Source organism: Streptomyces sp. NPDC048291 (assembly GCF_043201715.1).
Classification (GTDB): Bacteria; Actinomycetota; Actinomycetes; order Streptomycetales; family Streptomycetaceae; genus Streptomyces.
On the sequence record NZ_JBICZC010000013.1, the window covers coordinates 57,672 to 114,375 of the forward strand.

A 56,704-nucleotide genomic window follows, 5' to 3' on the forward strand; every position below is an offset into this window, starting at 1 on the left:
GGATCCCGCGATCTTCCCGAAAAAGATGGATTGCAATGGGGATTCCTCTTCCGAGGGATTTCGAGGTCCGGTCTCTACCTGTTCCAGATCACCGTCAGCCCGTCGGCTCCACAAGGAAGGCCAAGGTTCGGTGGCAGTCCGGGAGTTGTCGTCGACTCCAAGAGCGGTGACTGCCGCTATGTGAGAGGACACTCGGAGTACAAAGACCTTCTGCGTGAGATAGCCGACGGGGCTCCGTAAGCCCCGAAACGCCCGGTGCGCCCACCTTCCCGAGGGTGCACCGGGCGTAAAGCCCATAGGGGTTCCGGCAAGAGGTGTGAGCCCCGAAAGAATCCCGGAGTGCGGTGGCCGCGATGTTCGACACCGTCCTCATCGTTCGCAGGCTGATTGCAAAGTCGCGGTGATCTCGTGAATATGCACTTCACGGCAGTGTGACGATGGCGGGTGGATGGGTGACCGGACGCAACGAAGTCCCCCGGTCCCTGGCGTCCCCGCCCTGAGGCTGGGATAATTCGGGTGGCGCGCGCCAGGCGGGACTTCATCCGCGCGTCGATCGAGTAGCCCACGATCCTGTTGCTGAAGACATCCTTGACCGCACAGAGATACAACTTGCCTTGGCCGGTGGCGTGTTCGGTGATGTCGGCGAGCCACAGCCGGTTCGGGCCGGCCGCGGTGAAGTTGCGGCTCACGAGATCGTCGTGCACCGGCGGCGCGACATCCTTCCCACCCGCCCGACAGGGCAAGCCAGTTCATATGCCACCCGATCGTGCAGCAGACCCATCACCCACCTCCGACGTCCTAATCGCTCGCTGGATTCGATGCCCTTGCGGGCGATTCGTACTCCGATTCGCTTCCAACGGAGCCATCTGCGCAGGTCGGCGTGGTCGTAGGCTTTGTCTGCGTGGAGGCGCTGGGGCTTGAAGTACCGGCCGCGGTGAGGGTCGTGTCTCGTTTGGTGCCCCTCGACCATGGGCTTGAGCCCTTCGCTGTCGTGGGTGTTGCCGGCCGAGACGCCGACGAGGAGGGGCAGTCCGTTCGCGTCCGACAGGATGTGCATCTTGGAACCGGGCTTACCCCGGTCCACGGGGCTCGGACCTGTGTGTTCGCCCCTTTTTTAGCCCTGACGTGGGCGGTGTCCAGGATGACGCGGGTGACGTCGATAAGGCCGGCGTCGTCGAGCCGGTGCAGTACGGCTTCGTGGAGGCGGCCCCAGACACCGGCTCTCGACCAGATCAGGAATCTGCGGTGGGCGGTCGACTTCGATATCCCGAAGCAGGGTGGCAGCGCCCGCCAGGCGCAACCGCTGACCAGCACGTAGACGATCGCCGCGAACAGCGTCTCATCAGGCGTGTCCTGCGTACCGCCGCCCTGCGGACGCACCCTCGACGGAGGGATCAGCGGTTTCGCGATCTCCCACAGCCCATCCGGAACAATCCAACTCCACGTACCCCGCCCCATACCGAGTCAACGTCCGCCTCACCACGTAGGACATGGTCTAAATGAGTGTGGTGCAGCCACAGACGGGAGGGCAGTGACTGCTGAGGTGCGTCTGGGATCTTGCTCGTTTGCTGCCGTTCCGGCAACCGCTGTCTGTATGCGTCGAAGCGCGGCGCGGATGGCCAAGGGTGGCCCACGGGTGGCCGGATGCCCTTGGGCGTGTGACACGAGATACCCGGGCCGAGCGCGGTGAATGTGGTCTGATCAGGCACGACAGCATCCCGCAGCGCCAGCCGTCATCAGGCGGAACGATCACTGGTGGCCTCGTAATGCGTAGGTCGCGCCGCCTGGCATACACGGTCCCGTTTCATACCTCGAGACGGTCTAAGGGCCGCAGGGCCGGTCCTGAAGCCGTCCATGAACTACCTCGATGAAGGGCGGTTGGTGGGGACATCCCGGGGACTTTTCGGGGACTTTCACGTCTGTCCCAGGGATGTTCCGGGGACTTTCCGCCACGTAAGCAGGGAAGGCCCCGACAGCACCGAAAGAAACGGAAGCGCTGGTCAGGGCCCAAATCCCTAGCACTCGATGATGTTCACCGCCAGCCCGCCCCGGGCCGTCTCCTTGTACTTGACGCTCATGTCGGCGCCCGTGTCCTTCATGGTCTTGATGACCTTGTCGAGGGACACCTTGTGGGAGCCGTCGCCGCGCATGGCCATGCGGGCCGCGGTGACCGCCTTGACCGCGGCCATGCCGTTGCGTTCGATGCAGGGGATCTGGACGAGGCCGCCGACCGGGTCGCAGGTGAGGCCGAGGTTGTGCTCCATGCCGATCTCGGCCGCGTTCTCGACCTGTTCGGGGGAGCCGCCGAGGACCTCGGCGAGCGCGCCCGCCGCCATCGAGCAGGCCGAGCCGACCTCGCCCTGGCAGCCGACCTCGGCGCCGGAGATGGACGCGTTCTCCTTGAAGAGCATGCCGATCGCGCCGGCGGCGAGGAGGAAGCGGACGACCCCGTCCTCGTCGGCGCCGGGGACGAAGTTGAGGTAGTAGTGCAGGACGGCGGGGATGATGCCGGCCGCGCCGTTCGTGGGGGCGGTGACCACTCGGCCGCCGGCCGCGTTCTCCTCGTTCACGGCCATCGCGTAGAGCGTGATCCACTCCATGGCGTGGGCCAGCGGGTCGCCCTCGGCGCGGAGTTGGCGCGCGGTGACGGCGGCACGGCGCTTCACCCGGAGGCCGCCCGGCAGGATGCCCTCGCGGGACATGCCGCGGGAGACGCACGCCTGCATCACCCGCCAGATGTCCAGCAGGCCCTCGCGGATCTCCTCCTCGGTGCGCCAGGCCCGCTCGTTCTCCAGCATCAGCGCGGAGATCGACAGACCCGTGTCCTTCGTCAGGCGCAGCAGCTCGTCGCCCGTGCGGAAGGGGTACTTCAGGACCGTGTCGTCCAGCACGATGCGGTCCGCGCCGACCGCGTCCTCGTCGACGACGAACCCGCCGCCGACCGAGTAGTACGTCTTGGAGAGGAGTTCGGCCCCGGACGCGTCGTGGGCCCAGAGGGTCATGCCGTTCGCGTGGTAGGGGAGCGCCTTGCGGCGGTGGAGCTTCAGGTCGTCGTCGAAGGAGAACGGGATCTCGTGCTCGCCGAGCAGCGAGAGACGCTTCGTGGTCCTGATCGTCTCGATGCGGTCGTCGGCCGTCTCCACGTCCACCGTGCGGGGCGAGGCGCCCTCCAGGCCGAGCAGCACCGCCTTCGGGGTGCCGTGGCCGTGGCCGGTCGCGCCCAGGGAGCCGTACAGCTCGGCGCGTATGGAGGCGACGGAGGGCAGCAGGTCCTCGTTGTGCAGGCGGCGGGCGAACATCCGGGCCGCGCGCATCGGGCCGACGGTGTGGGAGCTCGACGGGCCGATGCCGATCGAGAACAGGTCGAAGACCGAGATGGCCACGGGAACTCCTTGGAAAAGGGCGGGGGCACACGCCGTCGGGTGCCCCCACCAGGGAACTACTTGTTCAGACCGGGGTAAAGCGGGTGCTTCGCCGTCAGTGCCTCGACCCGGGCCCTGAGGGCCGCCGCGTCGTAGGACGGCTTCAGCGTCTCGGCGATCACGTCCGCGACCTCGGCGAAGTCCTCGGCCGTGAAGCCGCGGGTGGCCAGCGCCGGGGTGCCGATCCGCAGACCCGAGGTGACCATCGGGGGCCGCGGGTCGTTCGGGACGGCGTTGCGGTTGACCGTGATGCCGACCTCGTGGAGGCGGTCCTCGGCCTGCTGCCCGTCCAGCTCGGACTCGCGCAGGTCGACGAGGATCAGGTGCACGTCCGTGCCGCCGGACAGGACGTTCACGCCGGCCTCGCGGGCGTCGGCGGCGGTGAGCCGCTCCGCCAGGATCCGCGCACCCTCCACCGTACGGCGCTGGCGCTCCTTGAAGTCCGCCGAGGCGGCGACCTTGAAGGAGACCGCCTTCGCCGCGATCACGTGCTCCAGGGGACCGCCCTGGAAGCCCGGGAAGACGGACGAGTTCAGCTTCTTCGCGAAGGCCTGCTTCGCGAGGATGATGCCGCCGCGGGGACCGCCGAGGGTCTTGTGCGTGGTGGAGGTGACCACGTCCGCGTAGGGGACCGGGTTCGGGTGCAGCCCCGCCGCGACCAGGCCGGCGAAGTGGGCCATGTCGACCCACAGGTACGCCTCGACCTCGTCGGCGATCCGGCGGAACTCCGCGAAGTCCAGCTGCCGCGGGTACGCCGACCAGCCCGCGATGATCACCTTCGGGCGGTGCTCCTTGGCGAGCCGCTCGACCTCGGCCATGTCGACCAGGCCGGCGTCGTCGACGTGGTAGGCGACCACGTCGAACTGCTTGCCGGAGAAGTTCAGGCGCATGCCGTGGGTCAGGTGGCCGCCGTGGGCGAGGTCCAGGCCGAGGATGGTGTCCCCGGGCTGGGCCAGCGCGAACAGGGCCGCCTGGTTGGCGGAGGCACCGGAGTGCGGCTGCACGTTGGCGTACTCGGCGCCGAACAGCTCCTTCACCCGGTCGATGGCGATCTGCTCGGTGACGTCGACGTGCTCGCAGCCGCCGTAGTAGCGGCGGCCCGGGTAGCCCTCGGCGTACTTGTTGGTGAGGACCGAGCCCTGCGCCTCCATGACCGCGAGCGGAGCGAAGTTCTCCGAGGCGATCATCTCCAGGGTGGACTGCTGGCGCACCAGCTCGGCGTCGACCGCGGCGGCTACCTCGGGGTCGAGCTCGTGCAGGGGCGTGTTCAGCGTATGCAAAGCGGACATCTGTTGTACGACTCCTAGGCCGGGTTCTGCGGCGGCTCTCAGCCGGCGGTGAAGGCGGTGTACTCGTCGGCGGAGAGCAGGTCGCCCGGCTCGTCCGTGACCCGCACCTTGAACAGCCAGCCGCCCTCGAAGGGGGCCGAGTTCACCAGGGACGGGTCGTCGACGACGTCCTCGTTGACCGCGGTGATCTCACCGTTGACCGGCGCGTACAGGTCGGAGACCGACTTGGTCGACTCCAGCTCGCCGCAGGACTCGCCCGCGGTCACCGTGTCGCCGACCGCCGGGAGCTGGACGAAGACGACGTCACCGAGCGCGTTGGCCGCGTGCTCCGTGATGCCGACCGTCGCCACGCCGTCCTCGGCGGCCGTCAGCCACTCGTGCTCCTTGCTGTAACGCAGCTGCTGGGGGTTGCTCATGGCCTGAATTCTCCTGTACGCGGGGGAGTGCTGGTGAAGGGGGGACTGCTGGGAACGTGCGTGACCTGCGGCGATGTGGGCGAGGTCACGCCGCTCGGCTCCGGACCGGTCCGGTGGCGTCCGGCTACTTCTGGCGCTTGTAGAACGGCAGCCGCACGACCTCGTACGGCTCGTGACTGCCCCGGATGTCCACGCCGACGCCCGCCGTGCCCGGCGCCGAGTGCGCCGCGTCGACGTACGCCATGGCGATCGGCCTGCCCAGGGTCGGGGAGGGGGCGCCCGAGGTGACCTCGCCGATCACCTCGCCGCCGGCGACCACCTGGTATCCGGCGCGCGGCACCCGGCGGCCCTCGGCGACCAGGCCGACGAGCACCCGCGGCGGGTTCTGCTCCGCACGGGCGGCGGCCTCGGTGAGCGCCGCGCGCCCCACGAAGTCGCCCTCCTTCTCGAACTTGACCACCCGGCCGAGCCCGGCATCGAAGGGGGTGAGCGAGGTGGTGAGCTCATGCCCGTACAGCGGCATGCCCGCCTCCAGCCGCAGGGTGTCCCGGCAGGACAGCCCGCACGGCACCAGGCCCACCGCGGAACCGGCCTTGGTCAGCGCCTGCCACAGCTCCACCGCGTGCTCCGGCTTCACGAACAGCTCGAAGCCGTCCTCGCCGGTGTAGCCGGTGCGCGCGATCAGCGCCGGGACGCCGGCGACGGTGCCGGGCAGCCCGGCGTAGTACTTCAGCCCGTCCAGGTCGGCGTCGGTGAGGGACGCGAGGATGCCCGGGGACTCCGGGCCCTGGACGGCGAGCAGCGCGTACGCGTCCCGGTCGTCACGGACCTCGGCGTCGAACCCGGCGGACCGCTCCACGAGCGCGTCGAGGACGACCTGGGCGTTGGAGGCGTTGGCGACGACCAGGTATTCAGAAGCAGCGGCCTCGGTCTCGGCGAGCCGGTAGACGATCAGGTCGTCCAGGATGCCGCCGTCGGCGCGGCAGATCATGGTGTAGCGGGCCCGGCCCACGCCGACGGAGGCGATGTTGCCGACCAGGGCGTGGTTCAGCAGGGCGGCGGCCTGCGGGCCGGTCACGGTGATCTCGCCCATGTGGGAGAGGTCGAAGAGCCCGGCCCGGGTCCGTACGGCGACGTGCTCGTCGCGCTCGGAGCCGTAGCGCAGGGGCATGTCCCAGCCGGCGAAGTCGGTCATGGTCGCGCCGAGCGAACGGTGCAGGGCGTCGAGCGCGGTACGGCGGGGTGCGGCGGAATCGGTACTGCTCATCGGTCGGTCGTCTCCCGAAGGTCCCAAGGGCATGACAGGCGAGGGCTGTCCTCCCCATCTGTCATCGGAACCTGAGAGGTTCGCCCTGACCACGGACGTGATCACGACTTGCACCTTGGGTGGGGCCACTGACACAGCGGCCCGCTTTTCAGATGTGCCTCGCCCGCGCGGTAACGGGGCCTGAGAGATTCAAGGGAGGGACTTGCTCCTTCGGCGCCCCAGCGAAGACGGCTGGGGACTCTCCCGCGCGGATTCAAGCGGCCGGTATGCAGTTGGCGCGGACATCATTGCACGCCGCCCGGGGCCGTGGCAGGCCGGACCTGCCCCTCCGTTCTGTGACGGGCCTGTGGCAGAACGCGTACGGAACCGCGAGGCACCGTGCATTACCTTCTCTTTACGTTAAGTGGGGAGAACCTTTCCTGAACCCCCAGGGAGGACGGTCACGGTGACAAGGACCACGGCATACGCGACGACGACGGGCATCGCCCTGCCCCAGCAGCCGACGGCCCCGGCCCGCGAGCGGTGCGGCGAGCTCCCCGCACCGGTCGTCCGCGATCTGCGCGACCGCGCCGGGCACAGCCCGCACGGCCTGCTCTTCGGCCCCCGGGACCTGGTGGTGGTCACCGGGCTGCCCGGCAGCGGCAAGTCCACCCTGATGCACCGCACCGTCCAGGGAATCGGGATCGACTCCCAGGACACCCGCGACCGCTGGGACGCCCGGCTGGCCCGGCTCCTGCCGTACGCCGCCTACCGCCCGCTGGTCCGCCTCGCCCACTACGCCGGGCTGCGCCGGGCCCTGCTCACCGGTGAGGGCGTGGTCGTGCACGACTGCGGGACCCAGGCCTGGGTGCGGGACTGGCTGGCCCGGGCGGCCCGCCGCCGCGGCGGCACCCTGCACCTGCTGCTCCTCGACGTCACGCCGGGCACGGCACTGGACGGCCAGCGCGAGCGCGGCCGGGGCGTGTCCCGGTACGCCTTCCTGCGCCACCGCCGGGCGGCCGGCCGGCTGCTGCGCGCGGCGGAGAAGGGGAAGCTGCCCGAGGGGGTCGGCTCGGCGGTCCTCCTCGACCGGGACGCGGCGGACGTACTGCGCCGGATCGCCTTCGCACGCTGAGCGCGCGAAGGCGGCCGAAGGCGGCCCGAACCGGCTGGTGGGGTGGCTTTGTCGGTGTCACCCGCTAGCCTTTCCAGCCTCAGCAGCGGTTTCCAGCAGGCGGTAGGCAGATGGACTTCCCGGCGGACATTCCCGCGGACTTCCCGGCACAGGCGCACCCCCACCCGCACGGCGGGTGGCCCGGCAACGAACTGGAGGAGGTCCTGTCGGCCTCCCTCGGCGTGCCCGCGGCGGCGGGCCGGCTCATCGAGGTACTGGGCCGGAGCTTCCTGTGGATCCCGCTGCCCGAGGGCGGCGGCCCGCACAGCGGCCCGCTCGACCTGCCCACCACGCAGATCGAGGGCCGGGTGTACGTGCCGGTCTTCAGCTCCGAGGAGCAGTTCCGTCAGGTGGCCGGCTCCCACCTGTCGTACACGATCGCCCCGGCGGTCGAGTTCGCCCGCGGGCTGCCCCCGCAGGTCGGCATCGCGGTGAACCCCGGGGGAGTGGTCGGGGTCCCGCTGCCGCCGGAGGCGGTCGCCCAGCTCTGCCGGGCCGGCCGCACCGAACTGGACGGCCCCGCCTCCGGCGGCCGGGTCCGCCTCTTCGAACCGGACTGGCAGGACGACCCGATGGAGTTCCTGGCCGCGGCGTCCGCGGAGTTCGCGGCGATCGGCGTGGTCGCCTCGGCCCGCCGCTGCCTGGCCGTGGTCGAGACGGCCGACCCGGTGATGTTCGTCGGCGTCGAACTCTCCCAGTGGGAGGGCGACTTGCGTGCCCTGCCCCTGGAGGCCCTGGGCAAGGCGCTGGGCCGCGCCCCGGTGCGGTGGCCGGTGAACCTGGTCCTGCTCGACGTGGCGGACGACCCGGTGGGCCACTGGATGCGGGAGAACGTGCGGCCCTTCTACCAGCACGGCCACTGAAACGTGCCCCGTCCGGGGCGCGGGGAACTGCGCGAAGTACCACGACGGACCCGCACCCGCCGACGGACCGGCAGTCCCCGCCCCCTGGGCGCATAAGCTGTCTCCAAACGCGGGGCGCCCTCCAGACGCGGGGCACCAGATGAAGGGGCGGTAACACGTGAGCGCCAGCGGCACCGCGGCGACCGGACAGGTCGAGCACATGCTGCGCCAGGTAACCCCCGGGCGCTACGACGCCTACGAGGCACTCCTCCGCGCCCTCGCCACGCCCGCCTCCGGCCAGATCTGGATGCTGCTCTGGCACGGCCAGGCCGGCTCCCCCGACGCCCAGTACGGGAACATGGAGGTCGAAGGCCACGGCTACGCCCCCTGCGTGACCTCGGCCCAGGAGCTCTCCGCGAGCGGCTGGAACCGCTCGTACGAGGTGGTCGACGGCGTCGACGTGGCCCGCACGCTCTACCCCGACCACTTCGGCCTCTGGCTCAACCCGCACGCCCCCGGCGGCGGCGTCGGCATCCCCTGGCTGGACCTGCGGCGCATCGCCACCGGCCTGGACCGCCAGCCGGCCGGCCCGCTGCGGCTCACCGAACCGGCCATCGAGGTCCCGCAGTTCTACGCCCTGCTCGCGCAGAACGCCCACCGCACCCCCGCGGTCCGCTCGTTGCGCCGCGCGTGGGTGCAGCCGGCCCTCGGGGCGCCGTACCTCGCGATCGGCCTGGACGTGTACGACACCTCGCCGCCGGCCGTGGACTCGGTGCGCGGGATGATGCAGCAGTCGATCGGGGCGGTGCCGGACGGACTTCCGGTGTCGACGGTCGCGATGACCGACGAGTACGACCCGGTCGTGATGTGGATGCGGGCGACGGCACGGCCGTTCTACGCCCGCGAGGCCCACGCGGCGCTGCCGCCCGCGCCGGCGTCGGGGTACGGGTATCCACCAGCGCAGGGCGGCTACTGAACATCACCGCGCCCGCCGTCCCGCCTTCCGAGCGAAGGGCGGGCGGTGTGACCTGGGTCACGTGCCTGCCGGTGATGATTGAATGGCGAGCGCAGCCTCCGGGGGGAGTCTCTGCGCGTAGATGAGGGGCTTTGGGCAGGTGACGTGATGGCGCGTCACCTTTGTCCCTGTCCGGCAGGCGTTACCCGTCGTTCGGATAACGAAACACCTTGCTCGTATCACGGTTGCGCATCCATTCACCGCCAAGTCTGGCAACCAGTCGCCACGGCGTTGAAGACTCGCGCCCTATGGGGTGTTCAACCCTGTCCAGGAGAGAGCGATCATGCCGCTACCAGCGGCAAGTGCAAGCCGGCTACAGCCGGTTGAGAGGGGTCCCTGCCAGATGACGGCACCATTGCACGAGCCGACCGCGGAAGCGGCCCCGAGCGCGGCCGAAGAAGCGGCGGTTGTCACCGCCGGCGAGAAGGCCGTGCAGGGGCGTTCCCTGGGCCGGATCGCCTGGGAGCGCCTCAAGCGCGACAAGCTCGCCCTCGCGGGCGGCATAGTCGTGCTCCTCCTCGTCCTGGTCGCCGTCCTCGCCCCCGTGATCGCCAACCTGATCGGGCAGGATCCGGACACCTTCCACGAGAGCCTCATCGACCCGCTGTTCGGCACCCCCACGGGGTCGTTGGGCGGCATCAGCGGCGACCACCTGCTGGGCGTCGAGCCCGTCAACGGCCGTGACATCTTCGCGCGGATCCTCTACGGTGCCCGGATCTCGCTGCTCGTCGGCTTCCTGTCCGCGATCGTCGCCGTCGTGCTCGGCACCGTCCTCGGGATCCTGGCCGGCTTCTTCGGCGGCTGGGTCGACTCGGCGATCAGCCGCGTCATGGACGGTCTGCTGGCCTTCCCGCAGCTGCTCTTCATCATCGCGCTGGTCTCTGTGATGCCGAACGAAATGCTGGGGCTGAGCGGTTCCAGCGTGCGGGTGTTCGTGATGATCCTGGTCATCGGCTTCTTCGGCTGGCCGTACATCGGACGCGTGGTGCGCGGACAGACCCTCTCGATGCGCGAGCGGGAGTACGTCGAGGCCGCCCGATCCCTGGGTGCCGGGCGTTTCTACATCCTGTTCAAGGAACTGCTGCCCAACCTGGTCGCGCCGATCATCGTCTACACGACGATGATGATCCCCACCAACATCCTCACCGAGGCGGCACTCAGCTTCCTGGGCGTGGGCGTCAAGCCGCCCACGTCCTCCTGGGGGCAGATGCTCTCCACCGCGATCGACTACTACGACTCGGACCCCATGTACATGGTCGTTCCCGGCGTGGCGATCTTCATCACCGTTCTGGCCTTCAACCTCTTCGGCGACGGCGTGCGGGACGCGCTGGACCCGAAGGGCTCCCGCTGAACCGCCTTACCCCAAGCGTCCCGTGCCATCTACACGGGGTCTCTCATCAAATCCGGAGGATCCGAGATCGTGACTACCCAACGCGCCTCAGGACGGCGTAAGCAGGCGTTTGCCGCTGCTGCCGCGGTCGCCGGCATGCTGGCCCTGGCAGCGTGCGGCGGCGGCAAGAGCGACGACGGCGGTTCGAAGAACGGCGCCGCCGGCTTCGACGCGGCGAACAACAAGGTCGCCCAGGCCTCGCTGGTCAAGAAGGGCGGCGAGCTGAAGTTCGTCTCCGCTCAGGACGCCGACTTCTGGGACACCACGCGCGGTTACTACGGCTTCATGTGGGACTTCTCGCGCTACTACAGCCGTCAGCTGCTCACCTTCAAGACCGAGCCGGGTGCCGCGGGCGCCGAGCTCACGCCCGACCTGGCCACCGACATGGGACAGGTCTCGGCCGACGGCAAGACCTACACGTTCCACCTGCGTGACGGGATCACCTGGGAGGACGGCAAGGCCATCACCTCCCAGGACATCAAGTACGGCATCGAGCGGGTCTGGGCGCAGGACGTGCTGTCCGGCGGTCCGATCTACCTCCAGCAGATGCTCGACCCCAAGGGCACCTACAAGGGTCCGTACAAGGACACCTCGAAGGACAAGCTCGGCCTGAAGGCGATCTCCACGCCCGACGCCAAGACGATCGTCTTCCACCTGCCCACGGCGAACTCGGACTTCAAGCAGGTCCTCGCCATGGTCACGGCGTCCCCGGTCCGCCAGGACAAGGACACCAAGGCGAAGTACACGCTGCACCCGTTCTCCTCCGGCCCGTACAAGTTCCAGTCGTACAGCCCGGGCAAGAAGCTGGTGCTGGTGCGCAACACCAGCTGGAAGGCGTCGTCCGACCCGGTGCGCAAGGCGTACCCGGACAAGATCTCGCTGACCATCTCCTCGAACCAGTCCGACATGGACCAGCGTCTGATCAACGGCGACTACGACATCGACGCCGGCCAGACGGGTCTGGGTCCGCAGGGCCGCACCATTGCCCTGAAGGAGCACAAGGCCAACCTGGACAACCCGATCTCCGGCTTCATCCGCTACGCGGTCTTCCCGCAGAGCGTCAAGCCGTTCGACAACATCGAGTGCCGCAAGGCGGTCATCTACGCGGCCGACCACGTGTCGCTGCAGACCGCGCGCGGTGGCCCGATCGCCGGTGGTGACATCGGCACCAACATGCTCCCGCCGGCCATCACCGGTGGCGAGGGCCAGAAGTACGACCCGTACGGCATCTCCGGTGCCAACAAGACCGGCAACGACGACCTGGCCAAGAAGGCGCTCAAGGCCTGCGGTCAGCCGAACGGCTTCAAGACCACCATCGCCGTCCGTAACAACAAGCAGCAGGAGGTGGCCACGGCCACGTCCCTGCAGGCGGCGCTGAAGAAGGTCGGCATCCAGGCCGACATCTACCAGTACGACGGTTCGCAGAGCTCCGGCATCATCGGCTCCCCCTCGAACGTCGCGAAGAAGAAGCTCGGCATCATCATCATGGGCTGGGGCGCGGACTTCCCGACCGTCCAGGGCTTCGGTGCCCCGCTGTGGGACAGCAGCTACATCCTGCAGAGCGGCAACAACAACTTCGGCCTGATCAAGGACAAGACGATCGACGGGCTGTTCGACCAGTACAACACCGCCCTGGACGAGTCGAAGAAGACGCAGATCGCCACGGACATCAACCACAAGGTGACCGAGGGCGCGTACTACCTGCCCTTCACCTTCGAGCGACTCCTGAACTGGCGCTCCTCGCGCATCGCCAACGTGTACACGACGAACGCGTACAGCGGCTACTACGACTTCGTCAACATCGGTCTGAAGTCCACGAAGTAATCCCGGCACACCCGCCGTACGGCACGAAAGGCAGGTGAAGGCCGGCGCGGCGGGACCGCGGGCCACCGGAAGACCTCCGGGGCCCGCGGTCCCGCGGCGGGCCGTTAGCTGTGCTCGCTTACCTCATCAGGCGGCTGTTCGCCGCCGCAGTGATGCTGGTGGTCATCATCCTGGTGGTCTTCTGCATCTTCTTCCTCGTCCCCAAGTGGGCGGGCGTGGACATCGCCACGAGTTTCGTGGGCAAGCAGGCCGACCCTCACGCCGTCGCGGCGGTGCGGGAGAAGCTGGGTCTGAGCGACCCGATCTTCGTGCAGGTCTGGCACTTCTTCAAGGGCATCTTCGTGGGCCGCACCTACGCGGCCGGCGGTGACGTCACCCACTGTGCCGCGCCGTGCTTCGGCTACTCCTTCCGTAGCGAGCAGGCCGTCTGGCCGGTGCTGACCGACCGCTTCCCGGTGACCCTGGGTCTCGCGCTCGGCGCCGCCGTGCTGTGGCTGGTCTTCGGTGTCGCGGCGGGTGTGCTCTCCGCGCTCAAGCGGGGCAGCATCTGGGACCGCACGGCCATGGTGGTCGCGCTCGGCGGTGTGTCCCTGCCCATCTACTTCACCGGTCTGCTCTCGCTCGCCGTCTTCAGTTACGGGCTGAACTGGATCAACGGCCAGTACGTGCCGCTGGACCAGAGTTTCTCCGGCTGGCTCGGCGGCATGATCCTGCCCTGGATCACCCTCGCCTTCCTCTACGCCGCCATGTACGCCCGTATCACGCGCGCCACCATGCTGGAGATCCTCGGCGAGGACTACATCCGCACGGCGCGCGCGAAGGGCCTCAAGGAACACGTCGTCATCGGCAAGCACGCCATGCGCTCCACGATGACGCCGATCCTGACCATGCTCGGCATGGACCTCGGTGCCCTCATCGGCGGTGCCATCCTGACCGAGACGACGTTCAGTCTGCCGGGCCTCGGCCAGGCGGTGCTGACCGCCATCAAGAACCAGGACCTGCCCATCATCCTGGGCGTCACCCTGATCACTTCTCTCGCGGTGCTGATCGCCAACCTCGTGGTGGACATCCTGTACGCCGTGATCGACCCCCGAGTGAGGCTCTCATGACCGAACTGAGCAAGAGCGGTGCGGCCGTGGGCGAGCCCACGAGCGGCTCGCAGGCTCCGACGGCCTTCCTGGAAGTGCGCGACCTGAAGGTGCACTTCCCGACCGACGACGGCCTGGTCAAGTCCGTCGACGGGCTCTCCTTCCAGCTGGAGAAGGGCAAGACCCTCGGCATCGTGGGCGAGTCCGGCTCCGGCAAGTCGGTGACCTCGCTCGGCATCCTGGGCCTGCACACCGCCGGGCAGTACGGCAAGCGCAAGCCCCAGATCTCCGGCGAGATCTGGCTGGACGGCACCGAGCTGCTCAGCAGCCCGCCGGACGAGGTGCGCAAGCTCCGCGGCCGTCAGATGTCCATGATCTTCCAGGACCCGCTGTCGGCGCTGCACCCGTACTACACGATCGGCCACCAGATCGTGGAGGCGTACCGCATCCACCACAACGTCGACAAGAAGACCGCCAAGCGGCGCGCGGTCGAGATGCTCGACCGGGTGGGCATCCCCCAGCCGGACAAGCGGGTCGACAGCTACCCGCACGAGTTCTCCGGCGGTATGCGCCAGCGCGCGATGATCGCGATGTCGCTGGTCAACAACCCCGAACTGCTCATCGCGGACGAGCCGACGACCGCCCTGGACGTGACCGTCCAGGCGCAGATCCTCGACCTGATCCGGGACCTGCAGAAGGAGTTCGGCTCCGCGGTCATCATCATCACCCACGACCTGGGCGTCGTCGCCGAACTCGCGGACGACATCCTGGTGATGTACGGCGGCCGCTGTGTGGAGCGCGGCCCGGCCGACAAGGTGTTCTACGAGCCCCGGCACCCCTACACCTGGGGTCTGCTCGGCTCGATGCCGCGCCTCGACCGCGAGCAGCAGGAGCGCCTGATCCCGGTGAAGGGCTCCCCGCCCTCACTGATCAACATCCCGTCCGGCTGCGCCTTCAACCCCCGCTGCCCGTACGCGGACGTCCCCAAGGACAACGTCACCCGCACGGTCCGTCCGGAGCTGACCGAGGTCGGCGGCCGGCACTGGGCCGCCTGCCACATGACGCAGGAGCAGCGGGAGCGGATCTGGACCGAAGAGATTGCGCCGAAGCTGTGAGCGAGAAACCCACCAAGGACGCGGCAGTGACCATTCCTGCGCAGAGCGACGGTGCCGTCTCCACCCGGGGCGTCGCCCAGGGCGAGACCCTGCTCAAGGTGACCGGGCTCCAGAAGCACTTCCCGATCAAGAAGGGCCTGCTCCAGCGGCAGGTCGGTGCCGTGCACGCGGTCGACGGGCTGGACTTCGAGGTCAAGGCCGGTGAAACCCTCGGTGTCGTGGGCGAGTCCGGCTGCGGCAAGTCGACGATGGGCCGGCTGATCACCCGGCTCCTGGAGCCGACCGGCGGCAAGGTCGAGTTCGAGGGCAAGGACATCACGCACCTCGGCGTCGGCGGCATGCGTCCGCTGCGCCGCGACGTGCAGATGATCTTCCAGGACCCGTACTCCTCGCTGAACCCGCGCCACACCATCGGCACGATCATCGGAGCGCCCTTCAAGCTCCAGGGCGTGACTCCGGAGGGCGGTGTCAGGAAGGAAGTGCAGCGGCTGCTGTCGGTGGTCGGTCTCAACCCCGAGCACTACAACCGCTACCCGCACGAGTTCTCCGGTGGTCAGCGCCAGCGCATCGGCATCGCCCGCGCGCTCGCCCTGAAGCCGAAGCTGGTCGTGGCCGACGAGCCCGTCTCCGCCCTGGACGTCTCGATCCAGGCGCAGGTCGTGAACCTCATGGACGACCTCCAGGAGGAACTGGGCCTGACGTACGTGATCATCGCGCACGACCTCTCGGTCGTCCGGCACGTCTCGGACCGCATCGCGGTGATGTACCTCGGCAAGATCGTCGAACTGGCCGACCGGGAATCGCTGTACAAGGCGCCGATGCACCCGTACACCAAGGCGCTGATGTCGGCCGTGCCGATCCCGGACCCGAAGCGCCGCGGTCAGAAGAGCGAGCGCATCCTGCTCCAGGGTGACGTGCCCTCGCCGATCTCGCCGCCGTCGGGCTGCCGCTTCCACACCCGCTGCTGGAAGGCGACGGAGATCTGCCGGACGACCGAGCCCGCGCTCGTCGAGCTCAAGCCCGGCCAGCAGGTCGCCTGCCACCACCCGGAGAACTTCGCCGACCAGGCCCCGCAGGACACCGTCCTGCTGACCGCGGCGAAGCAGGCCGCGGAACTGGTGGGCGAGGCGGCCCTGGAGGAGTCGGCGGAGACGTCGGCCGCGGTGGCCGCACTGGAGGCCGAGCACCAGTCGGACGACGCCCCGGCCGAGACCGCCGAGGAGTCCGCCGCCGAGCCTGCCGAAGGCGCCGAAGCTTCGGAGGACACCGGGGACACCGAGGACACCGAGACCTCGGAGGTCACCGAGTCCGCCGAGGACACGGAGACCGCCGAGGCCGCCGAAGGTTCGGAAGGTGCCACAGCCGAGGCACAGGATTCACAGGAGCCAACCGGCAAGTAGCGCATGACACGACTTTGCAAAGTCATGTACATGTCTTAACGGGAGAGCGCAGAGTCGACCGTGTCCGTCCACTGACCGGCACGCTCGAAAGGGACGACTCATGCGCCTCTCCCGTTCGGCACGTCTGGCGGCCGTCGCAACAGCGGCGGCCGCCTCCTTCGTCATAGCCGCCGCCCCCGCCCCCACCCCGGGCGCCGACGGCACCGGCGACCCCTACTTCCCCCAGCTCGGCAACGGCGGCTTCGACGCCCGCCACTACGACCTCGACGTGGCCTACGCCCCGGACACCGGCCGCCTCGACGGCCGTACCACCCTCACCGCCCGCGCCACCCAGAACCTCTCCGCCTTCGATCTCGACCTACAGAAGCTGGAGGTCACGAAGGTCGAGGTGAACGGCAGACGCGCCCAGTTCACGCGGACCGGCGACGAGATCACCGTCATCCCGCGGGACGCGCTGCGCAAGGGCCGTGACTTCACCGTCTCCGTCACCTACGGCGGGATCCCCGAACCCCTCAACGGCCCCATCGTGTTCGGCTCCGACTACGGCTGGATGAAGACCCCCGACGGCGTCTTCGTCGCCTGCGAGCCCAACGCGGCCTCCACCTGGTTCCCGTCCAGCGACCACCCCTCCGACAAGGCCACCTACGACATCCGGATCAAGGCGCCCGAGGGCCTGACCGGTGTCTCCAACGGCCGGCTGGTCTCGACGTACGACAAGGGCGGCTCGACGTACACGCACTGGCGCGAGTCGAAGCCGATGGCGACCTACCTCGCCACCGCCACCATCGGGAAGTTCGACGTGCGGACCGGGAGGACCCCCTCCGGGATCCCGATCTACGTGGCCATCGACCCGACCCTCGCGAACAGCAACAGCGTCGATGTCTACGCCGTCACCGCCGCCGCCACCGACTACTGGGCGCAGCTCTTCGGGCCGTACCCCTTCGAGGAGACCGGGGCCATCGTCGACGACATGCCGGAGGCCGGGTTCTCGCTTGAGGTGCAGAGCAAGCCGGCCTACTCGGCGGTGCGCAACGAGACCACGATCGTGCACGAGCTGGCCCACCAGTGGTTCGGCGACTCGGTGAGCGTGGCGCAGTGGAAGGACATCTGGCTCAACGAGGGCTTCGCCACCTACGCCCAGTGGCTGTGGGCGGAGCACCAGGGCACCCGCTCGGCCCACGACTCCTTCCTGGCCGGCTACAACTCCCGGGCCGCCGACAACCCCTTCTGGCAGATCACCGTCGCCGACCCGCAGCGCGACACCATGTTCGCCTCGGCCGTCTACCAGCGCGGCGCGATGACCCTCCAGATGCTGCGCGAACGCATCGGCGACACGGCGTTCTTCAAGCTGCTCCCCGCCTGGACGAAGCTGCACCGCTACGGCAACGCCGACACCGCCGACTTCATCCGCCTCGCGGAGAAGATCTCCGGGCAGCAGCTCGACGACCTGTTCCAGACGTGGTTGTTCAGCACAGGGAAACCCGCCCTGCCCGCCCAGTAGGCCTGGCTTTGTAAGGTTCACGCGCCCTGGCAGGTCACAATGTCAGGGTGCAGCTCCAGCAACTCTTCTCTCCCTCCGTCCAGCACACGCTCGACGTCATCGGCATCTTCGTGTTCGCCATCTCCGGCGCGCTGCTGGCCGTCCGCAAGAACTTCGACGTCTTCGGCATCGGAGTGATGGCCGAGGTCACCGCGCTGGGCGGAGGGATCTTCCGGGACGTGATCATCGGGGCCGTCCCCCCGGCCGCCTTCACCGACCTCGGGTACTTCATCACCCCGCTGATCGCCGCCCTGGTCGTCTTCTTCCTGCATCCGCACGTGGAGCGGATCCAGTCGGCGGTCCTGGTCTTCGACGCGGCCGGCCTCGGCCTGTTCGCGGTCAGCGGCACGACGAAGGCGTACTCCTACGGCCTCAACCTCACCGCCTCCGCCGCCCTGGGGCTCGCCACCGCGGTCGGCGGCGGCGTGCTCCGGGACGTGCTCGCCAACGAGGTTCCCTCGCTGCTGCGCTGGGACCGCGACCTGTACGCGGTCCCGGCGATCGTCGGGGCGACGACGGTGGTGCTGTGCATCCATTACGACGCGCTGACCCCGCTCACCAGCGGGCTCGCGGTCGTCACCGCTTTCGTACTGCGCCTGCTCGCGATGCGGTACCACTGGCGAGCGCCGCGTGCGTGGAACCGGCGTTCGACGGTTCGGGAGGAGTAGCCCCGGCCCCGGCGTGGCTCTGGCCCATGTTGAGGGTGAGCCACTCGAAGACCGTCGGCACCTGGGGCCGCCACAGCGCCATGTTGTGGCCGCCCGCGCTGCGCGGCAGGTACACCACGTGCACGGTGGTCGGAGCCTTGGCGACCTGTTCCAGCGCCACGCCGGCCTGGTAGCCGTCGCCGGACTCGCCGGAGATGTAGAGCGCGATCCGGGGCGGGGTGAGCGCCTTGCGCAGCAGCAGGTAGGGGTTGTTCTGCTCGCGCAGGGCGATGCTCTGCGCGGCGAGCGAGTTCCGTTCGCCGATCGGGTCGTTGTAGCCGGACAGGCTGACGGCGGCCCGGTAGCGGTCCGGGTGGGCCACCGCCAGCTTGACCGCGCAGTGCGCGCCCGCCGAGTAGCCGGCCACGGCCCAGTTCGCGGGGGCGGGGGCGGCACGGAAGTTGTCGGTCACCATCTTCGGCACGTCGATGCTGAGCCAGCTGTCGGCGTTGACCGTGCCCGGGATGTTGGCGCAGCCGGTGTCGACCCCGGCCAGCAGGTTGGTGCGCGGCGCGACCAGGATGAAGGGCGCGACCCGGCCGCTCCTCATCAGCGGCTCCAGCTGCTCGGTCACCTTCAGCGAGCCGAACCAGGCCTTGGCCGAGCCGGGGTAGCCGGGCAGCAGCTCCACGACCGGGAAGCGGTGGTTGCGGTAGGCGGCCTCGTGGTACTGGGGCGGCAGCCAGACGTAGACCTCGGCGTTGACGCCCGAGACCCGGCCCTTGAGCTGGGTGACCTCCACCCCGCCTGCCGCCCGCATGCCCGGTCCGTCGGCCGCCGAGAAGGCCTGCTTGACCTTGGGCAGCCGTTTCAGCGCTATGCCGCCGGTCCCGTCCTGGCCGAGGTTCGCGGCCTGCTGGACGTGGTCGCCGGTACCGAGCAGGTCGGCCCAGTTGTCGTACAGGTTGTTCTGGTTGTTGACCAGTACGAAGATCAGGGTCACCGCGGTGGCCTGGGCGAACAGGAGCATCAGGACCCGGGCCGCGGCACGGACGGCCTTGGGCCCGCGCATCCTCGACCACAGGACGAGCGGCAGTATGAGGGCGACCACGGACAGCACGATGGTCGTGTAGAGGAACGGAGTCCCGGTGAGGCTCATGTCCCCATAGAGGGGAATCGAGGGCTCCGGGTTACGGACGTGTCCGGACACTTACCTAGAAATTGCCGGAACCTCACTCGGGGGAGGGATCCCTTACCGGTGGGGCGCCGGCAGGGCGCAGGCCGGACCGCTGGTGCGTGGATCACAAAAGCTACCGCTTAGTAATCACTTCTTGTACTGTTCAGGCATGCCAGAAGCAGCATCCACGCGGGCCGTGATCGGCGACAGCGAGTTCGACCGCGACACCGCGGTCACCCGACGCGCTCCCGGCGTCTACGACATCGACCTCTCGGCCGGCTGGACCATCATCAACGCCGTGAACGGCGGCTACCTCCTCGCCGTGCTCGGCCGGGCGCTCGCGGACGCGCTGCCGCACCCGGACCCGTTCACGATCTCCGCGCACTACCTGACCGCGTCCCGGCCGGGCCCGGCCGTGATCCGCACGGACACCGTCCGCACCGGCCGTACCCTCTCCACCGGTCAGGCCGCGCTCCTCCAGTACGACGACGAGGGCAACGAGGTCGAACGCATCCGCGTCCTCGCCTCCTACGGCGACCTCACCGCCCTCCCCGACGACGTCCGGACGGTGGCGACCCCGCCCGCGATCCCGCCCATGGAGCACTGCTTCGGCCCGGAGGACGGTCCGGCCCCGGTCGACGGCAGCTCCGCCATCACCGAGCGCCTGATGCTCAAGCTGGACCCCGCCACCCTCGGCTGGGCCCTCGGCGCCCCCTCCGGCAAGGGCGAGATGCGCTCCTGGTTCGGTCTCGCGGACGGCCGTGACGCCGACCCGCTCTCCCTCCTGCTGGCGGTGGACGCGCTGCCGCCGACCGCGTTCGAGATCGGCCTCAAGGGCTGGGTCCCCACGGTCGAACTCACCGTCCACGTCCGCCACCGGCCCGCCCCGGGCCCGCTGCGCGTCTCCGTCACCACCCGCAACCTGGCCGGCGGCTTCCTGGAGGAGGACGCCGAGGTCTGGGACAGCGCGGACCGACTGGTCGCCCAGTCGCGGCAGTTGGCCCGGGTCCGGCTCGGCTGACAACCCCGTTCTGTCACGGGCCTGTACCAGCGGGTAGGGCGCGCCTTTCGGTGAAGGGGCAGGTCAGAGCGGTTTCTTGAGGTGCCCTTTACCCGAATCACAGGCTGGGGACAGGGCGGGCCCAAGTGCGCCCTAAGCGCCGTTGGTTGAGTGCCACGCCTCAGGACTCCCTCATCCTTTATGGAGCTGTCTCTCATGAAGCGTGCACGTCTCGTCCCCGCGGTCGCCCTGCTCGCCCTCACCCCGCTGCTGCTGACCGCGTGCGGCTCAAGCGACTCGTCGTCCTCCGGCAGCGGCAACTCCGGTCAGTCGCAGTCCTGTCAGGCGCCGTCCGGGATGCCGACCGGCAACGCCTCCGGCCGGCCGAGCGGGGCCCCCTCCGGCGCCCCCACGGGCAACTCCACGGTCAAGCCGACCGGCACCCCCACCGGCATGCCGAGCGGCGGCCCCGGCGGCCAGGGCGGCGGCCCCGGCGGCGGTCAGGGCGCCGGCGGCTGCGGTGGCGGCCAGGGCGGCCCCGGCGCGGGCGGTGCGGCGCCCAGCGGTGCACCGACCGCGCAGGCGACCAAGAGCTGACTCGGAGGTCGTACGACAGGGGCGGCGCGTCCGGCGAACGGACGCGCCGCCCCTGTGTGTCACGACTCCTGGTCCAGCCAGTGCTGCCGGCCGAGGCTGATCAGCCGCAGCTGCCGGGTGGCGACCTGGACGACGCGCCGCCGCTCCGCCTCGGAGGGCTCGGCCGACTCGGCCGACTCGGCCGACTCCAGGGTCTCCAGGAACAGGGAGGCGGTGATGAGCATCTGGTCCACGTAGAGGTGGGCGAGCATCAGCAGGTCGTCGTCGCTCCAGCCCGCGGCCTCCGGGTCCTTGGCCAGCTCGGTCTTGACCTCCTCGGCGAACCGGGCGAGCTGGGCCCGGATCGCCTCCCGCACCGGCTGCACCCCGCCGTGCCGCTCCCGGGCGATGAACCGGACGTGCGCCGGGTGCGCGGAGACATGGCCGGCGATCAGCTGGACGGCCCGGGTGATGCGCTCCTCGCCGGCCGTGGCGACCGTCGTGCGGACCATCGGGTGCAGGCTGCCGAGCGCCTCGTCGACGAGGGCGACGCCGAGGTCGGCGGTGGAGCGGAAGTGCCGGTAGAAGGCGGTCGGGGCGACGCCCACGGCCCGGGTGACCTCGCGCAGTCCCAGGCTGCTCAGGCTCTGCTCCTCCAGCAGGGCGAGCGCCGCGTCCAGGAAGGCCTGGCGGGTCTTCTGCTTCTGGGCCTGTCGGATGCCGAGGGTGTGACTCATGTCATCCAGTTAACAACTGTTCTCCGGAATTGAAAAGCCGTGCGGGTTGCTAGACTCAAAGTCAGTGAACAACTGTTACTACAACCGTTCACCCAAATGTAACGGAGGGGGATCCACCCCATGCTGTTCCTCGTCGCCGCACTCATGCTGCTCGGCGTGGTGCTGGGCACCGTGGCCCACGCACCGCTCGACGTCACCGCAGGCCTCGCCGCCGTGATCGTCGTCTGGCTGGCCGTCTTCGCACTCCGCGAGCGCCTCGCCCGCCGCCGCCAGACCTCCGCCAACTGACCTGCCGTCCCCGCTCACTTCAGGAGCTGAGCATGATGCAACTCACCGCCCCCGCCACCCCCCGCCCGGGGACCCCCACCCGCGACGCCGACGGCATGGCCGTGGCGTCCTTCATCCTGGGCCTCCTGGGCCTCCTGGTCCTCAACCTGTTCCTGGGCCCGATCGCGATCATCCTGTCCCTGGTCTCCCTGTGGCACGGCACGGCCCGCAAGGGCCGCGCATACCTGGGCCTCGCCCTCGGCGTGGCCGACCTCGCGGTCCTCGCCATCGCCATGGCAGCCTCGAACACGGTCTCCTGGAGCCTGTGAACGGATCCTCGAAGGCGCCCTCAAGGGCAGCGCCCCAAAGGGGCGCGGGGAACTGCGCGACCAGCCCCGCACGGCCCGCGGTGACCCACCGGCCCGAGCCGGCCACGGCGCCCCTCGGTCCTGCGGCGGAGCCGCCCGTAGAATCGACCCCACCATGGCCTACCTCGACCACGCAGCCACGACCCCGATGCTCCCGGAAGCGGTGGAAGCACTCACCGCCGCCCTCCGCGTCAGCGGCAACGCGTCCTCCCTGCACGCCTCCGGCCGCAAGGCCCGCCGCACGGTCGAGGAATCCAGGGAGACCCTCGCGGAAGCGCTCGGCGCCCGCCCCAGCGAGGTCGTCCTCACCTCCGGCGGCACCGAGGCCGACAACCTCGCGGTCAAGGGTCTCTACTGGTCCCGCCGCGACGCCGACCCGGCCCGCACCCGGATCCTCGCCAGCCCCGTCGAACACCACGCGGTCCTGGACGCCGTCCACTGGCTCGGCGAACACGAGGGCGCCACCGTGGAGTACCTCCCCGTCGACACCTACGGCCGGGTCCACCCCGAGGCGTTGCGAGAGGCGGTCGAACGCAACCCCGACGACGTGGCCCTCGCCACCGTCATGTGGGCCAACAACGAGATCGGCACGGTCCTGCCGGTCCGCGAACTCGCCGCCGTGACCAACGAGTTCGGCATCCCGATGCACGCCGACGCGGTCCAGGCCTTCGGCCAGGTCCCGGTGGACTTCGGCTCCTCGGGCCTCGCCGCGATGACCGTCTCCGGCCACAAGGTCGGCGGCCCGTACGGCATCGGCGCCCTGCTCCTCGGCCGTGAGCACACCCCCGTCCCCGTCCTGCACGGCGGCGGCCAGGAGCGGCACGTCCGCTCCGGCACCCTCGACGTCCCGGCGATCGCCTCCTTCGCGGTGGCGGGCCGGCTCGCCACCGAGCGCCGCGAGTGGTTCGCCCGGGAGATCGGCGCCCTGCGGGACGCCCTGATCGACGCCGTCCGTGCGGCCGTGCCCAACGCGATCCTCGGCGGCGACCCGGTGGACCGCCTCCCCGCCAACGCGCACTTCACCTTCCCCGGCTGCGAGGGCGACTCGCTGCTCCTGCTGCTGGACGCCCAGGGCATCGAGTGCTCGACGGGCTCCGCGTGCACCGCCGGGGTCGCCCAGCCGAGCCATGTCCTGCTGGCCACCGGCACCGACCCGGACCTGGCCCGCGGCACCCTGCGCTTCTCGCTCGGCCACACCTCCACCCAGGCCGACGTCGAGGCCGTCGGGAAGGCGATCGGCCCGGCGGTGGAGCGGGCACGGGCCGCCGGACTGAGCTGAGGGCCGCCCGCAACACGCGGAATCTGCCCCAACTGTCTTCCAAAGAGGGTGAGTTGAGGCGTTCTTTCCCCAGTGTTCTCACAGTGCGTGGCCATGGCCCACCTCAGGTCGGTCCTTAGGTTCTCGTGACATGACAGACAACGCCTCTGCCTCCGAGCAGAACCCCGAGCCCGCCTCCGCCGACACCCTCGACGCCCAGCCGGGCCGTCACCGCATGGACAACACGATGAAACGGCGGCGCGTGCTGATCGGCGGCGCCACCATCGCCGCGGCCGGCGGGCTGATGGCCGCCGGTCTCGCCTCCGCCGACACCGTCACCCCGGACGCCGACTCCGACGCCTCCACCACCGTCAGCAGCGACGCCTCCTCCAGTGTCTGCTCCCTCACCGCCGAGGTCACCGAGGGCCCGTACTCGCTCACGGGCGCGCTGGTGCGCGAGGACGTCCGCGAGGACAAGGAGGGTGTCGAGGTCCAGTACACCTTCACCGTCGTCGACGAGGCCAACGACTGTGCCCCGCTGGCGGACGCGCTGGTCGAGATCTGGCACTGCGACGCGCTCGGCGAGTACTCCGGGTTCGTCGGCAAGAACGGCCACACCGAGACCGACGACGGCACCTTCCTGCGGGGCGGCCAGCTGACCGACTCCGACGGCCAGGTGAGCCTCATCTCGATCTGGCCGGGCCACTACGTCTCCCGGGCCGTCCACGTCCACATGCGGGTGCACACCGACGTGACGCTGACCGACGACTCGTACACCGGCGGCTCGATCATCCACACCGGTCAGCTGTTCTTCGACGCGGACATCAACACCGAGGTCCAGGCGACCTCGCCGTACTCCGACAACACCACCACGGAGACCCAGCTCTCCGACGACACCATCTACGACGACGGCGGTGCCTCCTCCGGCCTGCTGACCCTGACCGCACTGGGTGACAGCGTCTCCGACGGGTACAAGGCGACGCTCACCGTGGGTGTCAGCACCTCCTGAGGCCGACGGGCCCGGAGGCAGGCTGACGCCGCCGGCCCGGTGCGCCAACCCGTCATGGCCACCGGGCCGGCCGGTCACCCCAGTTCCCGGGCGAGCGCCCGCAGGTCGGCGTCATCGGCGAGGCGGTTCTCCCGGGCCATCAACTGCTGCACCTGATCCAGCAGTTGGTCCAGGCCGGCCGGAGGCAGGTCGATGCCGAGCGCTGCCGTCCGGTCGGCCAGGGTGTACGGGCCGCTGTCCGGGGTGAAGGGGATCCGGCGTTCGTTGCCGACCAGGGACGGCTCCACGCAGTTGTGGAGCAGCGGATCCACCGCCGTCTCCTGGGTGATGAAGTCGAGGCCGCCCCAGCAGAACGCGTCCGGACCGGTGATCGGGTGGTTCCAGGCCGTCCGATAGCCCGTCACCTCCGCACCCAGCCGGGAGAGTTCGGTGAGTGCCTCGGTACGGATGCCGGTACGGACGCCGTAGACGGCCTCGAAGGCCAGCGCCGTGGCGGCCAGATCGGCGTTGCCCGGACCGCCGCAGTAGCCGTTGACCGACAGCTCCACGGCGCCGGCGCCGGCCCGGACGGCGGCGACCGCGCAGCCGACGGCCAGTCCGAACGTGTTGTGCGGGTGCAGACCCACCGCCACGTCCGGCGCCAACTCCCTGGTCCGGTGTACGAGATACCCGAACGCCTCGGGGCTCATCGCGCCCGGCCCGTCGAAGAGGGTCAGCTCCCCGGCCCCGGCCTCGGCCAGCGCCGCGACGGTCGCCGCGTGGTCCTCCTCCGTCAGGTACGACACCATCAGCATCGGCGCGATCACCTCGACGCCCAGCGAGCGGGCGTACGAGACGAGCCGCGCCGCCCGCCCCAGCACGGCGGCCCGGTCGCGCGCGGTCTCCGGGGTCCGCCACTCCTCGCCCCGCCACGCGGCCGCGTACACGTCGGGCCGGTAGAGCAGCGCCGTCTCGCCGAAACCCTGCACCCACACCTGGACGGCGTCGTAACCGGCCCGCGCGGCACGGTCGATGTCCTCCGTCGAGCGCATCAGCGGGCAGATCACCCGGCACTGCGGGTTCTCGCCCTTGACCAGATCCACCTCGGCCTTCAGCACGCCCTCGTCCCGTCCGCCCGGTCCGGCGGTGACGACCTCCGGCACCCCGGTCGCCACCACCCGCCGCAGAAAGGCGCGCTTCGCCGCGGCCGGGGCGGTGACGCCCGGCAGGGTCTCCAGCGAGCGCAGGGTCGCGTCCCGCAGCCGGACCGTCTCGGGCAGCGAACCCACCACGTCCGTACGGCGGTTGAGCGGACTCACCGACCAGCGGCCGGGCTCGTGCGCACCGGGCGCCCGGCGGGCACCGAGCTCGGCGCGGAAGCGGGCGATCTCCTCCGGGGTGAAGACGGGGGGTTTCTGCACGGCTGTCCTCCGGATCGGCTGCTTCCTCGGTACCGATACCCATACAAGCCCTCTGTCGACACCCTTGGCAAGAAGGCGCCGGGTATCCGCTCAACAAAGCTCTCATGTTTACTTTGTGTCGACACTTGGCTATGACTGTCGGCAGGCTCCGATCCCCCATGGAGGGAGGCTCCTGTGCTTCAGGACACGCCAGAACACCCACTCAGCCCTCGTGCAGGGCGGCTCGCCGGCAAGGTCGCCGTCATCGGCGGCGCCGGCAGCGTCGGCCCCGGCTGGGGCAACGGCCGCGCCGCCGCCGTGCTCTTCGCCCGCGAAGGCGCCACCGTCCTTCTCACCGACCGGGACAAGGACGCGTTGCAGGTCACCGCGGACCAGATCCGTACCGAGGGCGGCACGGTCCGCACCGATCTCCTGGACGTCACCGAACCCGACGCCGTCCGGGCCTACTTCGCCGAGACCGCCGAACGGGCCGGCCGGATCGACATCCTCGTCAACAACGTGGGCGGCTCCCGGGCGGGCGGGGTGGTGGAGCTCAGCCTGGAGGACTGGGAGAGCCAGCTGCGGACCAACCTCACCAGCGCCTTCCTCGCCTGCAAGCACGCCGTCCCGGTCATGCGGCGGGGCGGGGGAGGGTCGATCGTCAACACCGCCTCCTGCTCCGGACTGCGCTGGACGGGCGCCGCCCAGGTGGGATACGCGGCGGCCAAGGCGGCGGTCATCCAGCTGTCCCGGGTCACGGCCGTCGAGTACGCGCCGGACGGTATCCGCGTGAACACCGTCGTCCCCGGGCAGCTGCACACCCCGCTGGTCGAGGCCCGGCTCGCCGGGCAGCGCGCGGGCGGGGACGTGGCGAAACTCCTCGCCCAGCGCCAGGCCCGGATCCCGCTCGGCTTCATGGGCGACGGGCGCGACACCGCGTACGCGGCACTCTTCCTGGCCTCGGACGAGGCGCGGTTCGTCACCGGCACCGAGATCGTGGTCGACGGCGGAATGACGGCCCGCTGTGACTGAACCCGCCGCGCCCGCACCGGCCGTCCTGCCCCGGCTCCCGCTCCCCGCGCCCTCGCCGGGCTGCCCGCCCCCGCACCCGTCGCCCAGGGTGCCGAAACTCCGTCTGCCCCCGGGTAGTTGCGACGCCCACTGCCACGTCTTCGGACCCGTCGCCCGCTTCCCGTACGCACCGGACCGCACCTTCACCCCGCTCGACGCCCCCAAGGAGCAACTCGGCTCCCTCCACGCCCACCTGGGGCTGACCCGGACGGTGGTCGTGCAGTCGTCCTGCTACGGCCACGACCACCGGGTGCTGCTCGACGCCCTCGCGGCCGGCGGCGGGCGGGTGCGGGGCGTGGCCCTGATCGGCGAGACCACGAGCCGGGCCGAGGCGGAGGAACTGCACCGGGCGGGCGTACGGGCCTTCCGGCTCAACTTCCTGCCCCACCTGCGGAGCCGGCCGACGAACGCCGAGATCGACGCCGTACTGGACCGTGTGGACGGTCTCGGCTGGGCCGCCCAGCTCCATGTGCGCGGCGACGACCTGCCGGACCTGACCGACGTCGTACGCGCCCTGCCCGGCCGGGTGGTGATCGACCACATGGGCCGCGTCGACCTGGCCGCGGGCCGCGACAGCCCGGCCACCCGCACCCTGCGCGCCCTGCTCGACACGGGCGACGTCTGGGTCAAGGTCAGCGGCGTCGACCGCCTCTCCCTGGAGGGCCCGCCGTACACCGACGCCGTCGACCTCGCCGCGTCCCTGGTCGCGTACGCCCCCGAGCGGGTGGTCTGGGGCACCGACTACCCCCACGTCAACATCACCGGCGACCCCCCGGACGACGGCCTGCTGGTGGACCTGCTGGAGCGCATCGCCCCCGAACCAGCGGTACTGAAAAGCCTGTTGGTAACCAACCCGGCCGAACTGTTCGACTTCGACGAGTGAAGCGCCCCTTCGGGGGCGCGGGGAACCGCGCGCCCAGCCCCCATGGCGCCGCAGACAAACGACGACGCACGGCACCCCACACTGATGTACCTAGTGTCGGCAGAGATGCCAGATATTTCGATGACGCATCTCTTGAAGGCCGAAAGTGTCGACAGTATGGTCCCGGGTGAAACGCGTGAGGAGACGGCCATGCACCAACTGCCCCAGGGCACCCTCATCCGGCGCGGCGACGAGTCCTACGAACGGGCCCGTCTCGACGCCGTCTGGAACGAACGCAAACCCGACCGCCACCCCGACGTCATCGTGCTCGCCCGCAACGAGCTGGACGTCGTCGCGGCAGTCCGGCTGGCCCACGCCGAGGGCCACCGCATCGGCATCCGCTCCGGCGGCCACAGCTGGGTCGGCAACGGCGTCCGCGACGGCGGGATGCTGCTCGACCTGTCCCGCCTGACGGAGGTCACCGTCGACCCGGCCACCCGTACCGCCACCGCGCAGCCGGCCGCCACCGGACCCGCCCTGCTCGAAGCCGCCGCTCCCCACGGTCTGTTCTTCCCCACCGGCCACGCCCCCACCGTCGGCCTCGGCGGCTTCCTCCTCGGCGGCGGCTACGGCTGGGACTCCCGCCACCTCGGCCCCGCCTGCCTCGGCATCCGCGCCGTGGACGTCGTCCTCGCCGACGGCACCCTGGTGCACGCCACCGACGCCGACCACCCCGCCCTGCTGTGGGCGGCGCGCGGCAGCGGCCCCGGCTTCTTCGGGGTCGTCACCCGCTTCCACCTCGCCCTGCACCCGGCGCCGAAGCGGCTGCTGCGCACCCTGCACAGCTACCCGCTCGACCTCCGGGACGAGGTGCTGGCCTGGACGTACGACACGCTCGAACTGCTGCCGAGAGAGGTCGAGTTCTCGGCCAAGGTCGGGTTCGTGGAGGGCCTCGACCGGCACACCGTTTCGGTCACCGCCACCGCCTTCGCCCAGGACGAGACCTCCGAGCCGCTCGCCCTGCTGGAGACCGCGCCCTTCCGGGACCGGGCACTGCGGGAGGTCGTCGGTGCCGAGACGACGATGGCCGAGCTGTACACGCACGCCGACCGGATGACCCCGGCCGGGATGCGCTGGGCGCTTGACGGCATCTGGACCGACGAGCCGGTCGACAAGGTGCTGGCCGCCGCCCGGCCGCTGTTCGACTCCGCGCCGGACACCACCAGCCACGTCCTGTGGATGCTGTGGGGCGGCTTCCCGGAGCGCCCCGACGCCTGCTGGTCCAGCCAGGCCAAGCTCTATCTCTCGCCCAACGCCGGCTGGACGGACCCGGCCGAGGACCTCCTCCACGAGCGGTGGGCGCACGGCGGACTCGCCGCGATCCAGCACCTGTCCACGGGGCTGCAGTTCTCCGACAACAACCTCGCGGACCGCCCCGACCACGGGCTCAGCCCGGCCAACGCGGGCCGCCTGGAGGAGATCCGGGCCGTGTACGACCCCGACGGCCTGTTCCGCACCTACATGACCCCCGCCGAATCCACCACCGCCTACGCCGCCGCGGGCCCCGCGCGGACACAGTGATCCACGCCCCGAAGGAGAGCCGTTCCATGCAGACTTCGAGAAACCCGCGGCGCCGCACCCTCGTCCTGCTGACCGCCCTGGCCGCCACCGTGTCGCTGACCGCCACCGCCTGCGGCGGCGACTCGGCCGCCGGCACCCAGACCGCCGACGGCAAGGCGAAGATCACCGTCCTGCGCTCCAACGGCGCCATCTTCGAGCCGCTCTACATAGCCGAGCAGCAGGGCTACTTCAAGGACGCGGGCCTCGACGTCACCATCAAGGCCGGCGCCCAGGACACCTCGCAGAACGCGCCCTCCGTCCTCAACGGCGAGGCCCAGTTCGCGATGACGGACAGCTCCGGCTTCCTCAAGGGCGCGGCCTCGGGCATGGGCATCCGGATCGTCACCGGCCTGCAGTCCGCGACCACGAAGACCGACCCCACCGACGGACTCCTGGTGAAGAAGGACAGCAAGATCACGTCCTTCAAGGACCTGGAGGGCAAGACCGTCGGCATCTCCGCGCTCGGCGGCACCATCCAGTTCATCTGCGAGTACCTGACCCAGCAGGCCGGCGGCGACCCCTCGAAGATCAAGTTCGTCGCCCTGCCCACGACCTCGCTCACCGACGCCGCCAAGTCCGGCAAGACGGACGCGGTGTTCTCCTTCGGCCCGTTCTACTTCGCAGCCAAGGACAGCGGGCTGCGCTCCGTCGGCAACGGCATGAACGACCTGCCCGGCATGGTCCAGGGCCTGCTCTTCGCCAGCCAGAAGTACCTGTCGGCCAACGGCGACACCGCGAAGAAGTTCGTCGACGCCGTCGCCAAGGCCATCACCTACGCCGACGCCCACCCGGCCGCCGTCAAGGCCATCGACAAGAAGTACACCCAGGTCGACGCCTCCTTCATCGACGCCCACGACATCAGCTACTACGACAAGAACCTCAACAAGACGATGATGCGCACGGTGATCACCAAGATGCACGAGTTCGGCCTGCTCGACAACGAGCCCAAGGACGCCGACGTGTACTGGGACCAGGCACCCGTGGTGACCCAGTGAGGGTCCGCCTCCTCCAACTGAGCGCGCTCGCGGCCGTGCTGGCGCTGTGGGGGCTGGTCGCCGCGGCCGGTGTGGTGAGTCCGACCGCGCTGCCCGGCCCCGCCGCCGTCGCCGGCGCCCTCGGCGACCTGCTCGGCAGCGGGACCTACTGGCAGGCCGTCGGCGACACCCTGGACGGCGCGGTCCTCGGGCTCCTGGTCGCCGTCGCCGTCGGCATCCCGGTCGGCCTGGTCACCGGGGTGTACGCGGCGGCCGAGGAGTCCTCCCGGCTGCTGGTGGAGATCCTGCGCTCCTTCCCGGTGATCGCCCTGCTCCCGGTGTTCCTGCTGGTGCTCGGCTCGACCCCGGGCATGAAGGCGACGGTCGTCTTCATCGCCTGCGTCTTCCCGATCCTGCTCCAGTCCCAGTACGGCGCCCGGAGCGTCACCCCGGCCGTCCACGAGACCGTGCACGGCTACCGCATCCCCCGCCTGCTGCGCTTCCGCCGGGTGATCCTGCCCGGCGCCGTCCCCTCCGTGATGACCGGCCTGCGTCTGGCCGCCACCACCTCCGTCCTGGTCGCCATCGGCGTCGAGGTGCTCACCACCCTGCCCGGCATCGGCCACATGATCATGGAGTCGCAGCAGGCCGGCGCCTCGGACCGGGCCTACGCCTACATCCTCACGGCGGGCGCGATCGGCTACTCGATCACCCTGCTCGCCCAGTACGCCGAACACCGGCTGCTGCGCTGGCGGCCCCCGGCGAGGGCGGGTGAGGCGGCATGACCGTCCGCGCGGCGATCCGCCAACTCTGGCTCCCCGCCCTGGTCTTCGCGATCCTGCTGATCTCCACCGCGGGCAGCACCAGCTTCTACTTCCCGCCCCTGACCACGGTCCTGCACACCCTGTGGAGCGAACTCGCGGGCGGCGGCCTCCTCGACGACCTCTGGTTCAGCCTCCGCAACATCGTGCTCGGCCTGCTCCTCGCCACCGCCGTCGGCGTCGGCGCGGGCCTGGTCATCGGCGAGGTCCGCACCCTGCGCCTGGCCCTCGGCCCGCTCCTGGACTTCGCCCGCGCCACCCCGACCGTCGGCTTCGTGCCGGTCATCATCCTCACCCTGGGCATCGGCTCGGGCCCCAAGGTCTTCCTGATCTTCCTCGGCTCCGTCTGGCCGATCCTGCTCAACACCATCGCCGGGGTCGGCCAGATCAACCCCGCCGTGCACGAGACCGCCCGCGGCTACCGCGTCCCCTGGCACCTCCAACTGCGCCGGGTGGTCCTCCCGGGCGCCCTCCCGCAGATCTTCGCGGGCATCCGGGTCGCGCTCTCCATCGCCGTCGTCCTCATGGTCGTCAGCGAGATCTACGGCTCGCCGATCGGCCTCGGCAACTTCATCCTGCAGAGCGGATCCAGCTTCCACGTAGCCGACACCTGGGCCGGCACCCTCCTCATCGGCGTCCTCGGCTACGGCCTGAGCGTGCTGCTCCTGCTCTGCGAGCACGCCCTCCTCGGCTGGTACCACCAGCGCGCGCCCCGGACCCGCCGCCCCCTGCCCATCACGTCCACCGAGCCCACCGAGTCCGTCGAGAAGAAGAGCAACGGAGTGGTCGTATGACCCGCGGATCCGCCCTCCACGTCGAGGACCTCTGCATGACCTTCGGCCAGGGCAGCCCGCAGGAACACCGGGTGCTCGCCGGACTCACCCTGCGGGTGGACCCGGGGGAGTCGGTGTGCATCGTCGGCCCCTCCGGCGCCGGCAAGACCACCCTGCTGCGCTGCCTCGCCGGACTCACCCCGCCCACCGCGGGCGCGGTCCGCTACGGCGACCAGCGACTGACCGAGCCGCACGCCGACATCGCCGTGGTCTCCCAGGACTACCGCGGCTCGCTGCTGCCCTGGATGCGGGTGTGGGACAACGTGGCCTTCCCGCTCCAGGGGCGGGGCGTGAAGAAGGCGGCCCGCAGGGCGACCGCCCTGGAGTGCCTGGACGCCGTCGGCCTCGCGGACGTCGGCGACAAGTACCCCTGGCAGCTCTCCGGCGGCATGCAGCAGCGCGTCGCCATCGCCCGGGGTCTCGCCTACGACGCTCCGGTGCTGCTCATGGACGAGCCGTTCGGCTCGGTCGACGCCCAGTCCCGCTTCGACCTGGAGGACCTCACCCTCCAGCTCCGCCGCAGCCTCGGCATCACGGTCGTCGTCGTCACCCACGACATCGACGAGTCCGTCTACCTCGGCGACCGCGTGATCGTCCTCGGCGGCCGCCCCACGGCCGTACTCGACACCCTTACCGTGCCCTTCGGCACCGACCGCGACCAGCTCACCACCCGCGCCGACCCGCGCTTCGCGGAACTGCGCACACGCGTGCTGGCCCGGATCCGCGGCGAGCGCCTCGACCAGGACGCCGCGCCCGCCCACCACTGACCCACCCCCCCACCACCGAGCAGGGAGGGCGTGCGCCCACGGGCGCCACGCCCGGCTCACCCCTGCCCGCGCCCCCCGTGTCGCCGCACGGCGATACCCCCTGCCCGAAAACACTGGAAAACAAAGGAGTTCACAGTGCTGCCCACCGACAACCGGACGGACCACGAGGACACCACGTCCGCCACCGACCTGCTCGACCGGCCGATCGCCAACCGGGCCCGCCCCCGCGCCCTCATCATCGCGGTGGCCGCCGCCTTCGCCCCCACCCTCCTGGCCCCGGCCACCGCGCAGGCCGCCGGCCGGAAGAAGGGCAAGGGCGCCAAGGCCGACACCTGCATCACCGTCGGCTCGGACGAGACCCTGACCCTCACCGAGACCACCACCGCGACCTGCCTGACCATCGAGGAGGGCGGCACCATCGCCGTCCCCGACGGCTACAGCCTCTCCCTCACCGTCAACGGCGTGGAGACCGGCAGCGAACTCGCCGCGCTCACCGACGGGAACGGCGGCGTCGCCACCGCCATCGCGGCCGGCACCTACAGCGGCACCATCGTCCTGAACGTCGCCGAGGCCACCGACGTCACCTACTCCACCCTCACCTTCCCCTTCCGCCAGGCCGTCTACGTCGACGCCGACGGTGTGGACGAGTCCAAGTCCGTCCCCTCCGACGTCATGGGCGGCACCGTCACCGACTCGGAAGCCTCCGGCATCACCCTGCTCTCCAACGGCGAGGCCTTCAACGGCGTCTACGTCGCGGGCGGCGGCAGCTACACCCTCACCGACCCGACCATCGCCTTCGACGGCAACGGCCGCTGCGACTTCGTCGGCTACGGCGCCTCCGTCGTCGGCACCGGCTCGGGCACCACCCTCGTCCTCGACGGCGCGAACATCAACAACGTCGGCGTGGTCCGTACGGCGGTCATCGCCGACGCCACCGCCAACGTGATCGTCAAGAACTCCACCATCAAGTGCGCCGACGGCGTCGTCCCCGACGAGTACCCGGCCGCCGGCACCGGCGACACCCGCTACATGATCACCGTGCCGTGGATGCTGGGCATCTCCGGCAACGTCCGCGCCACCAACCTGCTCGGCGCCAGCACCAAGGCGACGTACATCAACTCCTCGATCTCCTCGGAGAAGTGGGGCGCCCTGTCGGTCGACGGCGGCAGCTACTGCACCCTCACCGCCATCAACAGCACCATCGCCAACACCGGCGGCGAGGGCTACGGCAGCTACGCGATCGGCAACGTCACCGAGCACTTCCTCGGCTGCACCTTCGACGTCGGCGACTACGCCCTGATCCACTGGGGCGCCTCGGCGCACTACGGCGACAGCACCAAGAGCGCGGTCTCCGCCCTCAACACCTCCCTCTCCCTCGGCCTCACCTCCGCCGAACTCGACGACCTCCCCGTGCAGTCGACCACCATCGACGCGGGCCGCTTCATGGTCATGTGGTACGCGGCGGGCTCGGTCGCCATCGACGGCGGCACCCAGGTCAACACCGGCGAGACCACGTTCATGTGCAAGGCCGTCGCGGGCACCGTCACCGTCGACGGCTCCGACGGCGCCACGATCACCAGCGGCAACGGCGTCCTCTTCCAGCTCATGGACACCGACCGCCCGAGCAGCGTCACGGTCTCCGGCAAGGCCTGGTCCAGCGAGACGACCGGCACCTACACCGAGCCGACCGGCTCCCCGACCAAGTCCTCCAGCTGGACCACCACCAGCTCCCAGTCCACCGACGCGAAGGGCACCTTCACCGACATCGCCCTCACCGGCGACTTCTACAACTCCGTCTGGGGCGGCGGCAACGCCAGCCTCCAGGGCCAGAACCTCACCCTCTCCTTCACCGGCTCCACCGTCGAGGGCGTCATCTCGGCCAGCACCGCCAAGCACAGCGTCTCCACCATCACCAAGACCGAGTACCGCGAGATCAGCGAGGTCACCAACACCCCGAGCGCGGTGGTCAACAACGGCGTCCTGGTGACCCTGGGCGCCGGCTCGACCTGGACGGTGACGGGAACGTCGTACCTGAGCGCCCTGACCCTGGCCTCCACGGCGGCGATCGAGGCCCCCAGCGGCAAGACCGTCACCCTCACGGTCGACGGCACCGCCACCACCATCACCGCCGGCAAGAGCTACACGGGCGCCCTCACCCTGACGGTGTCGTAAACAGACCAAGAGACAAGGGCCGGCCCCCGGGGATGGATGCGAACCGAATCCCGGGGGCCGGAGCTTTTCGAGCGACGAGCCTGAGCATTTCAGCTGGGGCTGGGGAACTCACCTGTTTGGGGGCGCGGGGAACTGCGCGACCAGCCCCCACGCACTCGCACCCAACCCACAACCTCTACGCCCCAATCATGTTGTATCCCCCATCAGCCACCAAGAAGCCACCTGTGATGTGCCCCGCATCCTCGGTCGCCAAGAACAGCGCAGCGCCCGCCAGTTCCTCCGGCCCGGGTATGCGGCCGAGCGGCGTAGCCGCCCTGAGCACATCCCCCCGCCCGCTCTTCCAGTCCTCCCGCCCCAACGTCGCCGCCGTCTCGATGAACCCCGGCGCGAACACGTTCACCCGCACCTTCGGCGCCAACGCATGCGCATACGACTTGGTCAGCCCGATGATCCCGTACTTCGCGGCCGCGTACTGCGGCGCCCGCGCACTGCCCCGCACCACCACCGTCGACCCGATGTTCACGATCGCCCCGCCCCCCTCCTGCTCCAGCATCCGCGCCCCGAACTCGTGCGTGCACAGCAACGTGCCCTTGATGTCGACGGCGAGCACATGGTCGATCGACTCCTCCGTGACGTCCCGCCAGGACATCTGCTCCCGGGCGACGTCCCCCACGTTGTTGACCGCCACGTCCAGCCGTCCGAAGTGCGCCCACACCTCCTCCGCGAGCCGCGTGATCTGCGCGTGCTCGGAGATGTCGGCCTGCACGACGAGCGCCTTGCGGCCGAGCGCGGTCACGCGCTCCGCGGTCGCCTCGGCCCCCTCGCGGGAACCGCGGTAGTGGACGGCGACATCGGCCCCCTCGCGCGCCGCCCGCACGGCGATCTCGGCACCGAACCCGGTACCGGCGCCGGTGACGAGCACGGTCTTCCCGGCGAAACGTTCGAACACGGCGGTCATACGGCCTCCAAGGTCATCGTGATTGAGGGTTCAGACGAGCGTCCGCCCGCCGTCGACGTACAGCACCTGTCCGGTGACGAACGCCGCGGAGTCGGACGCGAGGAAGAGGACGGGTCCGGTCAGATCGGCGGGCCGGCCCAGCCGGCCCGCGGGGACGAGGGACTCCAGGGACGCCCGGACCCCCGGCGCCGCGAGGTACTCACGCGTGAGGTCGGTCTCGGTGTACCCGGGCGCGACCGCGTTCACGGTGACCCCGCTCGCCGCCCACTCCCGGGCCATGACCCGCATCAGCTGGTCGACGCCTCCCTTGGTCGCGGCGTAGGGCGCGTGGTTGGCGTGGGCCAACAGGCCGGACACGGACGACAGATAGACGATCCGCCCGTACCCGGCCGGCACCATCGCCCCGCCCACGGCCCGCCCCAGCCAGAACGCGCTGTCGAGGTTGACCGAGGTGATCCGCTCCCAGACCTCGTCCGGGGTGTCGAGCACCGGCCGCCTGTCGTTGGTCCCCACGGCGTGCACGAACACGTCGACACCGCCGAGCAGATCCACCGCACGGTCGACAGCGGCCCGGCAGGCGTCCGCCGAAGTCAGGTCGGCACAGAGCCCCTTGACGGACCCCGAGGCCACCCGGGCCAGGTTGCCCTCGTCGACGTCCAGGACGACCACGGCCGCCCCCGCGTCCGCGAGCTCGCCCGCGACCACCCCTCCGATCCCGCCGGCCCCGGCGACCAGCGCCCTCGTCCCCGTGAAGTCCCATGTCGTCCGCATGGATCGGACGGTAGGTCACCGCACCGATATGTGTCCACACTTTGCGCGCCTATTGACGACCAGACGGGCTCAAGGGAGGCTGTCTGTCGACAGTTTAGGGAGGTCTGATGAAGCTGGTGACGTTCGACGGCGGCCCGGACCACGGACTGGTGGGCCGGCTCGACGGGGACACCGTCGTGGAGCTGGAAGTGCCCTCCACCCGTGCCTACTTCGAGCGCGAGGGCCAAGTGGGCGAGACCGGACGGACGTTCGCGCTCGCCGACGTCCGGCTCCGCGCCCCGATCGTGCCGAAGAAGTTCTTCCACACCGCCGGCAACTTCCGTGAGCACCACGAGGATCTGGTCCGGGTGGACTGGTCCCACCCGGTCAACAAGGGGATCGTGTTCTTCCAGAACGTCGACGCGGTCATCGGCCCGGACGAGCCGATCGTGTACCCGGCGAACCTCACCCGGGAGCTGGACTACGAACTCGAACTCGCGATCGTCATCGGCAAGCCGGGCCGGTTCTTCTCCGCCGAGCAGGCCGTCGAGCACATCGCGGGCTATGTCGTCTTCAACGACATCACCGCGCGGGACATCCAGCGCCGGGAGATGGAGTCCGGGGTCTTCTCCTTCTCCAAGGCGATCGAGACCTTCTGCCCGGTCGGCCCGTACATCGTCACCGCCGACGAGATCGACGACCCGCACGCCCTGGACATGGAGCTCAGGGTCAACGGCGACGTCCGGCAGAAGTCCAACACCGGCCGGATGTCGGTCTCCATCCCGCAGTTGGTCGCCTACCACTCCCCGCAGACCTACAGCGCGGGCGACCTCGTCACCACCGGCACCATCGCGGGCGTGGCCGCGAGCACCGAGGACCCCTTCGCCAACTACCTCAAGCCCGGTGACGTCGTCGAGGCCGAGATCGAGGGCCTGGGCGTGCTGCGCAACCCGGTGGTGTCCTGGGCCGAGGCCTACGGGGAGCAGGAACCGCCCGCAGAGCAGTGGGTGTGATCGGGACATGCGCATCGCACGACTCGCCGGCCGCCCCGTCCTGCTGACCCCCGAGGGCGCCATCGACATCCCCGACTCCCTCGGCGCCGACCTCTTCGCCCGCTGGGACGACCTGCGCCGCTGGTCCGCCGCCGCGACCGGAGCCCGCCCCTACGACGAGTCCGACCTGGAGCCCCCGGTCCCGGACCCCCGCCAGATCTTCGCGGTCGCCCTCAACTACCGCCCGCACACCGCCGAGGCGGGCTACGAGGAACCCGAAGTCCCGCTCGTCTTCACCAAGTTCGCCACCTGCCTCACCGGCCCGCACACCACGATCACCCTGCCGCCCGGCCATGTCGACTGGGAGCTGGAACTGGTCGCGGTCATCGGCCACGAGGCCCACCAGGTGCCCGAGGAGAAGGGCTGGGACCCGGTCGTCGCCCTCACCGTCGGCCAGGACCTCTCCGAGCGGATCAGCCAACTCGCGGGAAAACCCGCCCAGTTCTCGCTCGGCAAGTCCTACCCGGGCTTCGGCCCCGTCGGCCCCGCACTCGTCAGCCTCGACGAGATCGACGACCCCGACGACCTGGAGCTGACCTGTGAGCTGAACGGCGAGACCGTCCAGCACGACCGTACCGCCCACATGATCTTCCCGATCCCGAGGCTGGTCGCCCACCTCAGCCGGTTCTGCACCCTCCTCCCCGGCGACCTGATCTTCACCGGCACCCCGGCGGGCGTCGGCAACCGCCGGGTCCCCCAGCGCTTCCTGACCCCGGAGGACGAACTGGTCAGCCGGATCGCGGGAGTCGGCGAGATGCGCCACCGCTTCTGGAGGCCGCGCACATGACCCTCTTGTTCACCGACGTCCACGTCTTCGACGGCACGGGCCGCGACCCGTTCCCCGCGCAGGTCCTGGTCGAGGGCAACCGCATCACCGCGGTCGCCGAGCGCGTCCCACGAGACCTGACCGCCGCCGCGCGCGTGATCGACGGAGGCGGCGGCACCCTGCTCCCCGGACTCGTCGACGCCCACACCCACCTCGGCTTCGGCTCCACCGTCGAGCACCTCTCCCGGCGCCGCGACGAACCCGCCGAGGAGAAGGCCCTGCTCGTCGCGCACGCCGGCCGGGTCCTCCTCGACCACGGCATCACCAGCGCCTACTCCGGCGGCAACCGGCTGCCCGGCACGGAGGTCGCCGCCCGCAAGGCCTTCGCCGAGGGCTGGATGCCGGGCCCCCGCCTCAAGGCCGCCTCCTGGGAGGGCAGCGCGGGCATGGTCGAGCCCGGCGTCTACGACTTCCCCGGCATCGAGGGCCGTGCCTCCGACCCGGAGTCGGTCGCCCGGTTCGTCACCGACATGGCCGGACTCGGCGTCGACATCGTCAAGCTGTCCCTCTCCGGCGAGAGCGCCGTCGTACAGGGCACGTCCCGGATCGTGCAGTTCACCGACGAGGAGGTGGCCGCCGCCGCGCACACCGCCGAGAAGCACGGCGTCTGGCTCACCGCGCACGCCCACGCGGCCGAGTCGATCAAGATGGCCGTACGGCACGGCATCCGCGCGATCTACCACTGCACCTTCGCCGACGAGGAGGCCCTCGACCTCCTCCAGGCCGCCCGCGACCGGATCTTCGTCGCCCCGACCCCCGGCATCATCCACGCCAACCTCCACGAGGCCGACAGCGAACCCGAGCCCGGCATGGAGGTCGAGGCCACCCGGGACGCCGTCCGCGCGGTCGTACCCGAACTCGTGGCCCGGGGCATCCGGGTCGTCCCCGGCGGCGACTACGGCTTCGCCTGGAACCCGGTCGGCCGCAACCTGCGGGACCTGGAACTGTTCGTGGACTGGTTCGGCTTCACCCCGGCCGAGGCGCTGCGCGCGGCCACCGGGTACGGCGGCCAGGTCATGGGGATGGGCGAGGAACTCGGGCTGGTCCGGGAGGGGTATCTCGCGGACCTGGTGCTGGTCGACGGCGACCCGCTGGCCGACATCCGGCTCCTCCAGGACCGCGACCGGCTCCGGGGCATCATGAAGGACGGCGTGCTGCACAAGGCGGCCGGGTGATCAAGGTACATCCGAGCGGCGGTCGTCTGGTGGGGGAGTACGACGGTGAGGTGGCCGTCTTCCGGGGCGTCCCCTTCGCCGCACCCCCCGTCGGCGAACTGCGCTGGCGGCCCCCGCGCCCGGCCGCGTCCTGGGACGGCGAACGCCGGGCCGACACCTTCGGCCCGGCCCCGCTGCAGCCCCAGCCGCCCCGCGACTCGATCATGTACCACACCAACTTCGCCGACCGGCGGGCGCTGGTGATGAGCGAGGACTGCCTCTACCTGAACGTGTGGACCCCGGACCCGGCACCGGGCGCCCGGCTGCCGGTGATGGTCTGGGTCCACGGCGGCGGCAACCGCTACGGCCACGGCGGACAGGAGATCCACCACGGCCGCCCGCTGGCCCGGCGCGGCCTGGTCGTCGTCACCCTCAACCACCGGCTCGGCGCCCTCGGCTTCCTCGCCCACCCGGAACTCGCCGCCGAGGACGACCTGGGAGCCTCCGGCAACTACGGGGTGCTGGACATCGTCGCCGCGCTCACCTGGGTGCAGGAGAACATCGCGGCGTTCGGCGGCGACCCGGGCCGGGTCACCCTCGCCGGCAACTCGGCCGGCGCCGCCCACATCTGCCACCTCATGGCCGCACCGGCCGCCCGGCACCTCTTCCACGCGGCGATCGGCCAGAGCGCCTCCGGCATCGGCCGGGCCGAGGGACCCCTTCCGGACCAGGCCGCCGCACAGAAGCAGGGGCTGCGCTGGGCCGAGGAGCGGGGCCTCGGCGTCCTGCGCCGCCTGGACGGCGTCGAACTGGTCCTCCAGGGCCACTTCGGGCCGGTCGTCGACGGCCGCGTCCTCACCGAACCGAGCGACGACGTCTTCGGCGCCGCCCGCCAGCACCCCGTACCGCTCCTCGTCGGCACCAACGACGACGAGGGCTCGGTGTACGCCTCGCTGGACATCCTGCGCCGGCTGCCCGTCGAGCCCGGCACGGACACCGTGTACCCGCTGCGGGACGGCGACGAAGTCCGCCGTACGGCACGGCGGTTCACGGGCGAGAGCCGGTTCACCTATCCGGTGTGGCACTGGGCGCGGACCCATGCGGCCCTCGCGCCCACCTGGATGTACCGCTTCACCCGGACCCCGCCGCTGCCCCCCGGCCTCCCGCTGGCCCCGCCCCGGGACGGCCTCCCCGGCTACGGCGTCCACCACACCGCCGAACTCCCCTACGTCCTGGACACCTTGACGGCCCGCGCCTGGCCGTGGACCGACGCGGACCGCGAACTGGCCCGCACCATGGCCGACACCTGGGCGCGTTTCGTGACGGACCACGATCCGGGCGGAGGTCCGCTGCCCGGCTGGCCGGAGTTCACGGGGGAGAAGGCGATGGTGTTCGGCGGTGACACGCCGGAGCTCGGACCGGTCCGACGGCTCGACGCCATACGGCTGTTGGACCGGATACCCCGCCCCCTGCTCGACTGAGACCCGACCGAAACGGAAGGAACCCCATGGCACGACTCCCCGACACCGAGGGCAGCGGCGAGATCGCCGACCGGGTCCGCGCCCGCCGGGGCGGCGGCCTGCATCCGCTCGACCGGATGCTGCTGCACAGCCCGCCGGTGGCCGACGGCTGGAACAGCCTGCTCGGTGCCGTGCGGGAGCGGATGTCGCTGCCCGCCGACCTCCGTGAGCTGGTCATCCTGCGGATCGCGGTCCTCAACCGGGCGCCGTACGAATGGCAGGCCCACGAGCCCGACGCCCGGCGGGCCGGGCTCGGTGACCGGGAGCTGGCCGAAGTCCGCAAGGACAAACCGGAGTTCGAGGGGCGCACCGCACGGGTCGTCGCCTACGCCGACGCGATGACCCGGGAGGTCCGGGTGCCCGACGCGTTGTTCGACGCCCTGCGAGCGGACTTCGACGAGACCGAACTGGTCGAGCTGACGGCCACGGTGGCGGTCTACAACATGGTCTCCCGCTTCCTCGTCGCCCTGGAGGTGAGGAGCGCGCCCTGAAGGGGCGCTGGGGGTACCCCCGGCCGAAGGCTGGGGGAGGAACCGCGCGACCAGCCACGACGGCGCCGCGGACGAACGACGGCGCATCCCGCGGAGCGGTTCAGCGGTTCAGGAAGCGCAGCAGCAGCCTGTTCCAGGTCTCCGGCCGCTCCCAGTGCGGGTTGTGACCGGCCCCGGCGACGACGACCGGCTCCGGCGCCCCGAAGCGGCGGGCGAGCCGGCGCAGCAGGGACGGCGGGCAGTAGGGGTCGGCGTCGCCGGTGATCAGCTGGACCGGGGCGGTGAGGGTGTCCGGGGCCGTCCGCGGGAGGGGCGGCGGGGAACCGGCGGCGGTGCCGGCACGTGCGTGGATCGCGAGCCAGGCGGCGACGCCGTCCGGGTTCTCGGCCCGGTACGCCGGGCCCAGTTCGCGGAACTCGACCGGCAGCCCGTCGAGACGGGCCGGGGCCGGGAGGTCCAGGGCGCTGCCCGAGAGGGTGAGGCCGAGCAGCCGGTCGCCGTGCGCGAGCGCGTGGGCGAGGGCGATCCGGCCGCCCGCCGCGGCGCCGACGAGATGGAACGCGGCCAGTCCGAGGTGGTCGGCGAGGGCCTCCAGATCCCCCACGTCATCCGCGCCGGTGCCGGTGCCGGTGTATGAGCCGCGGGCGCCGCGTCGTGAGTAGCCGATGACCCGGTGGCCCGCGGCGGCCAGCACCGGCTGCTGGTACGGCCAGCTCTCGCCGCTCCCGGAGTGCGGATGCAGCAGGATCACCGCACTGCCCGGGCCGCCGGTGTCCCAGCACCACAGACCGCCGCCGGAGACGGGGATGTGATACTCCGTCACCGGTACCTGCGCGGGGACCGGCACCGGGCGCCGCGGTGTCCGCGGGGCTGGTTCGCCGGTGTGCATCACGCCTCCTGGAGCATTCGGTGACTGTCGACAGACGATGGGTTACAGCAGGGGGGACCGTAGTACAGGACGGTGTGAAAGTGCGATAGTGTCGACACCGTTGTGTCCGCTGTGAACCCGGAACCGGGCCCGGACACGGATCAGGGAGGGCATCCGATGGCCGATCAGGACACGCATGTCGTGCTCGCCCGCCTGCTGCGGCTGCGGGACCGGCGGGAGCCGCTGGTCGCGCAGATCGCCGAGTGGGTGGGCGCCGGGATCATCGAGGGTCGGCTCGCGGCCGGCCAGGACCTCAACAGCGTCGACCTGTCGCGCCGGTTCGACACCAGCCGTACCCCCGTGCGCGAGGCCCTGATGGTCCTCGAACAGGAGGGCCTGGTCGAGATGAAGGCGCGCCGCCGGCCCCGGGTCGCCGCGCCCTCCCTCCAGGACATCCGGGACATCTACCAGGTCCGGCGGCAGCTCCTGTCGATGCTCGCCGCCCTGCTGGTCGAGCGGGCCACCGACGAGGAGATCGCCGAACTGCGCGGCCGGGTGGAGAAGATGCGCGGACTCGCCGACGAGGGCGACGTGGACGCGTACTTCTGGGGCCATGTGCAGCTCCAGGAGCGGATGACCGAGATCGTCGGCAACGCCACCCTCAAGCAGATCCTCGACTCCCTTGCGCTGCGCACCCTCATGCTCCGCCACCTCAGCCTGACCCGCCCCGGCCGCCTCGCCTACAGCGTCGACGACCAGGAGCGGCTGATGCAGGCCTGCGAGGAGCGTGACGGCGAGCTGGCGTCCGCCCTGATCGCGGGGGCGACGGTGCGGGCGCTGCGCTCGGTGGAGGAGCAGATCCAGGAGCAGGAGGCCGGCCGCAAGCCGGCACGCCGACGGCGCACCCCGTCGACGTGACGGCCCGCGAGTCCCCCGGGGCGGGCCCGGGGGCCCGCCGTCTCACTTCGCCAGCACCCCGCCGTCCACCGGGAAGTTCCCGCCGGTGACCCACGCGGACTCGTCGGACGCCAGATAGACGGCGCACCAGGCGATGTCCTCGGGCCTGCCGACCCTGCCCAGCGGGATACGGGCCAGCAGGGCCGCCTGGGCGGCGCCCTCGTGCGCGCCGGCCGACTCGGTGGCCGGGGTGCGGACCATGCCGGGGGAGATGGTGTTGGCCCGGATCCCGGACGGGCCGCCCTCCACGGCGAGCTGCCGGGTCAGGCCGAGCACCGCCGACTTGCCCGCGCAGTGCGCGACCATGCCGAACGTGCCGCTGCCCCGGAAGGCGTTCACCGAGGCGAAGTTGACGATCGAGCCGCCGCCCGACGCCAGCAGGTGCGGCCAGGCCGCCCGGACCGGCAGGAAGACCACGTCGACCTCGCCGCGCAGGGTCGGCGTCCACTGCGCGGCGAAGTCCATCTCCGCCGCGCTCGCCATGTGCGGGGCGATCGCGCCGGCCGTCACCAGCACGTCGATCCGGCCGTACCGTTCGTACGCCGAGTCCGCGAACTGCCGGGCGTCCGCCGGGACCGTCATGTCCAGCGGGGCCATGACGTCGACCTTCACCCCGCGCCCGGCGGCGAGTTCGCGGGTGCGTTCGGCCGCGTCCGCGTCGATGTCACAGCCGACCACGGTGGCGCCCTGCTCGGCGAAGAGCAGCGCACAGCCCTGCCCGATCCCCGCGCCCGCACCTGTGACGAGGGCGACCTTGCCGGTCAGGCGTTGTCCGGTCCGGGGCTCGGTCATGACGTTCTCCTCGTCGCGTGGGGAGCTCTTCCACTAAGTGTCTAGTGTCGACAGTAAGGCGCGGTCAAGGGTTCCCCGGTCATTCACAGCGCAAGGTGTCGACACTGTGCCCTTCTTCGGGCAGACTGCGGGCTCAACGGGAAAGGCCGCGCATCCGGCGCGGAACCTGTGCGTGCGCGTCCAGAGAAGTCACAGGCCGGCAAGGGCCACGGCAAAGGCGCGCACTTTACGTTCCGTTGAACGGCCGGTCACGCGGCGCGCTGCCCCCCTGAAAGCCACGTGACCGGCCTCCCCAGTCATCGAGTCGACGGAGGGCCGCCCCATGACCGTCGTACCACCGCACCAACAGCCTCTCGGCAGGCGGACGTTGTTCCGGATCGCCGGCGCGGGAGCCGCCGCGTCGCTGCTCGGCGCGGCTCCGGCCGTGGCCGCGGCGGACTCGGCGTCCGTCGCCGGACAGACCCTGGTGTCCGCCCCCGCGGACCCGGACTTCGTGTTCACCGCCGACCTGTCCAACACCACGGGCGCGGGCGAGGCCTCGCCGATCGACGCGCCCTACTGGCTGGGGGCCTACCAGGTCACCAACGCCCAGTACGCGGCCTTCCTCGACGACAACCCGAACGCCGGGTACACCGTCCCCTCGTACTGGAACGACGGCACGGTCCCGGCCGGCAAGGAGCAACACCCCGTCCTCCAGGTCGCGTTGGCGGACACCGGGGCCTTCTGCGACTGGCTCACCGGGCAGGCCGACGGCTGGACCTTCCGGCTGCCGACCGAGGCCGAGTGGGAGAGCGCGGCCCGCGGCCCCGGCTCCTACGCCTACCCCTGGGGAGACACGGCCGGGACGACCTACACGGACTCCGTGCTCACCAGCAGGTACAACTACAACGCGGTGTGCGCCGCCTACTATCTCGCCGACTACGGCTCGACCGAGGCCACGTACGACGAACCGGACTCCACCCGGTACGGCGAGAGCGAGCCGGTCTCCGAGATCCTCACCGTCTCCGCGACCGGCGGGGTGACCGGCTGGATCTACCACGACACCTGGACCGGGTTCGTCTACACCGACCTCTTCGACGCGCTGATGGCGACCGGCGGACTCACCTCGGCCGTGGGCGCCTACGCGGACGGCGTCAGCGTGTACGGCGCCTACGACATGGCAGGCAACTGCTTCGAGTGGACCTCCAGCGTCGTCACGGCCACCAACGGCCAGGAGGCCGGACTGGACGTCAACGCCGTGCGCGGCGGCTCCTGGTACGCGACCCTGCGCAGCTGCACCACCCACTACCGCGGCGAGGGCCGGGACGGCAGCGGCGGCTACCCGACGGTGGGCTTCCGCGTCGCCGCCGACCAGAGCTGAGCGATGCGGGCCCGGACATCGGTCAAGTCCCTTGAGACGAGAGCCTGAGACGAGAGGCGGTACGGCATGACCCGGCACACCTCCCTGCGGATCGCCGTGGCCGGCGGGCTGCTCCTGGCCGGCGCGCTGCCCGCGCTCCCTGCCGGGGCCGCCGACGCGGCCGTCTGCGTCCCGTCGTACACCCTGACCGGCTCGGCCGCGGCCGGCACCAACACCCGGCACGTCGTCACCGCCGACCTCGACGGTGACGGTGCGGCGGACGTGGTGGCGGCCGACCTCGACGCCGACTCGGTGACCGTGCTGCCCGGCGCCGGGGACGGGACGTTCGCGGCGCCGAGCAGCACGTATGCGGTGGGGACCCGGCCGTACCAGACCGTGGTCGCCGACTTCGACGGCGACGGGCATCCGGACCTCGCGACCGCCGACTTCGGCGGGGCCCAGGTGAGTGTCCTGCTCAACTCCGGTGACGGCACTTTCGGTACGGCTTCGGCGATCGACGTGTCCGGGTCGCCGCGGGCGCTCGCCACGGGGGACCTGAACGGCGACGGCCTGGCCGACCTGGTGGTCGCCGAGCAGCAGACCAGCACCGTGCGGGTGCTGCTCGGCGACGGGGACGGCACCTTCACCGACGCCGGCCAGACCGCCACCGGAAGCCAGCCACACGGCGTCGTCGTCGGCGACTTCGACGGCGACGGCCATGCCGACGTGGCCACCGCCAGCGTGGGCAGCGCGGGGGTGAGCGTGCTCCTCGGCGACGGCACCGGAGCCCTGGGCACCGCCACCGGGTACGCCGCCACCGCCCGCCTCTACTCCCTCGCCGAGGGCGACTTCGACGGGGACGGCGACCTCGACCTGGCCGCGGTGAGCAACGGCGCCGACACCCTGGACGTGCTGCCGGGCAACGGCGACGGCACCTTCGGTACGGCCACCGCCTACGGCACGCCCGCGCTGCCGGTCGCCGTGGGCGCCGCCGACCTGGACGGGGACGGCACCACTGACCTGCTGGTCTCTTCTCTGCAAGGGAACTCGGTCACGCCGTACACGGGCGCCACCGAGGGCACCCTCACCGAGCTGACCGACGTGCCCGCCACCGGCGCCTACGACGCGACGGCGGCCGACCTGGACGGCGACGGCGTCCGCGACCTCGTGGTGGCGGACAGCACGGACGGCCGGGTCGACGTGTTCCGGGGGACCTGCCAGTGACCGGAACCTCACGAACGGCTGCCGCCGGCACTTCCACTGCCGGCGGCAGCCTGCTCAGGAGGCCCGGACGGCGGCTAGCTGTCCGTGACCATGAGGGACGCCATCATGCCCTCGTCCTCGTGCTGCAGCAGATGGCAGTGGAGCATGTACATGTAGGTGTCGTCGGAGAAGTCCGTGAACTCCATGGCGATCTCGATCGAGCCGCCGCCGACCACCTCGTACGTGTCGTACCAGCCGAGTTCGACACCGGTCGGGTCCTCGCCGTTGATGGAGATCAGCTGGTACGGCACGTCGTGCAGGTGGAACGAGTGCTCCAGCTGCGTGCTGTTCTTGATCGTCCAGATCTCCTTGGACCCCAGCGTGGTGCTGATCATGGCCATGGAGGACATGCTCGTGCCGGCCGAGCCGTTGATCAGCATCGTCGCGCCGGACTGGCCGAGGGTGATGGTCCGCGCGGTGAAGTCGCTGGTGTCGTACCGGTCGATGGTCCGCAGCGAGCTGGGCAGGTCGTCCGGGGTGTCGGTGCCGCTCGCGGTGACGGCCAGGAAGTCGTACGTGCCGCTGCCGCCGCGCACCCAGCCGGTGGTGACGACCGCCTGCAGGGTGACGTCGTCCGACATGTCCATCACCATCTCGGCACGGGCGCCGGCCACCAGCCGGATGGTGGTCACGTCCGCCGCCTCGGCCAGGTAGCCCTGGTCGGTGGCGATCTGGGTCATGGTGCCGCCGTCGCTGCGCTGGATCGTGATGATGTCCGACGGCGAGGCGTTGAGCAGCCGGAACCGGGTCCGGGTCTTGGTCGCGGTGAAGGTGAGGGTGGTGTCGTCGACGTTGGTGCCGTTGACCAGCAGCGGGTAGCTCAGGCCGCTGCTCAGGTAGCCGGTGAGGTCGTACTTGATGTCGCCGGAGCTGTCGACGGCCAGACACTGGAAGATCAGCGGGATGTCGTCCGTGCCGTACGTGCTGGGCAGGTCGGCGCTGGTGGTGTCGGAGCTGTCCTCGACGATGATCATGCCGGCCAGGCCGTGCACCGCCTGCTTCGCCGTGGTGCCCAGCGCGTGCGGGTGGTACCAGAGCGTCATCGGCTCGTCCTTGACCGTGAAGGTCGGCGACCAGGTCTCCCCGTCGGCGAACGCGACCTGCGGACCGCCGTCCATCTTGGCCGGGACGTGCGCGCCGTGGAAGTGGACCGTGGTGTCCTCGCCCAGGCTGTTGGTGATGTTGAGGACGTTGACGTTGCCCTTGGTCCACTTCATGGTCGGGCCGAGGAACGACTGGTTGTAGCCGGCGGTGGTGCTGGTGACGCCGCTGAGCACCTCGGCGCTGCCGGTCTTCGCCTCCAGGGTGAAGGTGGTGGTGCTGTCGGAGGTGGTGCCCTCGAGGAGGTCCGGGACGGTCAGGGTGGCGGTGTTGGTCGCCGCGCCCGCCTTGTTGCCGCTCGCGTCGGTCAGCAGGGCGAAGGTGGAGCCGGCCGCGGCGACGGCGCCCAGACCGACCCCGGCCATGCCGCCGAGGAACTTCCGCCGGTGAACGCCCTTGCCGCGCTTGGCCGTTGCCTCCTTGGAGTGCTCGGCGTCCGTGACGCGCTCCGCCTTGGTGTGCTCGGCCTTGGCGTGGTCCGCGCCCTTGGCCCGGCGGCGCCTGCCGCCGGTGACCTGCTCTTCGTTCCTGTCCGCCCCGGAGGCGGGATCTGTGGTGTGGGTCATGGCCCCGGATGTTTGACCTGGGGACTGTGTGAAATCTGAGGCGAAGTTAGGAGCGAACCTGCCCGACTGTGAGGCGGCCGTGGACGCTGATAATGCTTAACTCCCTTGAGGAAAGCCGGAGTTGGGCAGATGCAGCTAGCGACCCGGGTGCGGGACGCAACGGACACAGACGGCGTGCAGCACGGGCACAGGATAACGATTAAGTCACAGGTGGAACCCGGGGTCAGGCCTGTCCGACACGCCGAACAAGCCCCATGTAGCGATCCCAGTCCCAGTGCTTCCCGGGATCGGTGTGGTCCGTCCCCGGCACCTCCACGTGTCCGATCACGTGCTCGCGGTCCACGGCCATCCCGTACCGCCGGCATATCGCGGCCGTCAGCCGCGCCGAGGCCGCGTACATCGCGTCGGTGAAGTCCTCCGGGCGGTCCACGAACCCCTCGTGCTCGATCCCGACACTGCGCTCGTTGTACGACCTGTTCCCCGCGTGGAACGCCACGTCCAGCTCGCGGACCAGCTGGGTGATCCGCCCGTCCTTGCGCACGATGTAGTGCGCCGCGGCCTGGTGCGCCGGATCCTGAAAGGCCTTCACCGCGCTCGCGTAGCCGCCCTGGGTGACATGGACGACCACCCGGTCGACCGGGTAGTCGGACGGCCGGTCCGCCGTCCGGTAGTTCGCCGGGGACGCCGCCACCCAGCGTGCCCCCGTGAAGTCCACCGCGCCCGCCACCCGCGCCTTGCGCACCCCGGGCAGCCGCCAGTACAGCCGCGCCAGCTCGTCCCTGGTCAGCGCCACCGTGCCCGCGGCCGCCGCCGCCCCGCCGATCAGCAGCGCCCGCCGCCCGAGCCTGCGGTCACCGTCGTCCGTCCTCGCCCCCATGTGATCCCCAACGGATACTCGCGGGCCCCGGTTCCCGCGCCCCCGTACCCTGGAGGGGCTATGACTGACACCCCGCAGCGCACCCGTCCCCTCCGCGTCCTCGCCGCCATGTCGGGCGGCGTGGACTCCGCCGTCGCCGCCGCCCGCGCGGCCGAGGCCGGCCACGACGTCACCGGCGTCCACCTCGCGCTCTCCGCGAACCCGCAATCGTTCCGCACGGGCGCCCGGGGCTGTTGCACCATCGAGGACTCCCGCGACGCCCGCCGCGCCGCCGACGTCATCGGCATCCCGTTCTACGTCTGGGACCTCGCCGACCGCTTCCGCGAGGACGTCGTCGAGGACTTCGTCGCCGAGTACGAGGCCGGCCGCACCCCCAACCCGTGCCTGCGCTGCAACGAGAAGATCAAGTTCGCGGCCCTGCTCGACAAGGCCCTCGCGCTCGGCTTCGACGCCGTCTGCACCGGCCACTACGCGAAGGTCGTCACGCTCGCCGACGGCTCCCGCGAGCTGCACCGCGCCTCCGACATGGCGAAGGACCAGTCGTACGTCCTCGGCGTCCTGGACGAGCGGCAGCTCGCCCACGCGCTCTTCCCGCTCGGCGACACCCTCACCACCAAGGACGAGATCCGCGCCGAGGCCGAGCGCCGGGGCCTCGCGGTCGCCAAGAAGCCCGACTCGCACGACATCTGCTTCATCGCCGACGGCGACACCCAGGGCTTTCTCGCGAAGCGGCTCGGCAAGACCGAGGGCGACATCGTCGACGAGTCCGGCACCAAGGTCGGCACCCACGAGGGCGCCTACGGCTTCACCATCGGCCAGCGCAAGGGCCTGCGCATCGGCCACCCCGCCGCCGACGGCAAGCCGCGCTACGTCCTCGACATCTCGCCGGTCGACAACACGGTGACGGTCGGCCCGGCCGCCGCCCTCGACGTCACCGGCCTCACCGCGATCAAGCCCCGCTGGTGCGGCACCGCCCCCACCGCCCCCGGCGTCTACACCGCCCAGCTCCGCGCCCACGGCGGCGAGACCGAGGTGCGCGCGGAACCGGTCGACGGCGAGCTGCACGTCACGTTCACCGAGCCGGTCCGTGGCGTCGCCCCCGGCCAGGCGATCGTCCTGTACGACGACACCCGCGTCGTCGGCTCGGCGACGATCGCCTCGACCGTCCGGCGTCAGCCGGTGACCTCGACCTCGTAGAAGCAGAGGTGGTCCTTGATCCGGGCGACATCCGTCTTCGGCTCCGGGTACGCCCAGACCAGGTCCGGCGCGTCCGGCAGCGACCAGTAGGAAGCGGTCCCCTTGAAGGGGCAGACGGTGTGCGTGTCGGAGGGCGTGAGGAGGTCGAGCCGGACGTCCTCGGCAGGGATGTAGTGACGCGGCGGACAACCGGTCTCGTGCAGCACAAGCGCCCGGTCGCTCTCGGCGAGAACCAGATCGCCGTGCGTGACACGGACGTGCTGGTCGCTGTCTTCAATGGTGATCGTGTGTCCAGAGGCCATGTAGTGGTGACACCGACAGACGGCCCCTTGTTCCCGACGGTGGAGCAACCCCCTGCTATTCGGGGGCGCCGGGAACGGCGCGACCAGCCCCCGCCCAGCCGCAGCCGCGAAACGACTCTCCTACCCTGAACGCATGCGAATCTGTGTCTTCCTCTCCGCGGCAGATCTCGACGACCGCTACACCCGCCCCGCCCGTGACTTCGGAAAACTGATCGGCAAGGGCGGCCACTCCCTGGTCTGGGGAGGCTCCGACACCGGCCTCATGAAGGTCGTCGCCGACGGCGTCCAGGAAGCCGGCGGCAAGCTGATCGGCGTCTCCGTCGAGTTCCTCGCCCACAAGACCCGCCCCGGCGCCGACGAGATGGTCATCGCCGCCGACCTCGCGGAGCGCAAGCGCCTGCTCCTGGCGAAGTCCGACGCCGTCGCCGTCATGGTCGGCGGCACCGGCACGCTCGACGAGGCCACCGAGATCCTGGAGCTGAAGAAGCACGGCCACACCGACAAGCCCGTCGTCCTGCTCAACACCGCCGGCTTCTACGACGGCCTGAAGCAGCAGTTCCACCGCATGGAGGCGGAGGGCTTCCTGCCCCGCCCCCTGGCGGAACTGGTGTTCTTCGCGGAGGAACCCGCCGAGGCGCTCGCATACCTGGAGGCCGGCCGCGACGCCCGCTGATGCGAGCATGGCCCTCATGGCAACTCATGTGATCACCGGTGCCGGTTCCGGCATCGGCGCCGCCGTGGCCCGCCGTCTGCACGCGCGCGGGGACGACGTCGTACTGCACGCGCGCGACGCGGGCCGCGCGAAGGAACTGGCCGCCGGGTTCCCCGGCGCCCGCACCCTGGTCGGCGACCTGGCGGACCCCGACAAGCTCTCCTGGGCCTTCTCCCACCAGACCCTCCCGGACCGGGTGGACTCGCTGCTGCACATCGCCGGCGTCGTCGACCTGGGCGAGGTCGGCGAGCTGACCCCGAAGTCCTGGCGCCACCAGCTCAACGTCAACCTGGTCGCACCGGCCGAGCTGACCCGGCACTTCCTGCCCCAGCTCCGCGCCGCCCGTGGCCACGTGCTCTTCGTGAACTCCGGCGCGGGACTCAACGCCAACGCGGGCTGGTCGGCGTACGCGGCCTCCAAGCACGGCCTGAAGGCCCTGGCCGACTCCCTCCGCGCCGAGGAGCACGGCAACGGCGTCCGCGTCACCTCGGTCTACCCGGGCCGCACCGCGAGCCCCATGCAGGCGAAGGTCCACCAGCAGGAGGGCAAGGAGTACGATCCGGCGCGCTGGATCGACCCGGAGTCGGTGGCGACCACGATCCTCACCGCCCTGGACCTCCCGAGGGACGCGGAGATCAACGACCTGACCGTTCGCCCCGGCGCCTGATCAGGCGGCCCGTGGCCGGGCGCCCCGCAAGGGGCGCGGGGAACTGCGCGACCAGCTCCCACAGGCCCGCACTCGCACGAGGAACCGTCGCACCCCCCCGCCGGCCACCGAACCTAGGCTTCCCACGTGAACGCAACCCCCTCCTTCGGCCCCGCGACAGCGGTCGGCTCCCTCCCCGGCACCGACGCCCGAGAGGCCGCCAAGACCGCCACCGGCAGCTTCGAGGACTTCCCCTTCCTGCCCGAACTGCCCGCCCGCGGCCCGGGCGCCGACATGATCGGCCGCACGGCGGGCCTGCTCGTCGAGCTGTACGCGCGCGTGGAGCCCAGCGGCTGGCGGCTCGGCGACCGGCCGGGCCGGGACACCCGGCGCGCCAGGTCCTGGCTGGGCGAGGACCTGGACGCGCTGGAGGAGTTCACCCAGGAGTACACGGGTCCGCTGAAGGTGCAGGCGGTCGGCCCCTGGACGCTCGCCGCCGCCCTGGAGCTGCGCAACGGCGAGTCGGTGCTCTCCGATCCCGGCGCCTGCCGTGACCTGGCCGCCTCCCTCGCCGAGGGGCTGCGCCTCCACCTGGCCGAGATGCGGCGGCGTATCCCCGGCGCCCGCCTGGTGCTCCAGCTCGACGAGCCGTCGCTCACCGCCGTACTCCGCGGCCAGGTGAAGACCGCCTCCGGCTACCGCACCCACCGCGCGGTCGACCGGCAGGTCGTCGAGTCCACCCTGCGCGACGTGTTCGGCGTGCAGGCCGGCGGCCCGGTCGTCGTCCATTCCTGTGCTCCGGACGTCCCCTTCGCCCTGCTCCGTCGTGCCGGAGCCGCCGCGGTCTCCTTCGACTTCTCGCTCCTCACCGAACGTGACGACGACGTGATCGGCGAGGCGGTGGAGGCCGGTACCCGGCTCTTCGCCGGTGTCGTGCCGGGCACGGACACCGCATTGTCAGACCCTGCCGGTAGCGTCATGGGTGTCAGGACGCTGTGGCGCAGGCTGGGGCTGCGACCGGGGCTTCTCGCGGAGTCCGTCACGGTCACCCCGGCGTGCGGGCTGGCGGGCGCTTCCCCCGCGTACGCCCGGGAGGCGCTCGCCCACTGCGTCCGGGCGGCGAGATCACTCGCGGACAACCCAGAGTAACGGGAGGAACACGGTGGCCGGCGACAAGCAGCAGGCGGAGACGGCAGTGCCCGCCGAGGCACGGGAGAAGCACGCGCGGCTCGCTGAGCAGATCGAGGAGCACCGCTTCCGGTACTACGTGAAGGACGCCCCGGTCGTCAGCGACGCGGAGTTCGACAAGCTCCTCAAGTCGCTGGAGGCGCTGGAGGACGAGTACCCCGAGCTGCGCACGCCCGACTCGCCGACACAGAAGGTCGCCGGGGCGTACGAGACGGAGTTCACGGCGGTCGAGCACCGCGAGCGGATGCTGTCGCTGGACAACACGTTCAACGACGACGACCTCGCGGCCTGGGCCGAGCGGATCCACAAGGAACTGGGCGAGCAGGAGTACCACTTCCTGTGCGAGCTCAAGGTCGACGGCCTCGCCGTCAACCTCACCTACGAGCACGGCCGCCTCACCCGCGCGGCGACCCGCGGCGACGGCCGCACCGGCGAGGACATCACGCCCAACGTCCGTACGATCGCCGAGATCCCGGACCGGCTGGACGGCGAGCGCGTCCCCGACCTGGTCGAGATCCGCGGCGAGGTCTACTTCCCGATGGAGAAGTTCGCCGAGCTCAACGAACGCCTGGTCGCGGCCGGCGACAAGCCGTTCGCCAACCCGCGCAATGCGGCGGCCGGTTCGCTGCGCCAGAAGGACCCGCGGGTCACCGCCTCCCGCCCGCTGCACATGGTCGTCCACGGCATCGGCGCCCTGGCCGGCTTCGAGGGCCTGAACCGGCTCTCCGAGGCCTACGACCTCCTCAAGACCTGGGGCCTGCCCACCTCCCCGCACAACAGGGTGGTCGACGACCTCGACGGCGTACGGGAGTTCATCGCCTACTACGGCGAGAACCGGCACTCCGTGGAGCACGAGATCGACGGCGTCGTCGTGAAGCTGGACGAGATCCGGCTCCAGGGTCGGCTCGGCTCGACGGCCCGGGCGCCCCGGTGGGCGATCGCGTACAAGTACGCGCCGGAAGAGGTCAACACCAAGCTGATCGACATCAAGGTGGGCGTCGGCCGCACCGGGCGGGTCACGCCGTACGCCCAGGTCGAGCCGGTCACCGTGGCCGGCAGCGAGGTGGAGTTCGCGACCCTGCACAACCAGGAGGTCGTCAAGGCCAAGGGCGTGCTGATCGGCGACACCGTGGTGCTGCGCAAGGCCGGTGACGTCATCCCGGAGATCCTCGGCCCGGTCGTCGACCTGCGCGACGGCAGCGAGCGGGAGTTCGTGATGCCGGCCGAGTGCCCCGAGTGCGGGACGCCGCTGCGGCCCATGAAGGAGGGCGACATCGACCTCCGCTGCCCCAACGCGCGCGCGTGCCCCGCCCAGTTGAGAGAGCGGGTGTCCTACCTCGCGGGCCGCGAGTGCCTGGACATCGAGCACTTCGGCGGGGTCGCGGCGGCGGCGCTCACCCGGCCGCTGGAGCCCGCCGACCCGCCGCTGGTCGACGAGGGCGACCTGTTCGACCTCACCGTCGAGAAACTGCTGCCCATCAAGGCGTACGTCCTCGACCCCGACAGCGGGCTGCCCAAGCGCGACCCCAAGACCGGCGAGGAGAAGGTCGTCACGGTCTTCGCCAACCAGAAGGGCGAGCCGAAGAAGAACACCCTCGCGCTGCTCCAGAAGATCGAGGAAGCCAAGACCCGCCCGCTCGCCCGCTTCCTCAACGGCCTGTCCATCCGGCACGTCGGACCGGTCGCGGCCCAGGCGCTGGCCCGCGAGTTCCGCTCCATCGACCGCATCGAGCAGGCCACCGAGGAGGAGCTGTCGAACATCGACGGCGTCGGCGGCATCATCGCGACCGCGCTCACGGAGTGGTTCGCCGAGGAGTGGCACCGCGAGATCATCCGAAAGTGGAAGGCCGCTGGAGTCCCGCTGGAGGACGAGTCCACGGGAGAGGACGAGGGACCGCGTCCGCTGGAGGGCCTCACCGTCGTCGTGACCGGAACCCTGGAGCACTACACCCGGGACGGCGCCAAGGACGCGCTGCAGAGCCGCGGGGCCAAGGTGACCGGTTCGGTGTCGAAGAAGACCGCGTTCGTGGTCGTGGGTGACAACCCCGGATCCAAGTACGACAAGGCGATGCAGCTGAAGGTTCCCGTTCTGAACGAGGACGGATTTGTCGTCCTTTTGGAGCAGGGACCGGACGCCGCGGCCGAAGTCGCCCTTCCGACCGAGGAGTAGTGGTTGAAGGCCACCCGTTCGGTGCATATCAGATGCATACGGGTGGCCGGGGCGCAATCGGGCAACCGTCGTCGACCGCTGCCCGTGGAAGCCTTCTGCGGCCTACTGTTGAGACGTGCGCCTGCCGTGCCCAGCTGCGGTCGGGGCATTCCCGTGCTCCGGCAGGGCACGGACCGCACGGCGTGGGCACCGCCGGCTGTGAGAGGGACGGGAATGGAACCGACCGAGAGCGCCGCCACGGGCGCCCGGCTGCCGCTGCGCCGCCGGGCGTGTGCGTGGCGGGGGAGCCGGTGGGCGGCGCGGGGCGACCGGCGCCCCGGTCCGCCGGGCAGGCCGGCGGTGAGCGGCGCGGCGGACGCGCGCGACCCGCTGCCGCTGGCCGCCGTCGAACCGCCGCCCGGCCTGGTCGGCACCGAACACGAACGCCACCTGTCCTGGCCCGCGTTGCCCGCCGGAGTCGTCGCTGCCGCCGCCTTCGTCCTCGGCGCCGGTTTCTACCGGGCGTTCTCCGACGACCACGCCCTCTTCCCGTCCGGCACGGTCGGCTGGTCGCTGGCCGTGCTGACCGGCATCATCGTCGGCCACCTCGTCCTGCTCGGCCGCGCCCGCTGGTGGGGCGGCACCGGCTCCGGCGCCGCCCTCACCCTCGCCGTCCTCCTGCTCTACGGCTGGGTGC

The 56,704-nt window shown here is 70.8% G+C and carries 52 protein-coding genes, 2 pseudogenes and 1 riboswitch (1 of these 55 running past the window's edge); of the genes and pseudogenes, 38 read left to right on the plus strand and 16 right to left on the minus strand.

Annotated elements, in window-relative coordinates:
* Positions 1–518: 518 nt before the first annotated feature.
* From ACGF5O_RS32880 to gcvT, 6 genes and pseudogenes are all read right to left on the minus strand, one after another.
* Positions 519–710, minus strand: a pseudogene (locus ACGF5O_RS32880) (DDE-type integrase/transposase/recombinase); the annotation flags it as partial.
* 68 nt (positions 711–778) lie between these two features.
* Positions 779–1,458: pseudogene (locus tag ACGF5O_RS32885) on the minus strand (IS5 family transposase); the annotation flags it as partial.
* Between the two features lie 557 nt (positions 1,459–2,015).
* A complete protein-coding gene (locus tag ACGF5O_RS32890) occupies positions 2,016–3,383 on the minus strand; it encodes an L-serine ammonia-lyase (RefSeq protein ID WP_393813539.1) in 1,368 nt (455 codons plus the stop codon).
* A gap of 56 nt (positions 3,384–3,439) precedes the next feature.
* Complete coding sequence (gene glyA / locus ACGF5O_RS32895) at positions 3,440–4,702, minus strand: serine hydroxymethyltransferase (protein WP_393813809.1); 1,263 nt, start codon at positions 4,700–4,702, stop codon at positions 3,440–3,442.
* A 47-nt stretch (positions 4,703–4,749) separates the two neighbouring features.
* Positions 4,750–5,127 (minus strand): glycine cleavage system protein GcvH, encoded by a 378-nt coding sequence (gene gcvH / locus ACGF5O_RS32900; protein ID WP_393813540.1) that lies wholly within the window; start codon positions 5,125–5,127, stop codon positions 4,750–4,752.
* A gap of 124 nt (positions 5,128–5,251) precedes the next feature.
* Positions 5,252–6,394 carry a glycine cleavage system aminomethyltransferase GcvT gene (gene gcvT / locus ACGF5O_RS32905; RefSeq protein WP_393813541.1) on the minus strand — a complete coding sequence of 381 codons (1,143 nt, stop codon included), beginning with the start codon at positions 6,392–6,394 and terminating at the stop codon, positions 5,252–5,254.
* A gap of 158 nt (positions 6,395–6,552) precedes the next feature.
* Positions 6,553–6,650, minus strand: a riboswitch (glycine riboswitch).
* A gap of 189 nt (positions 6,651–6,839) precedes the next feature.
* On the opposite strand from gcvT, the gene ACGF5O_RS32910 reads away from it, so the two are divergent.
* The 10 genes from ACGF5O_RS32910 (at position 6,840) to ACGF5O_RS32955 (ending at position 18,429) form a co-directional block, all read left to right on the plus strand.
* On the plus strand, positions 6,840–7,508 hold the full coding sequence (locus tag ACGF5O_RS32910; protein ID WP_393813542.1) for an AAA family ATPase: 669 nt from the start codon (positions 6,840–6,842) through the stop codon (positions 7,506–7,508).
* A gap of 110 nt (positions 7,509–7,618) precedes the next feature.
* Positions 7,619–8,410 carry an enhanced serine sensitivity protein SseB gene (locus tag ACGF5O_RS32915; RefSeq protein WP_393813543.1) on the plus strand — a complete coding sequence of 264 codons (792 nt, stop codon included), beginning with the start codon at positions 7,619–7,621 and terminating at the stop codon, positions 8,408–8,410.
* A 157-nt stretch (positions 8,411–8,567) separates the two neighbouring features.
* Entirely contained in the window at positions 8,568–9,365 is a 798-nt protein-coding gene (locus ACGF5O_RS32920) for an enhanced serine sensitivity protein SseB C-terminal domain-containing protein (protein WP_393813544.1), read from the plus strand.
* A gap of 382 nt (positions 9,366–9,747) precedes the next feature.
* Positions 9,748–10,755, plus strand: a complete 1,008-nt coding sequence (locus tag ACGF5O_RS32925) for an ABC transporter permease (protein WP_393813545.1) — start codon at positions 9,748–9,750, stop codon at positions 10,753–10,755.
* Positions 10,756–10,824: 69 nt separating this feature from the next.
* Positions 10,825–12,618, plus strand: a complete 1,794-nt coding sequence (locus ACGF5O_RS32930; protein WP_393813546.1) for an ABC transporter substrate-binding protein — start codon at positions 10,825–10,827, stop codon at positions 12,616–12,618.
* A 110-nt stretch (positions 12,619–12,728) separates the two neighbouring features.
* Positions 12,729–13,727, plus strand: a complete 999-nt coding sequence (locus ACGF5O_RS32935) for an ABC transporter permease (protein ID WP_393813547.1) — start codon at positions 12,729–12,731, stop codon at positions 13,725–13,727.
* Positions 13,724–14,821 (plus strand): ABC transporter ATP-binding protein, encoded by a 1,098-nt coding sequence (locus tag ACGF5O_RS32940; protein WP_393813548.1) that lies wholly within the window; start codon positions 13,724–13,726, stop codon positions 14,819–14,821. The genes ACGF5O_RS32935 and ACGF5O_RS32940 overlap by 4 nt, the downstream gene beginning before the upstream one ends.
* 26 nt (positions 14,822–14,847) lie before the next feature.
* Positions 14,848–16,221, plus strand: coding sequence for an ABC transporter ATP-binding protein (locus ACGF5O_RS32945; RefSeq protein ID WP_393813549.1), 1,374 nt, complete (start codon positions 14,848–14,850; stop codon positions 16,219–16,221).
* A 100-nt stretch (positions 16,222–16,321) separates the two neighbouring features.
* A complete protein-coding gene (locus ACGF5O_RS32950) occupies positions 16,322–17,722 on the plus strand; it encodes a M1 family metallopeptidase (RefSeq protein ID WP_393813550.1) in 1,401 nt (466 codons plus the stop codon).
* 47 nt (positions 17,723–17,769) lie between these two features.
* Positions 17,770–18,429 (plus strand): trimeric intracellular cation channel family protein, encoded by a 660-nt coding sequence (locus ACGF5O_RS32955; RefSeq protein WP_351961334.1) that lies wholly within the window; start codon positions 17,770–17,772, stop codon positions 18,427–18,429.
* Here ACGF5O_RS32955 and ACGF5O_RS32960 read toward each other — a convergent pair.
* Positions 18,338–19,567, minus strand: coding sequence for an alpha/beta hydrolase (locus ACGF5O_RS32960; RefSeq protein WP_393813551.1), 1,230 nt, complete (start codon positions 19,565–19,567; stop codon positions 18,338–18,340). The genes ACGF5O_RS32955 and ACGF5O_RS32960 overlap by 92 nt on opposite strands.
* A gap of 187 nt (positions 19,568–19,754) precedes the next feature.
* On the opposite strand from ACGF5O_RS32960, the gene ACGF5O_RS32965 reads away from it, so the two are divergent.
* Together ACGF5O_RS32965 and ACGF5O_RS32970 are read left to right on the plus strand one after the other, a co-directional pair.
* Positions 19,755–20,606: a thioesterase family protein gene (locus tag ACGF5O_RS32965; protein ID WP_393813552.1), complete on the plus strand. Its 852-nt coding sequence runs from the start codon at positions 19,755–19,757 to the stop codon at positions 20,604–20,606.
* A 195-nt stretch (positions 20,607–20,801) separates the two neighbouring features.
* Positions 20,802–21,182 (plus strand): hypothetical protein, encoded by a 381-nt coding sequence (locus tag ACGF5O_RS32970; protein WP_393813553.1) that lies wholly within the window; start codon positions 20,802–20,804, stop codon positions 21,180–21,182.
* A 59-nt stretch (positions 21,183–21,241) separates the two neighbouring features.
* On the opposite strand, the gene ACGF5O_RS32975 is transcribed toward ACGF5O_RS32970, so the two are convergent.
* Complete coding sequence (locus ACGF5O_RS32975; RefSeq protein WP_393813554.1) at positions 21,242–21,898, minus strand: TetR family transcriptional regulator; 657 nt, start codon at positions 21,896–21,898, stop codon at positions 21,242–21,244.
* 120 nt (positions 21,899–22,018) lie between these two features.
* On the opposite strand from ACGF5O_RS32975, the gene ACGF5O_RS32980 reads away from it, so the two are divergent.
* The 4 genes from ACGF5O_RS32980 (at position 22,019) to ACGF5O_RS32995 (ending at position 24,800) form a co-directional block, all read left to right on the plus strand.
* Positions 22,019–22,186, plus strand: coding sequence for a hypothetical protein (locus tag ACGF5O_RS32980; protein WP_393813555.1), 168 nt, complete (start codon positions 22,019–22,021; stop codon positions 22,184–22,186).
* Between the two features lie 35 nt (positions 22,187–22,221).
* Entirely contained in the window at positions 22,222–22,494 is a 273-nt protein-coding gene (locus tag ACGF5O_RS32985; protein WP_393813810.1) for a DUF4190 domain-containing protein, read from the plus strand.
* A gap of 154 nt (positions 22,495–22,648) precedes the next feature.
* Positions 22,649–23,812: a cysteine desulfurase family protein gene (locus ACGF5O_RS32990; protein ID WP_393813556.1), complete on the plus strand. Its 1,164-nt coding sequence runs from the start codon at positions 22,649–22,651 to the stop codon at positions 23,810–23,812.
* Between the two features lie 130 nt (positions 23,813–23,942).
* The gene (locus tag ACGF5O_RS32995) at positions 23,943–24,800 is read left to right on the plus strand and encodes an intradiol ring-cleavage dioxygenase (RefSeq protein WP_393813557.1); all 858 of its coding nucleotides are present in this window, start codon (positions 23,943–23,945) and stop codon (positions 24,798–24,800) included.
* Positions 24,801–24,874: 74 nt separating this feature from the next.
* Here the strand turns inward: ACGF5O_RS32995 and ACGF5O_RS33000 are convergent, their stop codons facing one another.
* Positions 24,875–26,200 carry a hypothetical protein gene (locus tag ACGF5O_RS33000; protein ID WP_393813558.1) on the minus strand — a complete coding sequence of 442 codons (1,326 nt, stop codon included), beginning with the start codon at positions 26,198–26,200 and terminating at the stop codon, positions 24,875–24,877.
* A gap of 174 nt (positions 26,201–26,374) precedes the next feature.
* Here ACGF5O_RS33000 and ACGF5O_RS33005 point away from each other — a divergent pair, with 174 nt between their 5' ends.
* From ACGF5O_RS33005 to ACGF5O_RS33040, 8 genes are all read left to right on the plus strand, one after another.
* Positions 26,375–27,211 (plus strand): SDR family NAD(P)-dependent oxidoreductase, encoded by an 837-nt coding sequence (locus ACGF5O_RS33005; protein WP_393813559.1) that lies wholly within the window; start codon positions 26,375–26,377, stop codon positions 27,209–27,211.
* On the plus strand, positions 27,204–28,133 hold the full coding sequence (locus ACGF5O_RS33010) for an amidohydrolase family protein (protein WP_393813560.1): 930 nt from the start codon (positions 27,204–27,206) through the stop codon (positions 28,131–28,133). Before ACGF5O_RS33005 ends, ACGF5O_RS33010 begins: the two co-directional genes overlap by 8 nt.
* Positions 28,134–28,322: 189 nt before the next feature.
* Positions 28,323–29,693: an FAD-binding oxidoreductase gene (locus ACGF5O_RS33015; protein ID WP_393813561.1), complete on the plus strand. Its 1,371-nt coding sequence runs from the start codon at positions 28,323–28,325 to the stop codon at positions 29,691–29,693.
* 26 nt (positions 29,694–29,719) lie between these two features.
* Positions 29,720–30,727 carry an ABC transporter substrate-binding protein gene (locus tag ACGF5O_RS33020; RefSeq protein ID WP_393813562.1) on the plus strand — a complete coding sequence of 336 codons (1,008 nt, stop codon included), beginning with the start codon at positions 29,720–29,722 and terminating at the stop codon, positions 30,725–30,727.
* Positions 30,724–31,491: an ABC transporter permease gene (locus ACGF5O_RS33025; protein ID WP_393813563.1), complete on the plus strand. Its 768-nt coding sequence runs from the start codon at positions 30,724–30,726 to the stop codon at positions 31,489–31,491. Before ACGF5O_RS33020 ends, ACGF5O_RS33025 begins: the two co-directional genes overlap by 4 nt.
* Positions 31,488–32,321 carry an ABC transporter permease gene (locus ACGF5O_RS33030; protein ID WP_393813564.1) on the plus strand — a complete coding sequence of 278 codons (834 nt, stop codon included), beginning with the start codon at positions 31,488–31,490 and terminating at the stop codon, positions 32,319–32,321. The genes ACGF5O_RS33025 and ACGF5O_RS33030 overlap by 4 nt, the downstream gene beginning before the upstream one ends.
* Positions 32,318–33,127, plus strand: coding sequence for an ABC transporter ATP-binding protein (locus tag ACGF5O_RS33035; protein ID WP_393813565.1), 810 nt, complete (start codon positions 32,318–32,320; stop codon positions 33,125–33,127). The genes ACGF5O_RS33030 and ACGF5O_RS33035 overlap by 4 nt, the downstream gene beginning before the upstream one ends.
* A 135-nt stretch (positions 33,128–33,262) precedes the next feature.
* Positions 33,263–35,299: a hypothetical protein gene (locus ACGF5O_RS33040; RefSeq protein ID WP_393813566.1), complete on the plus strand. Its 2,037-nt coding sequence runs from the start codon at positions 33,263–33,265 to the stop codon at positions 35,297–35,299.
* Positions 35,300–35,474: 175 nt separating this feature from the next.
* On the opposite strand, the gene ACGF5O_RS33045 is transcribed toward ACGF5O_RS33040, so the two are convergent.
* Both ACGF5O_RS33045 and ACGF5O_RS33050 read right to left on the minus strand, forming a co-directional pair.
* Entirely contained in the window at positions 35,475–36,257 is a 783-nt protein-coding gene (locus ACGF5O_RS33045) for an SDR family NAD(P)-dependent oxidoreductase (RefSeq protein ID WP_393813567.1), read from the minus strand.
* A gap of 30 nt (positions 36,258–36,287) precedes the next feature.
* Positions 36,288–37,028, minus strand: a complete 741-nt coding sequence (locus ACGF5O_RS33050) for an SDR family NAD(P)-dependent oxidoreductase (protein ID WP_393813568.1) — start codon at positions 37,026–37,028, stop codon at positions 36,288–36,290.
* Positions 37,029–37,135: 107 nt separating this feature from the next.
* Between ACGF5O_RS33050 and ACGF5O_RS33055 the strand changes: the two genes are divergently transcribed.
* Genes ACGF5O_RS33055 through ACGF5O_RS33075 form a run of 5 tightly spaced genes read left to right on the plus strand, consistent with a single transcriptional unit; the run spans position 37,136 to position 42,050 of the window.
* On the plus strand, positions 37,136–38,020 hold the full coding sequence (locus ACGF5O_RS33055; protein WP_393813569.1) for a fumarylacetoacetate hydrolase family protein: 885 nt from the start codon (positions 37,136–37,138) through the stop codon (positions 38,018–38,020).
* Positions 38,021–38,027: 7 nt separating this feature from the next.
* Positions 38,028–38,846, plus strand: a complete 819-nt coding sequence (locus ACGF5O_RS33060) for a fumarylacetoacetate hydrolase family protein (RefSeq protein ID WP_393813570.1) — start codon at positions 38,028–38,030, stop codon at positions 38,844–38,846.
* Positions 38,843–40,060, plus strand: a complete 1,218-nt coding sequence (locus ACGF5O_RS33065) for an amidohydrolase family protein (protein ID WP_393813571.1) — start codon at positions 38,843–38,845, stop codon at positions 40,058–40,060. Before ACGF5O_RS33060 ends, ACGF5O_RS33065 begins: the two co-directional genes overlap by 4 nt.
* The gene (locus ACGF5O_RS33070) at positions 40,057–41,520 is read left to right on the plus strand and encodes a carboxylesterase/lipase family protein (protein ID WP_393813572.1); all 1,464 of its coding nucleotides are present in this window, start codon (positions 40,057–40,059) and stop codon (positions 41,518–41,520) included. Before ACGF5O_RS33065 ends, ACGF5O_RS33070 begins: the two co-directional genes overlap by 4 nt.
* 26 nt (positions 41,521–41,546) lie before the next feature.
* A complete protein-coding gene (locus tag ACGF5O_RS33075; RefSeq protein WP_393813573.1) occupies positions 41,547–42,050 on the plus strand; it encodes a carboxymuconolactone decarboxylase family protein in 504 nt (167 codons plus the stop codon).
* A gap of 100 nt (positions 42,051–42,150) precedes the next feature.
* Here ACGF5O_RS33075 and ACGF5O_RS33080 read toward each other — a convergent pair whose 3' ends face one another.
* The gene (locus ACGF5O_RS33080) at positions 42,151–42,873 is read right to left on the minus strand and encodes an alpha/beta fold hydrolase (protein WP_393813574.1); all 723 of its coding nucleotides are present in this window, start codon (positions 42,871–42,873) and stop codon (positions 42,151–42,153) included.
* Positions 42,874–43,095: 222 nt separating this feature from the next.
* Here ACGF5O_RS33080 and ACGF5O_RS33085 point away from each other — a divergent pair, with 222 nt between their 5' ends.
* A complete protein-coding gene (locus tag ACGF5O_RS33085) occupies positions 43,096–43,836 on the plus strand; it encodes a GntR family transcriptional regulator (protein WP_393813575.1) in 741 nt (246 codons plus the stop codon).
* 42 nt (positions 43,837–43,878) lie between these two features.
* Here ACGF5O_RS33085 and ACGF5O_RS33090 read toward each other — a convergent pair whose 3' ends face one another.
* The gene (locus tag ACGF5O_RS33090) at positions 43,879–44,667 is read right to left on the minus strand and encodes an SDR family NAD(P)-dependent oxidoreductase (protein ID WP_393813576.1); all 789 of its coding nucleotides are present in this window, start codon (positions 44,665–44,667) and stop codon (positions 43,879–43,881) included.
* A 322-nt stretch (positions 44,668–44,989) separates the two neighbouring features.
* On the opposite strand from ACGF5O_RS33090, the gene ACGF5O_RS33095 reads away from it, so the two are divergent.
* Both ACGF5O_RS33095 and ACGF5O_RS33100 read left to right on the plus strand, forming a co-directional pair.
* A complete protein-coding gene (locus ACGF5O_RS33095; RefSeq protein WP_393813577.1) occupies positions 44,990–46,027 on the plus strand; it encodes a formylglycine-generating enzyme family protein in 1,038 nt (345 codons plus the stop codon).
* Between the two features lie 66 nt (positions 46,028–46,093).
* A complete protein-coding gene (locus ACGF5O_RS33100; protein WP_393813578.1) occupies positions 46,094–47,230 on the plus strand; it encodes an FG-GAP repeat domain-containing protein in 1,137 nt (378 codons plus the stop codon).
* A gap of 74 nt (positions 47,231–47,304) precedes the next feature.
* Here ACGF5O_RS33100 and ACGF5O_RS33105 read toward each other — a convergent pair whose 3' ends face one another.
* The gene (locus ACGF5O_RS33105; protein WP_393813579.1) at positions 47,305–48,936 is read right to left on the minus strand and encodes a multicopper oxidase family protein; all 1,632 of its coding nucleotides are present in this window, start codon (positions 48,934–48,936) and stop codon (positions 47,305–47,307) included.
* 223 nt (positions 48,937–49,159) lie between these two features.
* Positions 49,160–49,813, minus strand: a complete 654-nt coding sequence (locus tag ACGF5O_RS33110; RefSeq protein WP_393813580.1) for an N-acetylmuramoyl-L-alanine amidase — start codon at positions 49,811–49,813, stop codon at positions 49,160–49,162.
* 60 nt (positions 49,814–49,873) lie between these two features.
* Here ACGF5O_RS33110 and mnmA point away from each other — a divergent pair, with 60 nt between their 5' ends.
* Positions 49,874–51,010, plus strand: a complete 1,137-nt coding sequence (gene mnmA, locus ACGF5O_RS33115; RefSeq protein WP_393813581.1) for a tRNA 2-thiouridine(34) synthase MnmA — start codon at positions 49,874–49,876, stop codon at positions 51,008–51,010.
* On the opposite strand, the gene ACGF5O_RS33120 is transcribed toward mnmA, so the two are convergent.
* Complete coding sequence (locus ACGF5O_RS33120) at positions 50,986–51,312, minus strand: DUF427 domain-containing protein (RefSeq protein ID WP_393813582.1); 327 nt, start codon at positions 51,310–51,312, stop codon at positions 50,986–50,988. The two genes, mnmA and ACGF5O_RS33120, sit on opposite strands and share 25 nt — an antisense overlap.
* Before the next feature lie 133 nt (positions 51,313–51,445).
* Here ACGF5O_RS33120 and ACGF5O_RS33125 point away from each other — a divergent pair, with 133 nt between their 5' ends.
* From ACGF5O_RS33125 to ACGF5O_RS33145, 5 genes are all read left to right on the plus strand, one after another.
* Positions 51,446–51,985, plus strand: coding sequence for a TIGR00730 family Rossman fold protein (locus ACGF5O_RS33125; RefSeq protein ID WP_393813583.1), 540 nt, complete (start codon positions 51,446–51,448; stop codon positions 51,983–51,985).
* A gap of 16 nt (positions 51,986–52,001) precedes the next feature.
* Entirely contained in the window at positions 52,002–52,691 is a 690-nt protein-coding gene (locus ACGF5O_RS33130; protein ID WP_393813584.1) for an SDR family oxidoreductase, read from the plus strand.
* Between the two features lie 126 nt (positions 52,692–52,817).
* Positions 52,818–53,819 (plus strand): methionine synthase, encoded by a 1,002-nt coding sequence (locus ACGF5O_RS33135; RefSeq protein WP_393813585.1) that lies wholly within the window; start codon positions 52,818–52,820, stop codon positions 53,817–53,819.
* A 13-nt stretch (positions 53,820–53,832) separates the two neighbouring features.
* Positions 53,833–56,028, plus strand: coding sequence for an NAD-dependent DNA ligase LigA (gene ligA, locus ACGF5O_RS33140; protein WP_393813586.1), 2,196 nt, complete (start codon positions 53,833–53,835; stop codon positions 56,026–56,028).
* 213 nt (positions 56,029–56,241) lie between these two features.
* On the plus strand, positions 56,242–56,704 hold the 5' end (the start) of the coding sequence (locus ACGF5O_RS33145) for a putative bifunctional diguanylate cyclase/phosphodiesterase (RefSeq protein ID WP_393813587.1). 1,778 nt of this gene lie beyond the right edge of the window; only the first 463 of its 2,241 coding nucleotides appear in the window; its start codon is at positions 56,242–56,244; its stop codon lies off the right edge, out of view.

What these genes read in the sequence shown, in the direction of transcription:
- gcvH (WP_393813540.1), bottom strand. Translation starts at nt 5,127, where the DNA reads ATGAGCAACCCCCAGCAGCTGCGTTACAGCAAGGAGCACGAGTGGCTG.
- gcvT (WP_393813541.1), bottom strand. Translation starts at nt 6,394, where the DNA reads ATGAGCAGTACCGATTCCGCCGCACCCCGCCGTACCGCGCTCGACGCC.
- ACGF5O_RS32915 (WP_393813543.1), top strand. Translation starts at nt 7,619, where the DNA reads ATGGACTTCCCGGCGGACATTCCCGCGGACTTCCCGGCACAGGCGCAC.
- ACGF5O_RS32925 (WP_393813545.1), top strand. Translation starts at nt 9,748, where the DNA reads ATGACGGCACCATTGCACGAGCCGACCGCGGAAGCGGCCCCGAGCGCG.
- ACGF5O_RS32940 (WP_393813548.1), top strand. Translation starts at nt 13,724, where the DNA reads ATGACCGAACTGAGCAAGAGCGGTGCGGCCGTGGGCGAGCCCACGAGC.
- ACGF5O_RS32950 (WP_393813550.1), top strand. Translation starts at nt 16,322, where the DNA reads ATGCGCCTCTCCCGTTCGGCACGTCTGGCGGCCGTCGCAACAGCGGCG.
- ACGF5O_RS32960 (WP_393813551.1), bottom strand. Translation starts at nt 19,567, where the DNA reads ATGAGCCTCACCGGGACTCCGTTCCTCTACACGACCATCGTGCTGTCC.
- ACGF5O_RS32965 (WP_393813552.1), top strand. Translation starts at nt 19,755, where the DNA reads ATGCCAGAAGCAGCATCCACGCGGGCCGTGATCGGCGACAGCGAGTTC.
- ACGF5O_RS32970 (WP_393813553.1), top strand. Translation starts at nt 20,802, where the DNA reads ATGAAGCGTGCACGTCTCGTCCCCGCGGTCGCCCTGCTCGCCCTCACC.
- ACGF5O_RS32975 (WP_393813554.1), bottom strand. Translation starts at nt 21,898, where the DNA reads ATGAGTCACACCCTCGGCATCCGACAGGCCCAGAAGCAGAAGACCCGC.
- ACGF5O_RS32980 (WP_393813555.1), top strand. Translation starts at nt 22,019, where the DNA reads ATGCTGTTCCTCGTCGCCGCACTCATGCTGCTCGGCGTGGTGCTGGGC.
- ACGF5O_RS32985 (WP_393813810.1), top strand. Translation starts at nt 22,222, where the DNA reads ATGCAACTCACCGCCCCCGCCACCCCCCGCCCGGGGACCCCCACCCGC.
- ACGF5O_RS32990 (WP_393813556.1), top strand. Translation starts at nt 22,649, where the DNA reads ATGGCCTACCTCGACCACGCAGCCACGACCCCGATGCTCCCGGAAGCG.
- ACGF5O_RS32995 (WP_393813557.1), top strand. Translation starts at nt 23,943, where the DNA reads ATGACAGACAACGCCTCTGCCTCCGAGCAGAACCCCGAGCCCGCCTCC.
- ACGF5O_RS33015 (WP_393813561.1), top strand. Translation starts at nt 28,323, where the DNA reads ATGCACCAACTGCCCCAGGGCACCCTCATCCGGCGCGGCGACGAGTCC.
- ACGF5O_RS33020 (WP_393813562.1), top strand. Translation starts at nt 29,720, where the DNA reads ATGCAGACTTCGAGAAACCCGCGGCGCCGCACCCTCGTCCTGCTGACC.
- ACGF5O_RS33030 (WP_393813564.1), top strand. Translation starts at nt 31,488, where the DNA reads ATGACCGTCCGCGCGGCGATCCGCCAACTCTGGCTCCCCGCCCTGGTC.
- ACGF5O_RS33035 (WP_393813565.1), top strand. Translation starts at nt 32,318, where the DNA reads ATGACCCGCGGATCCGCCCTCCACGTCGAGGACCTCTGCATGACCTTC.
- ACGF5O_RS33045 (WP_393813567.1), bottom strand. Translation starts at nt 36,257, where the DNA reads ATGACCGCCGTGTTCGAACGTTTCGCCGGGAAGACCGTGCTCGTCACC.
- ACGF5O_RS33050 (WP_393813568.1), bottom strand. Translation starts at nt 37,028, where the DNA reads ATGCGGACGACATGGGACTTCACGGGGACGAGGGCGCTGGTCGCCGGG.
- ACGF5O_RS33055 (WP_393813569.1), top strand. Translation starts at nt 37,136, where the DNA reads ATGAAGCTGGTGACGTTCGACGGCGGCCCGGACCACGGACTGGTGGGC.
- ACGF5O_RS33060 (WP_393813570.1), top strand. Translation starts at nt 38,028, where the DNA reads ATGCGCATCGCACGACTCGCCGGCCGCCCCGTCCTGCTGACCCCCGAG.
- ACGF5O_RS33065 (WP_393813571.1), top strand. Translation starts at nt 38,843, where the DNA reads ATGACCCTCTTGTTCACCGACGTCCACGTCTTCGACGGCACGGGCCGC.
- ACGF5O_RS33075 (WP_393813573.1), top strand. Translation starts at nt 41,547, where the DNA reads ATGGCACGACTCCCCGACACCGAGGGCAGCGGCGAGATCGCCGACCGG.
- ACGF5O_RS33085 (WP_393813575.1), top strand. Translation starts at nt 43,096, where the DNA reads ATGGCCGATCAGGACACGCATGTCGTGCTCGCCCGCCTGCTGCGGCTG.
- ACGF5O_RS33090 (WP_393813576.1), bottom strand. Translation starts at nt 44,667, where the DNA reads ATGACCGAGCCCCGGACCGGACAACGCCTGACCGGCAAGGTCGCCCTC.
- ACGF5O_RS33095 (WP_393813577.1), top strand. Translation starts at nt 44,990, where the DNA reads ATGACCGTCGTACCACCGCACCAACAGCCTCTCGGCAGGCGGACGTTG.
- ACGF5O_RS33100 (WP_393813578.1), top strand. Translation starts at nt 46,094, where the DNA reads ATGACCCGGCACACCTCCCTGCGGATCGCCGTGGCCGGCGGGCTGCTC.
- ACGF5O_RS33105 (WP_393813579.1), bottom strand. Translation starts at nt 48,936, where the DNA reads ATGACCCACACCACAGATCCCGCCTCCGGGGCGGACAGGAACGAAGAG.
- ACGF5O_RS33110 (WP_393813580.1), bottom strand. Translation starts at nt 49,813, where the DNA reads ATGGGGGCGAGGACGGACGACGGTGACCGCAGGCTCGGGCGGCGGGCG.
- mnmA (WP_393813581.1), top strand. Translation starts at nt 49,874, where the DNA reads ATGACTGACACCCCGCAGCGCACCCGTCCCCTCCGCGTCCTCGCCGCC.
- ACGF5O_RS33120 (WP_393813582.1), bottom strand. Translation starts at nt 51,312, where the DNA reads ATGGCCTCTGGACACACGATCACCATTGAAGACAGCGACCAGCACGTC.
- ACGF5O_RS33125 (WP_393813583.1), top strand. Translation starts at nt 51,446, where the DNA reads ATGCGAATCTGTGTCTTCCTCTCCGCGGCAGATCTCGACGACCGCTAC.
- ACGF5O_RS33130 (WP_393813584.1), top strand. Translation starts at nt 52,002, where the DNA reads ATGGCAACTCATGTGATCACCGGTGCCGGTTCCGGCATCGGCGCCGCC.